Raw genomic sequence first — 53223 nt, 5'->3', positions numbered from 1 at the left:
ATGGCCCGTCGCGGCGGCCCGCGGAACCGGGCCGGAGTGCGGGCATGCCGAGCCTAAGCGAGGCACCGAGTGGTGGGGCAGAGACCTTTTGGTTACTTTTGGGGCGTTTGCCAAAAGTGACCCGCTGTAAGAGCGGAACCATAAGCCGCCGTTACCTAAATAACGGATATGTACTCAACCCAAAAACCGCACACCGGGTTTAGCACGCTCATCCACGGTCAATTCGAAAATATCCGGCCGGGCATAATGCCCAACCACATCATAGTCATACCGCGCCCGCACCAAATCATCCGTATCAATCCGCGCCACCAGCAACCCCGCCCCACCGAGCAATGGCCCGGCAAGAACGTCCCCCATGGGCCCGACAATCACACTGCCCCCCGCGATCAGAGGCCGATCCACCGGCCAATTCGCCACCTCCACACCCAACGCCTGGGGTGACGCCTGCACCTGACACGCACTCACCACAAAACACCGCCCCTCATGGGCAATATGCCGCATGCTCACCTGCCACATTTCCCGCTCATCCACCGTCGGCGCGCACCACACTTCCACACCCTTGGCGTACATCGCGGTGCGCAACAACGGCATCATATTCTCCCAGCACACGGCGCCACCGATGCGCCCTACCGCGGCATCAATCACTGGCAACGTCGAACCATCACCCTTGCCCCAGATCAGCCGCTCAGTGCCGGTAGGCATCAATTTGCGATGCCTGGCCACCAACCCGCCCACCGGCTCGAAATACAGCACCGTGCAATACAACGTGCTGCCACTGCGCTCGATCACGCCCAACACCAGGCTCGCCCCGGTGCGCGCCGACAAGCCGGCCAGCGCTTCGGTCTCCACACCCGGCACATCAATCGCATTGGCAAAATACCGCGCAAAGGCCTCACGCCCTTCAGGCAGGCGATAACCCAGCTGGGTGCCGAAGCCCTCACCCTTGGGATAACCCCCGAGCAACGCTTCCGGCATCACCACCAGTTGCGCACCGCTGCGCAGGATTTCGTCCTCGTAGGACAGGATCTGTTCCAGGGTCTCAGCCTTGCCTCCCGGCAAGGAACCGATTTGCAGCGCAGCCACGGTAGAAACAGGCATCACGATCACTCCGTATCAATGGGGGTTGCCCATTCTCCGGCCAGCGGCAATCATGAATAAAGCCCGCTTCGCTGCTAACTGATATGAGCCATATGAATATCATCATCCATCAGTCAGCGTCCTTCAGGAATCCGACAAGACTCTCGATAAACCGCTCCAGCGCCGCCGGCAAAGCACGCTTGGGCATGGTCAGGACTTGAATTGCCCGGTCTGAAAACTGCGGGTTCGACAGCGCAACCGAGGTCAGCTCGTCGCTCCCATTCGCCCGATGACTGATCGCCCCACCAAACGCGATGGTGTCCGTGTTGCGAACGAATTCATGGATGGCGCCCGAATAATTGCAGGTCATTACGTGATTGAACGTCAGCCCTTCCATCTGGCAAACCAGGTCGAACAATTGCCGCTGGGTAGAGCCTTTTGGCGTCAGCGCCAACGGGTAAGCGGACAGCGATCGAAGGGACAGTTGCCTGACCGCCGCCAGTGGATGCCCCACCCGCATCACCGCGCGGATCGGCGAGCGACTGGAATGCCGCACTTCAACCCCTTCGACAGGCTCGGTACTGAATACCAACCCCACATCGGCTTCGCCGCGTCTCACTTTATCCGCGCATTCGTGAGGCGACATCACTTCCAGCACATACTGGAAAACGGGATTTTGCTGATAATGCCGGATCAGCACCTGAGGCAGGAAATAACGGGACAGCCCCTCGGTGGACACCAGCCGAACCACTTTCGCGCCCGGATAATCGCCCGCCCGTAGCTCCGAGAGCAGGCTTTGCTCCTCCAGCAAGGCACGCCGTGCGTGATCGGCCAAGGCATTGCCGGCCGCTGTGGGCTGCATGCCCCTTGGCCGGCGCTCGAACAATGGAACCCCGATGGTTTCTTCCAACAGGGAGATCTGGCGACTGACCGCACTGGGCGCGATGTGCAAGCGTTCGCCGGCAGCAGCCAGTGATCCTGTATCGAATACGGCCAGGAAATAACGATAATCCACAGTTTGATTCCTTTACCCAGGGATCTATTTATTAGAAGGCAAACGTCAAAAAACAGCAATATACACACCGATGCATGACTTCTATATTGGATTGAACCTCAGCCCGCACCGGAACTGCCATGTCCAAGCAACAAGCGCTCGCGAATGTTCGCCAGTACCTGGCCGAAGGCCATTTTGAAGCCGATCTGCGTCGCAGGATTGCCATTCGCAGCGAAAGCCAGAACCCCGGCCAGGCGCACGAACTGACGCGGTACCTGCAACAGGAAATACAACCAGCGCTGATCGCAATGGGTTTTGAATGCCAGATGCTCGATAACCCGTCGGGCGCCGGCCCGTTGCTGTTCGCCTCACGCCACGAAGGGGCTGATTTGCCCACGGTATTAACGTATGGACATGGCGACGTAGTGCTCGGGTATGACGAGCAATGGCGCGAGGGCCTCAGCCCTTGGGCGTTGAGCGTGGAAGGTGATCGTTGGTATGGCCGAGGCACCGCGGACAACAAGGGCCAGCACAGCGTCAACCTGACTGCCCTCGAGCACGTCATCAAGCAACGTGAGGGGCGCTTGGGCTTTAACGTCAAAGTGCTGTTCGAAACCGGCGAAGAATGCGGTTCTCCCGGGCTGCGGGAGATTTGCACTCTGCACCGGGAGCTGTTGCAAGCCGATGTGTTCATCGCCTCCGACGGGCCGCGCTTGAACGACAGTCGCCCGACAATATTCCTCGGTTCCAGAGGTTCCGCGTTGTTTTCCCTGGAAGTCAACGCACGCGACAAGGGCCTTCACTCCGGTAACTGGGGCGGTGTGATGTCCAACCCCGCCGTAGTATTGGCCAATGCGCTAGCCAGCCTGGTGGACAAGGACGGTCGTATTCGCTGCCGAACGCTGGTGCCTGACGCCATACCCGACTCCGTACGCGAAGCCATCCGCGACTTGGACATCCATCCGCGCTCCCTGGGCCGGGAACTGGATGTTGATTGGGGCGAGCCTGGCCTGACCCTGGGTGAACGACTCTTCGGCTGGAACACGGTGGAGATCCTTGCGTTTATCGCAGGCAATCCGACCAAACCGGTCAACGCCATTCCACCCCGCGCCACCGCGCATTGCCAGTTGCGATTTGTGGTCGGCACTGACTGGCAGAATCTGCAAAAGCTGCTGCGCCAACACCTGGATGCCGAGGGGTTTCAACAGGTCGATATCGTGATTGACCGTTGCACACCGGCCAGTCGCCTGGACCCTGACAACCCTTGGGTACGCTTCGCCAAACAGTCGATCGCCGATGCCACCCACCGGCCCGTTGCCGTGTTACCGAACCTTGCAGGCACCCTGCCCAACGATATTTTCGCGGACATATTGGGTTTGCCCACCTTGTGGATACCGCACTCCTACCCCGGGTGTTCACAACATGCGCCGGATGAGCATCTGTTGGGCTCGGTAGTCCTCGAAGGGCTGCAAATCATGACCTCGCTGTTCTGGGACCTGGGTCACCTCGCCCCCTTCAAACCACAATAAAAAATCGGGGTCCGCCGACCCTTTTTATCTGCCGCTCACCCCCCTATAAAATCAGGAGCGTCAAGAATGACAGCGTTATCGTCCCCCACCGTTTCACCCACGATCGCAAAGGCCACGCCCCTCTGGAAACCCATTGGCGCGGCCTTGATCGGTAATACGCTTGAATGGTTCGACCTGTCGGTGTACGCCTATTTTGCGCTGACCATAAGCAAGGTATTTTTCCCGGCCGCCGACCCGGCCGTGTCGCTGTTCCTGGCCTTCGCGACCTTCGGCCTTTCATTTCTTATCCGGCCACTGGGCGCTGCCGTGCTCGGTTCCTATGCCGACCGGCAGGGACGCAAGAAGGCGTTGACGCTGTCCATCATGCTGATGCTGATAGGGACGGCGATGATTGCCGTGATGCCCAGCTATGCAACTATCGGGATTATTGCGCCGATCGGTATTCTGTTCGCCCGCCTGCTCCAGGGTTTCTCCGCCGGTGGTGAGTTCGGCAGCTCCACCGCGTTCATGATGGAGCATGCACCGCAGAAGACCCGTAACTTTGTCGCGAGCCTGCAGTTTGCAAGCCAAGGCTTTGGCGTGGTCATCGCCTCATTGTTCGGCTACTTCCTGACCATCAGCCTGAATGATCAACAGATGTTCGACTGGGGTTGGCGCGTGCCGTTTTTCTTCGGGCTGATCCTCGCCCCGGTGGGCCTGTACATCCGCCGCACGGTGGATGAGTCGCCCGATTTCAAGGAAAGCCAGCCGGGCTCACGGCCGTTGCGGGAAGTGCTGCTCTCGCAGAAGACCTTGTTGCTGGTGGCGATGGGCGTGCTGATCGTGTCGACGGCGTCCAACTTCATGATCAAGTACATGCCGTCTTATGCCTCGACCACCTTGGACATTCCCCAGTCCACAGGCTTCCTGGCCACGCTGACGGGCGGGATCATCCTGACCGTGGTGACGCCGGTTGTAGGGTTCATCACCGGTTATGTCAGCCGGATCAAAATCATGTTGTGGGCCTCGAGCATCTACATCCTCGTAATCTTTCCGGCATTCGCCTGGCTCAACAGAGTACCGAGCGCCACCTCGTTGTTGCTGGTGGTGTCGATGATGGCGTTGATCAAGGCCGTCTACTTCGCCCCACTGGCATCACTTATGGCCGATGTATTTCCCGTACGCACCCGGGTGACCGGCATGTCACTCAGCTACAACCTGGCCGTGACGATATTCGGTGGCTTTGCACCGGTGATTGCAACCGGGTTGATCGCGCTGACCGGCTCGCAGCTGGCGCCGAGCTTTTACCTGATAGCGGCGGCTGCCCTCAGCATTGGCGCGCTCGTGGTGGCAAAGAGAACATTGCGCCTGGTGTAGCACCTGGCGGGACGTTATATATTCAGGGCATATCCAGTCACATGATATGAGCCTGATGAATATCGCCAACGTCGATCTCAACCTGCTGAAAACCTTCGAGGCCCTGCACGACGAATCCAGTGCCAGCCGTGCCGCCCTGCGCCTTGGCGTCACGCAGTCGGCGATCAGTGCAGCCCTGCGCCGCTTGCGCGATGTGTACGGCGATCAGTTGTTCGTGCGTACCGGCCGGGGCCTGGCGCCCACCTTGCGGGCCAATCAGTTGAAGCCGGTGATCAGCGAAGCCCTGGATCGCTGCCGCCAGAGCCTGGCGATGGTGGATCCCCAGGGCAATCACTATCAGGGCCGTTCGGTGGTGGTGGGGTTATCGGATGATTTCGAAATCGCCTACGGCCGGCGGCTGATTGAAGAGATTGCCCGGCGTGCGCCAAAGCTGCGGTTGATGTTCCGCCAGACCCACAGCCAGATCGTTGCCGACGCCCTGCTCGACCGCAGCCTGGACCTGGCAATCACCGCCGGCGGGTTTGCAGAGCGCCGGTTGAGCCGGCAGGTATTGGGGGAAGGCCATTACGCGTGCCTGGTGGACCCCGACAGCCTGGCGCCGGGACAACAGGCCATCGACCTCGACGAGTTCGTCAGGCGCGAGCATGTGCTGGTGTCATCCGGCGGGTTTATCGGGATCACCGACGAGGGCCTGGCCGCGCAGGGGCTGAGCCGCCACGTAGGTGCCTCGACCACGCACTTCGCGGCGCTGCCGTTCCTGCTCAAGGGCAGCCAGGCGGTGGCGACCATCCCCGGCCATGCGGCGCAGGCCATCGCGCAGATGACCGGACTGAGGGAGCTGCCTTGCCCGCTGGCGCTGCCGCGTTACCCGGTGGAGCTGGGCTGGCGCACCCAGGCGCAACTGGATCCGTTGCTGCTCAAGGTGCGCGAGGCAATCGAGGCTTGTTTTACTTCGCCGCCATCAGGCGATTGACTTCACTGCGCACCATGTTCGAGAACTCCGGCGGTGACATGCCGTCCAGTTCTGCACGCACCCATTCGGCCCATTTGCCCTTGCGCTTGGCGCGTTCGCCAAACAGGCGGGCGGCCTCACCCTTGGCCTTGCCCAGGTTGCTTTGCCAGAGGTCGTAGAGACGGGACTTTTCATCTTCCAGCGCGGCGCGCTCGGCGAGGGGCTTGTTGGCCAGATTGAAGCTCATGTTGAATTACCTGCTGCACAAATAGGTGACATCTTACACTGTAGGTTGAAATTTCCTGGCCTGGATTTCTCCTAAGCTGACCACAGGAAAAAAACTGCAACTTTTGCCCGCTTCAAACACTCCATTCTTCATCAAGCGCATTCATTGCCACATTCACCCGCAAGGAGTTAACCCAATGGCTCGCAAATCTGCCGCCCAAGCCGTCGAAGACCAAATCAAGGACCAAGCCTTCAGTGAACTGACCGCACTGATCGAAGAATCGGACAAGCTGCTCAAAAGCAGCGCGTCACTGGTGGGAGAAGAAGGTGAAACCCTGCGTGAACAGGTCGCCATCAAGCTCAAGCAGGCGCTGGACTCGGTGTCCAACGTGCGCGAGCGCAGCAAGCCGGTGGTGGATGCCACCGAAAGCTATATCGGTGGCCACCCATGGCAGACCGTGGCGATTTCCGCCGGGTTTGGCCTGGTAGTCGGCCTGTTGCTGGGCCGCCGCAACTGATCTGATGCAACGGCTGCGCCCTCCCCGGGCGCAGCTCGCTTCACGCCTGTGCCAACACCCTCAACCGACTCAATTCCTGCGTTTCGATCTCGATCCCGCCTGACAGCGACTTCGCCCGTGTGCGATGGCGCCGATCCCCCGGCAAACGCCGCAACCCTGCCGCATGCATCTGTCGCACCAATTCCTGGCTGCGCTCGGCGAAGCTCTGCCCGGCGGTCTTGCTCGGGTCGATCACGATCAGCAGTTGGCCGGTCCATGGGGTGCGGGCGCCGGGGTGATCGGACCAGTTGAACTCAAACGAGAAGTTACCGCCCGTGAGGGCCGCGGCCAGCAGCTCGACCATCATCGACAGGGCCGACCCCTTGTGCCCGCCAAACGGCAACAGCGCGCCGCCTTCGAGGATCGCCTTGGGGTCCTGGGTCGGCTGGCCGAGGCTGTCCACGCCCATGCCGGGTGGCAAGCGCTCGCCCTTGCGCGCGGCAATCTGCACGTCGCCATGGGCGATGGCGCTGGTGGCCAGGTCAAACACGATCGGCAGGCCATCGGCGCGGGGCGCGGCGAAGGCAATGGGGTTGGTGCCGAACAGCGGGCGGTCGGCGCCGTGGGGCACCACGCAGGTCATGCTGTTGACCACGCTCAAGGCCACCAGGCCTTCTTCAGCAAAAGGCTCGACATCCGGCCAAAGCGCCGCGAAGTGGTGGGAGTTATGGATCGCCAGCAAGGCAATCCCGGCACTGCGGGCCTTTTCCACCAACAGCGCACGGGCGGCTTGCAGCGCGGGCTGGGCGAAGCCGTTAGCCGCATCCACCCGCACAAACCCGCTGGCCACATCCTCGACCACCGGCACCGCCTTGCCGTTGACCCAGCCACTGGCCAGGGTCGAGACGTAACCGGGGATACGGAATACACCGTGGCTGTGGGCACCGTCGCGCTCGGCGCTGGCGCAGTTCTCGGCCAGCACCTGGGCCACATCGGCCGACGTACCGTGGCGGACAAACACCTGGCGCAGCAGGTCGGTCAATTGCGCATAACTGAGTCGCTCTGATGAAGACTCGACATCCAAAGGCGATGCAGACATCTGAAGCTCCCGTTTAATTATTGGAATGGGCAACAGCGTACAAGAATCGGTCCGTCGATTAGACAGGGTTTGCCCCATGGCTGTCGACAGGGAGCGCCAGACATATCTAGCCCCTCGTGGCGCCAGGCCTGGATAGGTTGCAGGCACGCAACTCTTCAAGGATCAGGATGATGAGCCACACCCCTCTCCCGTATTTTTTCCCCGAAGCCATGCGCGTGGGCTGGAGGGCGCTGGACCGTGAGCGCCAGCTGAACATCGACAGCAGGGACATCGAGTTTCTCGGCAAGGTGTTTTTTGCCAGCGATGCAGGCCGTCGCCAACAGTCGCCGCCAATGATCGCGCAGCGCATCTGGTTGAATAAAAGCACTGCCAATGCCGTCGAACTGGCCGGCAGCTTCATGATGAGTTCAACCAGCGCCTACCCACATGCCTGGCTCTACACCCCGTACGGCGGCCTGGAAAAATTCGACAGCCCCGCCCACTTGCTGACAGCACTGACCGAGCGCTTGAAAACCCCGGACAGCGCCACGCAACTGCTGTACTTCCTGCCCTTGCAGCAACAACCATCGCCGCTACTCGACAACCGACTGGTGCTGACACCGGAGGCCATGCTCGGCGACGTATTGGGTGAACAGAAAAAAACCCTCAGGCGCTATCAGGAGAATAATCGCCAGGCGCTGCTGGCGGCGTTGAAACAGTTGCCCGCCCTCGGCGCCCTGCTTTCAAAACTGCTCGAAAGCGTCTGCCGCCCACTGTTCCCCGGGCTCAGCCCCGGCGAAGCCCACGTGAGTTTTTTCGCCATACAGCCCGTTGGGCACACGGTGCCTCGCTGGCTCGACTCGCTGCAACTCAATGACGCGGTGCTGTTGTACTACCGTGAACAAGCCTGGCCCGCCGGGCAAACCCGGGAGTTCTTCCACCCCAAGCGGCCTGCCGACGCCAAGGCCCGCGACACGCAGCGTTGGGAAACCGCGATCAAACAAGCCGCCGGCCAACTGATCCCGTTCCTGCACAGTGCACTGGAGACGTTCTGGAACAGCGAGATCGCACCGGGCGTGTCGCGTCGGGCCTGGTTTGCCCGGGCCATGGCCGCCAATGCGCAACTGGATCTGCTGTTCAAGCGCCAGCAATCCATCATCAGTCCGGAGCAAAGCCGCGCATTGGCAGCGCTGTACTCTTCCCGGGGTAACGAGGCCCCCCCGAACAGCCAGACGCTGCGCGTCGAGAACGTACAGATCTGGGAGCAGCCGAGCAACGCCGTCGAGCTGGCCAGCACCTTGATGATCGGCAATTCGCAGACCTTTCTCTACACCCCCGAGAAGGGCCTGCAGGTGCTCGGGACCTACGACGACCTGATGGACACCCTCAAGGCCATGGTCAAGGCGCCAGGCTATGAAGACGACCTCTACAACCTGATGTCCCTGGAGGAGCGGGCGCTGTTTGTAGGGTTCAAGACGCCGCAGTTTTCCGGTACTCCCATCGCCGGCAATCTGTTTGAGCAGGTGCTCGAAACCATCATCGGCAAGCAGCAACAGAACCTACGCTACGCACTCGACCTGTACCGACGCACCCGCGCCGGCATTGACCCCTCGGCCTTGCTCGACTACGCGCTGGATGTGCGGTACATGATCGACAGCCACCTCCCGGGCCTGGATACCGCGGGACGCTGGACGCCTCATTCGGTACTGGCCGACCCGACTCGCCCGGTGTCGCTGGCCGCCGAACGTGCCGCCCTGCTGCAAAAGCAGATGACCGATATCCAGGACACGCTGGCAACCCAGGTGCGAGCGCAACCCACATTGGCCAACACCGTCAATCAGGCGCTCACCGCCGAGTTCAACCGCCGCGGCTTGGCTGGCCACGATCCCGGCAAGATCTACGTCAATCGCTACGCCGCCAGCGCAACCGCGACACCCGCCACTGCGCCCCTGGAAAGCCAGAGCCTGCGCAGTTACTTTCTTGCGCGCCTGATACACAAGCGCGGGCCGATTCCGCAAACGCCGCACTATGGCCTTTACGCCAGCCAGGTCGATGGGGCTGTCACACCGCTGGGCGGCCTGGACATAGCGCAAGCCAACGCAGTGCTCGATGCCGCACTGGTCAAGTTTCATCACTCCAACATTGCCGATATTCCCCGCGAATACCTGGAACAGCTCACGGCGCCGATGGCCCATGCCATGGCGGTGGCGATCCAGGGCGAAGCCAGGCTCAGGCGCCTCAACAACAGCCTGGACGCGCGTGATGAGGCGATCGCGCAGACGGTGTTTGATCTTCAACACCCAGATCGCCGCCGGCGCCAGGGCCTGGGTGGATTCATCCCGGATGCCTATGCGTTGACCGTCGAACCCGAGGGCCTGACGCAACGGGTGCCCCTGGCGCATTGCTTGATGCTCACCGAACGCGGCGGCCTGGCCCCGTCCCACTCAGGCCGGGCCGTGCTGTGGACGCCGGCGCGCGGCCTGGAGAGTTTCGCCAACGTCAGCCAATTGCAGACAGAACTGCAACGACGACTGGCCGCGCCGGACCTTCGCAGGCAGCTACTGGCCAATCTCGACCCGCGCTATCTCAAACCGCACCAGGCCTGCGCACTCGGTCAGTTCATGCTGATCAACGGCGCGGTCGCACAGCACTGCCAGCAGTCCTGGATTGATCATTACCGGGCACAACGGGCTCACTGCCTCACCCTGACGCTCTCAGGGGACGCCTTGCTGAAGCGTCTCGGGGGGCTGGAAAAGGCCTTGCCGGCCAACGACCTGGGCCATGCCTCACAAATCGCCCAGACCTTCATGGCACAACAATCACTGCCCGCCTGGCTGGGGATGGCGTCTGTCAGCCAACAGCGTCGCCATGTCGAAATCCTTGAGCAATACCGCCACAGCCTCACGGACGACAAGGATTACCTTGACGATTTCCTGCCGCTGCCAGCGTATCTCGGCAGCAAGCTCATCGACTTGTTGCAGCCCTATGACGTGCGCCCGCAAGACGTCTACATCCTGCCCAAGCTGGTATTGGCCGGCCAGCGGCAGAACCTGGTGGACTACGCCCTCAATCACGTCAGCCAGCAAGCTGCTGCATTCGATGTCGAGTCCACAGCCGCCGGCCTGACACCTGCTGTGGTGCGCCAGATCCTCGCGCGCCTGCCCCTCAAGCAGGACCACCAGGCTTGCCTGGTCGAAAAACTCACCCCGGGCAAGCCGGGCGCAGACGTGCGGGAGCGCCGGTTTATTCGGCAACTGCCCTGGCAACTGTTGCAAAATGCCCACGCGCTGAGGCTGCAGGAACTGTTATCACCCGCGGGCCTGAGCCTGGTCGAACAGGTCCTCGACATGCCGGACGCGCTCGCCCGCGCAGCGGTCGAGGGCGCGACCTCGACAGTGCGTCCGCTGGAGTTGATCGCCACGGCGGGGGCCCGGTCCATCAAGGCCCTTGGGGTCTACTTGATCAGTGCCGTCGAAAGCACTCCGCTGGTGATGTATGCGCCCTATGGGCCGCAACAGGCGTTCCAGGAGTTCGACAACGAGGCGGATTTGATTCGCCGGCTCAACCTGCCCGGCCCCTTGCAGGACTGGGTGATCGGTCGCCTGCCAGAGGCTGAGCAAGCCACGTATAGACACCTCTGGGCCAGCACGGTCGGGGGAACCTCGGAAATCACCCTGGGGGCCAAGCCGATCAGGGGCCACGCCCTCAAGCAGTTGTACCGCGACAACATCGGATTGATCTCGAACCTGTTTGAACAGCAATCCCAGGCCAACGGCCGGTCAGCCTGGGACACCCTCAAAGCCTTGTTCAGCAGCGGACTGCAGCACGCGCAGGCGTTGCTGCCGGGCAAACTGATGGTGCCGCTGGTGATCTGGCAAAGCTACAAACTGTTCCAGGCCTCTGCCGAAGACTTGCAGCAACACCGCTGGCGCGAGGCGCTGCAAACCTTCATCGGCGGTGTCGCGCAAATGGCTTCGATCCGCGCATTGATGGATGAACCCTCGACACCAGGCACCGCCCCCGCGCAACCCGCGCCGACGCAAACGGCCAGTGCCTGGCACGACATCGACGTCACCGCCCGGGCCCGAACCCGGCTGCAAGCGTACGAAGCCTGCGACATCAGCCTGGAGGGCCTGACGGCAGGCAACACGGGCGTCTACACAGCGACGGACAACCGGCATTACCTGCCGTGCGCAGGCAAGGTCTACCGCGCCAGGCAGGTCGAAGGCCATTGGCGGCTTTTCAGTACACGGTCCAAAGGACCGTTTGTGCGCCTGGATGCCAACCGCAAATGGACCCTGGACCCAAGAGCATCGGTTCGCCGCCACGGCCCCGGGTGGAGTGCAATGATGGACCGCCGTGAGGTGCGGACAGCCGTGGACCAGGTGATGAACGTCGAGGCCCGCGGCCTGGCCGAGATTCGGCGTGTGTCGCCCTCCAGGGCCCAGGCGATCGTCGAGGCACTGGACCTGGCAACCTTCTACCTGCACAACTGCCAGCAGAACCTGAAGCTGCTCGACCACCAGTATCCGCCCGTGACCCGGGTGCATCGCTTTATCAACCGCTTCTTCGGCATCCCGATAGACGCCGACACCGGCCCGGCCAAGTTTCCGGAAGCCCTCGCGCAAAAACTCATGGACACGGTGACCGCCCTCCTCGATGAGGCGCTGGAGCCGGCACTCTACTCGCTCAACTCCCGGCGTTTCGTCTCCGGTGCGCATATTGCCGAACCGGAACGGCATTGGGCGTTTACTATCGACGGCGACCCGGATCGACGCATCTACCTCACTGAAAACTTCTTCAACCCGCCTACGGCCGATTTCGAAGGGCGCCTGATCAATCACTTCGACCAAAGAGCCCATGCCCGCGCGGCCACCTTGATTCATGAGTTGACTCATATCGTGAGCAATACCGCCGACGTCGCCTACCTCAATTCCACATCACCTTTTTCCGACCTGATTGAAGTACAGACCCAAGCCGGTCGCGATCTTCAAGACTGGCTGCGCAACGTGCAGGAGAATGCGTACTCGATCAACACGCCAGTGGGGCAGTTGTTCAAATCAGCGGACGCGTGGGGGGCTACCGGGTCTGATCTGGGAACCGACCAGGAAGATGACTACATCAGGCAGCAGATTCTTGCCACGACCGGAGGCGTGGACTTGAGCAATGCGCGGGGAATTTTCAAAACCAACCTGACGCGGCGGTTCAACACACAGATGGATAACGCCGACTCACTGACCTTATTGATCACAACCCTGGGGCGCCAGCTGGACCCCGTGCCTTCGATTGCCGAAGCCACACCGTAACAGGCAGGGTGCGGGCCGAACGCCCGCACCCGTCAGTTCATTCAGTCTTTCTGATCGCGCAACACATTGCCCGACTCACCATCGATGCGGAACTCATAGACCACGCCATCGGCCTTGCGCCCCTCACCTTCCCAATAGCCATCGTTATCGGCTTCGATCTTGTAGATCTGGACGTAACCAGCCTTGGTCTTGGCGGTCTCGATGGCTTTTTCGATGGTGATCCAGCCTGCGCCCGGTTTGTCCGCCAGGGCGGCTCCAGCACTGAGCAAGGCGGTGGTTGCGACAACGGCGGCTAAGGTTTTCTTAAGCATTTTCGTGCTCCATTAGGGAATGAGTGTTACCTGTCCTGAATTTTTTAGGGCCCTGCAGACGAGAATTAGTTCCAATTGATGTGCATTCGCCATGATGGCTGTTCTCGCCGTCCTGCTGTGGAGGTTAGAATGTCGGAAATCAGGATGAGTTAATGACAGATAAGTCCCTATCAGAAGCCGAATACGACGCCATCACCGATGCCGCTGCGCACTGGTGCATGCGTCTGCACGCTGGCGATTGCACGACGGCGGAGCGTCAGGCCTTCGAGCAGTGGCACGATGCGCATCCACTGCATGCCTTCGAATACGCCGCGATGCTGGAAATCTGGGACGTTGCCGATCACTTGCCCCGCAGCGAGCCGGCCCCCGTCGTGGCGCGACGACAACCTCGCAGCCGTTTGAGGAACTACGCGGTAGCGGCGGCGATATGCCTGGTGGCCTTGCCACTGGCGGCCCTTACCGGCTGGGAAGCAGGCTGGCTGCCCAGCTCGTACAACCATTACGAAGCTGAAAACAGCTTGCGCCAGGTCACCCTTGACGACGGCAGCCAGGTTGAACTTAACCTGGGCACCGAACTGGTCTACAGCAACTTCAAGGATCAGCGCCGGGTTACCCTGAAAAAAGGCGAGGCGTTTTTCAAGGTCAGCCATGACGCGCAACATCCGTTTATCGTCCACGCCGGGGACGGCCAGGTTCGAGTGACCGGCACTCAGTTCAATGTCTGGAAATACGAAGACCATGTGCGGGTCATGCTGCTGCAAGGCTCGGTGCTGGTGAGCAGCGACGACGCCCACAGCGGCCTGCGCCTGTCACCCGGGATGCAGGCCAGTTACAACCGTGGCGACGCCAGCCCCCTGGCCCGGCCGATTGCCCCGGGCGACACGGCCCTGGCCTGGCGTGAAGGCAAGCTGATCCTCGACAACCTGGCCCTGGCCGACGCGTTGCCGTTGATCAACCGCTACCTGAGCAAACCGGTGATGCTGGCCGACGCCGGCACCGGCGCGATCCGCATTGGTGGCATCTACAACATCAACGAGGTGTCCAACCTCGTCCCCTCCCTGCCCAAGGTCCTGCCGGTCTACCTGACCCAGAACCAGGACGGCAACCCCGTGCTCAATTCCATTCCGCGCAAAACCCCAAAGAGCTGAGCCAGGGTCATGGGCCTGCGCCCTCCTCCCGGATGCTGCCTGCGTCAAATCGTCCATTTTTGAAACACTTGCACCGGCTGAGCTGACAGCCGGCTGCGGAGTGCCGGGTTTACGGCGCGCAGTGTTTCATCCCTGAGACACCTGCCAGGCGGGCTGGACAAAGGCCCGCTGTCTCACAGTTGAAACACATCCACTGTGCATTCTATCCCCCGCGCTCATAACCCCATGAATGTCATCCCAAATTCAAAAGCGGCACAGCTCCTGCTCTCTTCCTGACAGCGCTGTTTAGGGTCAGCGCCAAGAATAAGGAATGCCGTCGTGAAGACACTTAATCCAGGCTCATTGAGCCTTCTGCTGATCAGCTGTGTACTGAGTACCAGCGTGAGCCTCCCGGTGCTCGCGGCAGGCGACGGTGTGATCGTGATTCAGCGCACCGTCCAGGGCCACATGGCTGGCCGCACCGCTGGCGTCGACCCCAACCCGGTCACCGTCAATGCCAATTCTTCTCCACAGATCCTGCGGGCCACCAGCGAGCTGAGCGACAACGACTACGCCAACATCAGCAGCGGCTCCAGCATCACTCGCGCCATCCTGCCCGGCGGCAACCTTCCCGGCTTGACCAACAACGGGGGTGGCGTAGGCCTCGGTGGCGGCGCAGCGGCCGGCCATGGTGGCGGCTCCAGCCTCTCGGGGCAGATCAATGGCTCAATCTCCCGCGGCATGGCGCCTTTGAACAATATCGGCAGCCTGATGGGAGGCCAGTGAGATGAACCATTCCTGGTTGTTCGTGGCGATCCTGGGCTGCTCGGCGGCCATGGCTGACAACAGCGCAGTGATCGACAACTCCGGCAAGCAATACAACGGCATCGTCTCGATCAACCAGGCGGCCGGCAATCAGCAACAACAGCTCAACAGCCGCGCGATTTCGGCGGGCAGCAACTCCCAGGCGGGCGGTGCCCTCAGCCAGACCATCGGCGGCGCACCGGCCGATCGCTCCCAAAACGCCAGGGTGGCGATCCAGGGCAGCTCTTTCAGCAATGGCAGCGGTGTACTGGGCGTCAACCAGTCGGCCGGGGCCAGCAACCAGATGATCAATGCGGTGCGGATCAGCGTGAATGCTGGCCCGCAAAGCATCGACGACAGCGTCATGTCGCAACAGAACGTGGCGCTGTCACCAAACTCAGGGTTCACCTCTACCACTGGCAGCCGCCAGGTCGTCACAAGCGACCAGGCCTTCACCGGCAGCCGTGGAGTGGTACAGGTGAATCAGAGTGCCGGGGTGGGGAACCGCATGGCTAACGCCCTGAACGTACAGATCCAATGATTCATTGGAGCTCGAAGCTGGACCGTACCAACACTTAACCAACTAATTAGAAGCAAGGGGAAATACCATGAAAACTACAATGGCTCTTAAACCACTGGCCTTCGCTCTCGCTGCAATCATGGCTGCCGCCGCACATGCCAACCCACCTACTCATCAGCCTACCGCTGCAGTAGCCGCCGTCTCCGATGCGCAATCGAGCAACCACAATGGCGTGCTCAACCTGGGCACCCAGAACAACGCGTCGGCCAACAACTCGTTGAACGGCAGCAGCGGCAACGCCCAGGCCAACATCGCAGCCGGTGATGGCAACCAACAAGACAACCAGACCGCCATTGCGGCCGGTGATGCAGATGCCGTGTTTGCCCAAGCTACCATTACCCAAGACAACCGCAACAACGTCTCGGTGCAAGTGGCTACCCACAACAACGCTTCGCTCAACAACTCGGCCAACGGCAGCTCCGGCAACCTGGGTGTGAGCGTTGCCGCGGGTAACTTCAACCAACAGAAAAACCAACTGGCAATTGCTTCTGCCAGTGGTGCCGCCGCCGCTGCCTCGAGCAACACCACTCAAACCAGCGTCGACAACACCTTCCTCAATACCGTGGCCACTCAGTCTGGCCCATGGGGCAGCCACACTTACCTGCCTGTCGTGAACAACGCCAGCGCCAACAACTCGCTTAATGGCTCTTCGGGCAACCTGGGCGCCAACATTGCTGCAGGCGTGGGCAATCAGCAGGGCAACACCACTGTGATTTCCTCCGGCGTACGTTTCTGATGCAACGGGGCCTTGGCGACAAGGCCCCTTTTTATTCCAGTGTCCACCAGGCCATTCGATCATGCGGATCATCGCCCTCACCCTCCTGTTATTGCTCACCGGCCCGACTTGGGCGGGGCAAATGGCGATTGCTGCCATGCCCGGCGGTGGCGTGATCTTCAAGAAGGTCGAGAGCATCCGTGAACGCAAGTTCGCCAACCTGGTGGAACAGAAAACCGATTTCAGCTGCGGTGCCGCCGCCCTGGCCACCATCCTGCGCCAGGCCTACTGGATGGATGTGGATGAAGACCACATCATCAAGGGCATGCTGGTCAACGCCGATCAGGACCTGGTGCGTACCCAGGGCTTTTCGATGTTGGACATGAAGCGCTACCTGGAAAGCATCGGCATGCGCGCCCGGGGTTACCGGATCAATGCAGACACCCTGCTCACGGTGAAGATCCCAGTGGTGGTGTTGCTGGAGATTCGCGGCTACAAGCACTTCGTAGTGATGCAGCGCGCCGACAAGGACTGGGTGTACATCGGCGACCCGGTACTGGGCCATAAACGCTATGCCCGCGACGACTTCGTCAAAGGCTGGAATGGCATCGTCTTCGCGGTATTGGGCGAAGGTTATGACAAGACCAACGTGCTGCTCGACCCGCCCACCCCACTGACGGCGAAAAACAGAATCAATGAGTTCAGTCCGGTGCGGGACAGTGAATTGATGGACTTCGGTTTTATCCAGAGCGACTTCTTCTAGAAGCGCAATAAGGGGCAGGACGCTCCAGGAGCAAACGATGAACACTTACCGTTGGCTGACGGTCATGTGCCTGGCAGCCTCAATGCCCGCTTATGCGTCATCGGTGTTCAAACCGATTGAAATAAAGGACTCGGAACTGGCTGACCTGCGCGGTCGCTACGTGATGCCGGGGCGGATCATCAGTTTTGGCATCGTGATGAGCAGTACCTGGACCAATGCCGCCGGCGACAGCGTGACCGGCTCGGCCAGCATGAACGTCAACGCGTCGACCGTCACCCCGCAGTTTTATGTGCAGGTAACCGACAGCCCCACCAAAGTCTCGCCCAACCAGCCGAATGGCACCGGCACGGTGGTCGGTGGTGCCGGCCTGGGCAGCGGCCAGGGCGTGACCCAAAGCGTGCGCGCCGCCGGCGATGGCAACACCGCCAGCAATAACGTGAATATCAATGTGAACCAGAATGGCTTGTCGCCGGCCAATGTCGTCCAGTCCGGACAAGCCCTGGTGGCTGGCCAGTCGGTCACCGGCAGCACGGGTGCCGGCCAGGTCACGGTGTCGGCCGCCAATGGCGGGCTGCAAATGGCGATCCTGGCCAACAACAATCAGGGCAATTCGTTGCAGCAGATCGGCGCCGGGAATGTCCTGCAAGGCACGGTTTTGCAGGGTAACAGCAACTTCGTCAGCAACATGACCCAACTCAATGTGGTGCTGGGCAACAACGGTTTGAACAATTTGGGGCAGAACCTGAACCTGAATCAACTCAGGGGCCTACGCCCTAACGGTTATTGAACTACGCTGTGCCTCGACACTTGCGCATTAGAAAGGGACGGCTTATTCCATGCATCGATCGCTATCGTTACGTGCCGTAATTTGTTTAAGCACGCTCCTGCCCGCATCCATGTTGTATGCCGCGCCGGACACCGACATAGACACATTGAAAAAGGAATTGCTGGAGCTCAAGCAACGCTACGAAGTGCAGCAAAAAGCACTGGCGGTGCTGGAGCAACGGGTACGCCAGGTGGAAGAACAACCGGTGGCGCCGCCGCCCAAACGCCTGGCCAAATCCCCGGCAGACTTCCAGAAAGGCGGCACCACAGTGGCCGGCAACACGCCGGGAGTCGGCGCGGCTGCGGCCTCGGGCGGTGCAGCCGGTGGCGCGTCCTACGGCCAGTCCCTCAAGGATGATTCGGCCCCGGCACAGAGCGTGAGCAACTTGTATAACGAGGCCAGCGGGTTCTTTGGCAACGGCAAGTTCAGCTTTGAAACCGGCGTCACCTATTCCCGCTACGATGCCCGCCAGTTGACCCTCAACGGCTTCCTGGCGCTGGACTCGATCTTCCTCGGCAACATCAACCTGGACCGGATCAAGTCGGATAACTGGACCGTCGACCTCACGGGCCGCTACAACCTCGACAACCGCTGGCAGTTCGATATAAACGTGCCGGTGGTGTACCGCGAGTCGACCTATCAGTCCGGTGGTGCCAACGGTGGCAGCGGCACCGCGACCTCGGAACAATCGGTCACGCGTGACCCGACTATCGGCGACGTCAACTTCGGGATTGCCTACAAATTCCTCGACGAGAGCGTCAACCTGCCGGATGCCGTGGTGTCGGTGCGGGTCAAGGCACCCACCGGCGAAGATCCGTTTGGGATCAAGCTGGTCCAGTCATCCAGCAACACCAACCTCTTCGTGCCGGAAAGCCTGCCCACCGGCAACGGTGTGTGGTCGATCACGCCGGGTATCTCGCTGGTCAAGACCTTCGACCCGGCGGTATTGTTCGGCTCGCTGTCGTACACCCACAACTTCGAAGACTCGTTCAGCGACATCAGCTCCCAGGTCGGCCAGAAGACCCCGGGGAAAGTGCAGTTGGGCGACAGCTTCCAGATCGGCGCTGGCGTGGCGTTTGCGCTGAACGAGAAGATGAGTATGTCGTTCTCGGTGTCCGACCTGGTGCAACGCAAGAGCAAGCTCAAGCCGGATGGCGGCGACTGGCAGTCAGTGGTTTCCAGCGATGCCAACGCGGGTTACTTCAACGTGGGCATGACGATTGCGGCAAGCGACAACCTGACCATCGTGCCGAACCTGGCCATCGGGATCACACCGGATGCGCCGTCGTTCAGCTTCAGCCTGAAGTTCCCGTATTACTTTTAAGGCATGACAACGGGAAAAGCCCCGCAACGATAAGGGTCGTTGCGGGGCTTTTCGGTTTACCCGCCCTAGCGGATCTGGTGTTTGTGCAGCAACCGGTAGAACGTCGGCCGGGAAACCCCCAGCACACGCGCCGCGACACTCAGGTTGTCGCTGTGCCGGTTGAGCACATCGCACAGCGCCTGGCGTTCGGCACGGTGCTTGTAATCTTCCAGTGTAGCCATCGGCAGCGCGATTGCCTGCTGGCTTTGCAGTCCCAGATCAACGGCTTCGATTTGCCGCCCTTCAGCCAGTACCAGGCCACGCCGCACGCGGTTGGCCAACTCGCGCACATTGCCCGGCCAGCCGTGCTCGCCCATGGCCACCAGCGCGTCTTCACTGAAGCTGCGGGGACGGCGGCCGGTTTCCTGGCTGTAGAAGTGTGAAAAATGGTTGGCCAGCATCGCCACGTCACCGTGGCGCTCGCGCAACGGCGCGGTGACCACTTGCAGGACGTTGAGCCGGTAATACAAGTCTTCGCGAAAAGTGCCCTTTGCCACCGCGGCTTCCAGGTCGACGTGGGTGGCCGCCAACACGCGTACATCCACCGCAATCGGCTGGCTGCCGCCGACTCGCTCGATCTGTTTTTCCTGGAGAAAACGCAGCAGGTTGGCTTGCAGCTCCATGGGCAAGTCGCCGATCTCATCGAGAAACAGGGTGCCGCCGTGCGCCGCCTCGATCCGCCCCACCTTGCGCTGATGGGCGCCGGTGAAGGCGCCCTTCTCATGGCCAAACAGTTCGGACTGGATCAGGTGTTCGGGAATCGCCCCGCAATTAATCGCCACAAACGGCTTGGCATGGCGCTGGGATTGGCGATGCAAGGTACGCGCGACCAATTCCTTGCCGGTGCCGCTGTCGCCACGGATCAACACCGGGGATTCAGTGGGCGCCAGCTTGGCGAGCAGCTTGCGCAATTCCCGGATGGGACGGCTGTCCCCCAGCAACTCGTGTTCCGGCTGGCCCGCAGGCGCGTTGTTGCCCTTGCCCCGCAGGCGCGCCATGCCGAAGGCGCGGCCCAGGGTGACCTGCACCCGCGACACGTCAAACGGCAAGGTATGGAAGTCGAAGAACCACTCACAGACAAAATCGCCGACATTCTGCAGGCGCAGCACTTCCTGGTTAAGCACCGCAATCCACTCGGTGCCGCTGCGGCTGATCAGTTCCTTGACCGCTTCGGGTCGCTCCAGGTGAAACGGCTGCAGGCGCAACAAACCCACGTCACAGGAGCGCTCACCCACCGACTCGAGGGCGCAGCTGTCCACGTCCCACCCCGCTGCGCGCAAACCGGGCAATAGCCGGTGGCAGTCATCACAGGGATCGACCACAAGCAGGCGGCGCGGGGCAGGTGTAACAATCATGACTATTCCTTGGCGTCAAAATCGTTAAAGTTATTTAAAAACAACTATTTGCAAAGTCTGCTGGTAACCCTAGCAAGATCTTGACGCACCCTTTGTACCGATTCGCTATAAGTCGCGAACGAACCGGGTCTTTTATGTCAGTCGGGTGCGGTCAATTGCCGCGGCATAACTTTCATGAGGCTTTCAAAATAGCCCCTTACATGACTTTAATCAGGGAAAGTTAAAAAATCTTCTTCTAACATGTGACCCGCACCCGGTGATCGTGCATCAGTACAAGTAACCAGTCGTTAGGCACGCCCAACCAACGGCTTCCACTTGAATGGGCATTTAGAGAGAAGACCCCATGAACGCCCCGCTCCGCATCAACGAAGCTCTTTTGATCGCAGACCGTGCCTTCCAGCCCTTTCAATGTGTGGCCTGGCACGATGGCAACGGCGCCCTGAGCCTGAGCGTCATCGACCGCACCAATACCCGTATCGGTAGCAAGCAGCTGTCTTCCAGCACTTATACCGACCCGGCACAGCTTGAGAACTTGCTGTTGCAGGCCCGTGCCGAACTCGACAAAGATGGCTACCAGTTGCAATCCTGGGCAATGCCCAAGTAACTGAAGCGTGCGTGAGACGGCACCCGAAAGTGTGCCGCCCGGCTGCGCAGTATATTGACCCGCACTAACTCAAGTGGACAGTCAGCCATGCAAGTTGCAACTTTGCATAGCTGACTACTTATTAGTGTGGTTACCGATCAATAGGCCGAGAGAATAAACCGCTCGATGGCTTCCGCCGCACCGTCATCGACATTGCTGCCGGTCACGACGCTGGCCTGGCGCTTGACCACCTCTTCTGCCTGGCCCATGGCAATCGACAACCCCGCCACATGAAACATCGCCGGGTCATTGCCGCCATCACCGATGGCTGCGGTCTGTTGCAGTGGCACACCGAGGTGCGCCGCAAGGGTTCTCAATGCTTCACCCTTGTTGGCCTTCATGGCGGTGACATCCAGGAACACCGGCTGCGAACGCGACACCTGGGCCAATCCCTCGACCCTGGGCTGCAACTGCGCCTCAAGCTCCATCAGCAGCTGGGTATTGGTACTGGCCGCAACAATCTTGTCGACCCGATCCAGATACGGCTCGAAGCTCTCCACCACAATCGCCCCATAGCCCAGGCCGTGCTCCTCGCGAACCGCCATCGGTCCGCCGGGATCGCGACGCAGCCAGTCGCCGTCGGCAAACAGCCAGACTTCAACGTCCGGCTGCGGCGTAAACAAGGCCAACGCCACCAGCGCCGCTTCTGCCGGCAAGTGATGCGCCACCAGAATACTGCCGTCGGGATTGACCAGCGTGCCGCCGTTGAAGCCGGCAATCGGCACATCGATGCCCAGTGCTTCGACCTGCTGACGCATGGCCTTGGGCGGTCGCCCGCTGGCCAGGCTGAAAAACACCCCGGCCGCGCGCAAGGCGCGAACCGTATCAATGGTGCGCTGGCTGAGGCTGTGATCCGGATGCAGCAACGTGCCATCCATATCACTCAACACAAAACGGATGGGTTGACTCGGCAAGTCACTCATCCGAGGCTGTGCCAGGTACGGCCATCGCGGGCCAGCAACGCATCAGCCGCCGCCGGGCCGTCCTCACCCGCCTTGTAGGCCTGGATGCCGTCGTCCTGCTTCCACGCATCGAGAAAAGGCTGCACCGCACGCCAGCCGTTCTCGATGTTGTCGGCGCGCTGGAACAAGGTCTGGTCGCCGGTCATGCAGTCGTAGATCAGGGTTTCGTAACCTGTCGACGGCTGCATCTCGAAGAAGTCCTTGTAGGCAAACCCCAGTTCCACGTTGGCCATGTCCAGGGTCGGCCCGGGCTTTTTCGCCAGCAGGTCGAACCACATGCCTTCATTCGGCTGGATCTGGATCTTCAAGTACGTCGGCTTGAGTTCATCGACCTCGGTATCACGGAACTGCGCGTAAGGCGCCGGCTTGAAGCAGATGATGATCTCGGTGTCGCGGATGCTCATGCGCTTGCCGGTGCGCAGGTAAAACGGCACACCCACCCAACGCCAGTTGTCGATCAACACCTTGAGGGCAACGAAGGTCTCGGTGCTGCTGTCGGGCGCAACATTGGCCTCTTCGCGGTAACCCGGCAACTGCTTGCCGCCGACTTCACCCGAGGTGTACTGGCCACGCACCGAGTTGGCCCGTGCGTCTTCCAGCGACCAGGGCCGGATGGCCCCGATCACCTTGGCCTTCTCGCCCCGCACTGCGTCGGCACCAAAGGCAGCCGGCGGTTCCATGGCGACCATCGCCAGCAACTGGAACAGGTGATTGGGCACCATGTCCCGCAGGGTGCCGGTGTGTTCGAAGAAACTGCCACGGGTTTCCACGCCGACGGTTTCGGCGGCGGTGATTTGTACGTGGTCAATGTAGTGGTTGTTCCAGAACGCCTCGAACAGCACATTGGAAAAACGGCTGATGAGGATGTTCTGGACGGTTTCCTTACCCAGGTAATGGTCGATGCGGTAGATCTGCTTTTCGCTCATCACCTTGAGCAGGCAGGCGTTCAGCGCTTCGGCGGTGGCGAGGTCGGAGCCGAACGGCTTTTCGATCACCACCCGGCGGAACGCCTCCGGGGTTTCTTCCAGCAAGCCGGCCGCGCCGAGGCGCTGCACCACTTCGGCGAAGAAACGCGGCGCAGTGGCGAGGTAAAACACCGCATTGCCAGTACCGCTGTCGGCAATCTTCTTGCCGATATCGGCGTAGGTGCCGTCGTCGAGGAAATCACCCTCGACGTAGCTGATGCCTTTGGCCAACTGTTCCCACAATGCAGGGTCCAGGGCGTTCTCGGCATTGCCCTTGACCTTACTGGCGGCCTCGGTGCGAATGAAGTCCTCGAGCTTCTTGGCGAAATCGGCGTCGCTGATGGCGTTGTGATCAACGCCGACAATGCGCAAGCCATCGCCCAGCAGCCCGTCGCGGCTGAGGTTGTACAGCGCCGGCATCAGCAGGCGCTTGACCAGGTCACCGTGGGCACCAAACAGAAACAGTGTGGTGGGCGGAGCGGGTTCGGCCTTGGGTTTCTTGCCGTTGGCGGTCATTTTTTGGGAGTCTCCACATGGCCGCCAAAGCCGAAGCGCATGGCAGAAAGCATTTTGTCACCGTAGGTACTTTGCTGGCGGGAGCGGAAGCGTGCGAACAGCGAGTTCGACAGCACCGGAACCGGTACCGATTGTTCCATGGCGGCCTCGATGGTCCAGCGGCCTTCGCCACTGTCGGCGACCGAGCCGGAATACCCGTCGAGCTTCGGATCGGTGGCCAGGGCGTCGGCGGTCAGGTCCAGCAGCCAGGACGACACCACGCTGCCGCGGCGCCAGACTTCGGCGATATCGGCAACATTCAGGTCGAAGCGCTGGTCTTGCGGCAGGTTCTCCGAATTCTTGGTCTTGAGGATGTCGAAACCTTCGGCGAAGGCCTGCATCATCCCGTACTCGATGCCATTGTGGATCATCTTGACGAAGTGCCCGGAACCGGCAGGCCCTGCGTGGATATAGCCGCGCTCGGCACGGCTGTCCGCTGCGGCGGAACGGTCCTTGGTACGCGGGATGGTGCCCAGGCCCGGTGCCAGGCTTTCGAAGATCGGGTCCAGCAGCTTAACGGTCTCGGCGTCGCCGCCGATCATCATGCAGTAGCCGCGCTCCAGGCCCCAGACGCCGCCGGAGGTGCCGACGTCGACATAGTGCAGGCCTTTTTCCGACAGGGCCTTGGCCCGACGGATGTCATCCTTATAGAAGGTGTTGCCGCCGTCGATGATCACATCACCGTCTTCAAGCAGTTGGCTCAGTTCTTCAATGGTGTTCTCGGTCGGGTCGCCTGCCGGCAGCATCACCCAGATCGCCCGGGGCTTTTGCAGCCCGGCCACCAGGCCTGCCAGGTCAGCAACGCCCGTGGCGCCCTCGCCTGCCAGACCTTTTACGAATGCTTCATTGCGGTCGTAAACCACGGTGGTATGCCCATTGAGCATCAGGCGCCGCGCAATGTTGCCACCCATGCGGCCTAGTCCAATAATCCCCAGTTGCATGTGCTGATGCTCCTTACTACGAATAAATGTGTGTCACAGTTTATAGCGCAATGAGGCTAATGAGGGTTAGTCCAGAGCGGATTGGCATAGTTTCATGACAAAAAGTGGCCATCCTTTCGCCTTCAGTGGGTTAAAAGTCACAACGACCATCAAAAATAAAAAAGTTCCCTTCATTAAAAAAAGAATTCAGAATTGCCCCGACTGTTGCCGAGAGCCTCGATTCAAGCGCTCTGGCACCGCGATAGACCGGCTATTTGCGAGGTAAGCAATGAGCACTGCACACATGACCCGTCCGCCACAGACCCTCTACGTCACGATTCGCCGCGATGAATTGCGCCAGTTGAAAAACGAGCGCGACCAACTGCAGCAGGAAGTCATGCGTCTGCGCTCGCACCTGCAGGGCCAGCTCAATCAGCCGTCCGGCACCCAGCCCGTACTTTGCTGAACGTGGGCTGAACGAACCGTTCAGGAATAACTCACGAAGTTTTCACATCCCCCTCCCGATACTCCCGCCGAATAGGGCCGCGCTACGCGCGCAGGCCCTCTGTTTGCGTGCGTCCCTGCGCGTTGACACTGAAAATTATCGGGTTGGAGCGCTGGATGGCGATGTTCAAACGCAGCACTACGTCTGCGAAAGGTTTTGATTGGGCCGGCCTCGGCTGGATGTTTCTGTTCTTCTGGTATTTCTCGGGCATTACCCAACTGCTGATCCAACTGACCGGCACCTCCGGCTTCAGTGGTTTCCGCCAGGCATTCTTCATGAGCGCCCTGTGGCTGGCGCCGATGCTGTTGTTCCCGCGTCGCGCGCGCCTGGTGGCGGGGTTGATTGGCGTGGTGCTGTGGGCCTGTTCCATGGCCAGCCTGGGTTATTTCTTCATCTACCAGCAGGAATTCTCTCAAAGCGTCATCTTCATCATGTTCGAGTCGAACATCTCTGAAGCCGGCGAATACGCCACCCAATACTTTGCCTGGTGGATCGTGCTGGCGTTCATTGCCCACACCGCCATGGCCGTTTTCCTGTGGACCCGCGTACGCCCGGTTTACCTGCCACGTGGCCAGGCCATGCTGGCGGCTGCCGCAATCGTGATTGCCATCGTCGGCTACCCGCTGGTCAAGCAGATCGCCAAGAGCGAGACCATGGAACTGGCCATCGACCGCTTCGAAACCCGTATCGAGCCGGCAGTGCCATGGCAGATGATCGTCGCCTACCGCCGCTACACCGAACAACTGGATAACATGCAAGGCATGCTGACCAGCGCCAGCAAGATCCCGCCCCTGACCAACCTCAAGGACAGCATGGCCGGCCAGCCGTCGACCCTGGTGCTGGTGATCGGCGAGTCCACCAACCGCCAGCGCATGAGCCTGTATGGCTACCCGCGCAACACCACGCCGGAACTGGACAAGCTGCGGGACCAACTGGCGGTGTTCGACAACGTCATTACCCCGCGCCCATACACCATCGAGGCGCTGCAACAGGTGCTGACCTTCGCCGACGAAGAAAACCCGGACCTGTACCTCAAGACCCCGTCCATCGTCAGCGTGATGAAGCAGGCCGGCTACAAGACCTTCTGGATCACCAACCAGCAGACCATGACCAAGCGCAACACCATGCTCACGACCTTCTCCGAACAGGCCGACGAGCAGGTGTACCTGAACAACAACCGCAACCAGAATGCGCGCCAGTATGACGGCGACGTGCTGGAGCCGTTTGCCAAGGCTATGTCCGACACCGCCGAACGCAAATTCATCGTGGTGCACCTGCTGGGTACCCACATGAGCTACCAGTACCGCTACCCGCCGACCTTCGACAAGTTCACCGACCGCCAGGGCGTGCCTGAGGGGGTCAGCGACGCACAGTTGCCGACCTACAACAGCTACGACAATGCGGTGCTGTACAACGATTTCGTGGTGTCGAGCCTGATCAAGGACTACGCCAAGACCGATCCGAACGGTTTCCTGCTGTACCTTTCCGACCACGGCGAAGACGTGTTCGATTCGGCCGGCCACAACACCCTGGGCCGCAACGAAGGCAAGCCGACGGCACCGATGTACACCATTCCGTTCATGGCCTACGCATCACCCAAGTGGCGTGAAAGCCATGACTGGAGTTTTGCCGGTGACTTGCAGCGCCCTTACACCAGCTCGCAGCTGATCCATACCTGGGCCGACATGGCCGGGTTGAGCTTCGACGAACTGGACCACAGCAAGAGCCTGGTCAGTGACAGCTTCAAGCCTCGGCCACGGATGATTGGCGACCCGTATGCACGCCAGCAAAAACCGCTGATTGATTTCAGCCTGATCAAGCCCAAGCCAGACGCCGTCAACGTGGTCGTCAAGTAGCTTGAATCGCCCGGGTTTCATCCGCGCAATGCGGTGAAACCCGATTTGGCTGCAACGCAAAGCTAATAATTATTCTCGTTTAGCGCTAAAGTTCCCCGCCTCCTTTCGTCTTTGAGCCAATGGCATTTTTCATAGACGACAAGGAGTTCGCCGCGATGTTCGCGCCTATTACCCGTTCCATGACCTTGACCCTGGGCCTCTTCAGCGTGGTGCTGAGCCCGGACCTGCTGGCCGAAAACGACCCCGACCAGGAATCCCAAGCGCCGGCCAAAGCCCTGGAACTGGGCAGCACCAGCATCACCGCCGAAGGCCTTGGCGCCAACACCGAACACACCGGTGCCTACACCACAGGCTCAATGGGCACCGCCACCCGGCTGAACCTGTCCATCAAGGAAACCCCACAGTCGGTCTCGGTGATCACCCGCCAGCAGATGGACGACTTCAACCTCAACACCCTGACCGAAGTGATGCGCCAGACCACCGGCGTGGTGGTGCAGCACCTGGACTCCGACCGGGTCGGCTATTCCTCGCGCGGCTACGGCATCACCAACTTCCAGATTGACGGCATGCTCAACACCTTCGGCCGCATGAAGTCCGATGCCGACACCATCATCTACGACCGGGTCGAAGTGGTCCGCGGCGCCACCGGCCTGACCACCGGCGCCGGCGACCCCTCGGCCACGGTCAACATGGTGCGCAAACGCCCGACCGCACAGTGGCAGGCCAAGACAGGCGTCAGTGGCGGCTCCCACGACAATTACTACAGCTACCTGGACGTTGGCGGCCCCCTGGCATTTGACGGGCGCCTGCGCGGCCGCACGGTTCTCGCCTACCGTGACACCCAGTCCTACCGCGACAACTACGCGCTGCAACGGGAAGTCGGCTACGGCATCCTCGAAGGCGACCTGACCGACGACACGGTGCTGGCGGTGGGCTTCGATTACCAGAACAAGCATGTGCAGGGCACCGCTTGGGGCACCTTGCCCTACTGGAACAGCGACGGCAGCAAAGCCAGGCTGCCCCGCTCCGCCAACATCGCGGCCCACTGGAGTTCCTGGCCGCTGAAAGATGAAACCACCTTCGCTACCCTCGACCACCGCCTGGCGGGTGACTGGCACCTGAAGGCCGCCTATACCCACCGTGAAAGCGACACCGACGGCAAGGTCTATTACGGCGGCTCAGGCTTCCCGAATGCCGACCGCAGCGGCATGACCGCCTGGACCAGCCACATGCTCGGCACCTCGAAAATGGACGTGGTCGACTTGAACCTGTCCGGGTCCTATGCCCTGCTGGGTCGTGAGCACGAATTGATGGTGGGTTACGGCGAGTCCGAGCAGCGTGACGCTTCGCCACACCTGCGCAGCGGTACGGTGCCGAAGGACTACACCAGCATCGACGATTGGAAACACATGGGCGGGATCGGCAAATTCCCCGACACCAACACCGGCCTCAAGGGCGAACAAGGCAGCACCCGCCAAAAGGCCGGCTACCTGGCCACCCGCCTGAGCCTGACCGATCGCCTGCATGCGGTATTGGGCAGCCGCTACGGCAGCTGGGAGATCGAGAGCACCACCTACAACTACAACAGGGACACTGACCAGTTCCTCGGTACGTCAAAATCCAGCCAGACCCACAACGACATGTGGACACCCTACGCCGGCCTGCTCTACGACCTGACCCCGGAGTACACCGTCTACGCCAGCTACACCGATATCTTCAACCCGCAGGAAGAACGCACCGCCGGCAAGCAATACCTGGAGCCGGTGGTAGGCAGCAACTATGAAGTGGGCATCAAGGGCAGCCTGCTGGAAGAGCGCCTGAACCTGGCGGCCGCGTACTTCTGGAGCAAACAGGACAACGTCGCGGAACTGGACAGTTTGACCCCACCGGATCCGGAGACCGGTGAGCAGTTCTTCACATCCGGCGGCAAAGGCAACAAGGTTCAGGGTTTCGAGGTAGAGGTGTCCGGAGAGGTGCGCCCCGACTGGAACCTGACCGCCGGATACACCTACACCCACTCCCTGAACGGGGACAAGCAGCGCAATAACACCCACCTGCCGCTGAACCTGCTGCGCGTGTCCACGGCCTACCGCCTGCCCGGCGAATGGCACGCGCTGACGGTCGGCGGCGCGGTGAATTGGCAAAGCGACTTCTACGACTTCGCCTATCGCCCGGTTGGCCGGGACACCAATGGAGCCCTGATCAGGGAGCGCACCCGGATCACCCAGCAGGCCTATACCGTGGTCAACCTGATGTCGCGCTATGAGTTCGATGACCACTTGTCGGCGTCACTTAATATCAACAACCTATTTGATAAAAAATATTACGAGCGCGTCGGCTTCTATAACGGCGTGTATTGGGGAGACCCGCGCTCTATCAGCGTTGCACTGGACTGGAAGCTCTGAATTCATCGCTGCTAAAGATTGGAAGTTAACGAAATCGTTAACTTTCGGTCAGCGCGAGGTTAACCCTTACTTAATATCATTGGCCCACAGTCTCCCCATCCCGCCGCTGATGACAACGCGCGGACCCAACACACTTACTGAGACACTGCCATGAAATTTTCGACTGTTATCCTTGCCGGCCTGATGACCATGACTTCCGTAGCCGCCTTTGCAGAAGGCGGCTCAGAGCGTTCGAAGGAGTTCTACAACAACTTCACCTTCGTTCAGGAACAGACTCACGGTGCTGCCCAGCAAACCGCAATGGCTGACGGCAAGACCGAAAAGCCGGCAACGGCCGACCAAACTACGAACACACCGAACAGCTGATTTACCCGCAATACCTGTGCTATTCCGCTCTGATAGCCAAGGTCAATTTGGCGCCACTTGCTGGCGCCTTTTTTTGCCTTTAATTAAATAAACATTAATTAAAGCGGCTTGCTCCAGAACAACATCCGGCCATGTTGCGGATCAAATACCGAATCATCAAACCCAAACTTTCGATACGCCGACTGCGCCACGGCGTTGCCTTCAAGCACCTCGAGGGTGATCTTGCAGCAACCGCGCTGGCGAGCAATTTCCTCGACCTTTTGCAGCATCTTCTGACTCAGCCCCAGGCCACGGAATTGATCCATCACCACCACGTCGTGCACGTTGACCAGCGGGCGGCAGGCAAAGGTGGAAAACCCTTCAAAGCAGTTCACCAGGCCGGCCGGCGTACCGCCGACAAAGGCCAGCACACTGAACGCGTGGGCACGCTTGGCCAGCTCTGCCGGCAGTTGCTGCAAGCGGTCGGCCGGCAGGCTGTGGCCACCGCCCATGGGGTCTTCGGCGTAATGATTGAGCACCAGGCCAATGGCCTCGGCGTGTACCGGATTGGTGTAGCTGGCTTGCAGCACCAGGATGTCTGCGCTGTCCATTTCCTTCCTCGTTGACGGTGCGACAGGGACTCGGTCCCCATAAAAGGGCTCGATTGTAAGCGTGGTGCAGGCATTAGATGAAGGAGATTAACTACATTTGCCCGCGTGAAAGCGCGCCAGGCTCGCCAAACCGTGCCAGTTGCATCTCCTGCAGGCGGCTCAGGGTGCGGCGAAATGGAAACTCCAGGTAACCCTCGGTGTAGAGGCTTTCCAGCGGCACCCGGGCCTCGATGTACAGCGGCACCTTGCGGTCGTAGCACTCGTCCACCAACGCGATGAAACGCCGGACGCTGTCGTCATGCACCGACAGTTCCGGCAGTTCCCGGTCCCCGGCGTCCACCCGTTCGGCAGCGTCTTCGGTGCCCCGGGCGATTCGTCCCGGGCGCTTTTGCGCGCTGAGGTTGGGCACCTCGCCGAGCAAAATGGCCTTGAACCGATCACACAGCAGCATGAAATCCATCGCCGCCAACGGCTGTTCACACAGATCGGCGTAGCGACACCACAGCACGGTTTCACCGGACTGCACTGCCACGATGGAACGGTAGCCGACCGCAACCGGGTCGCTGCTCACTGCCTGCCCGGCGCTCAACTGGCGAAACACCTCGGCCAACGCGTCGGGCTGGTCGACCCAGTAACGCTGCAGTGCGGTGCCCGGGTGCAGCCGATGATCCTCCCCGCCATCGACTGCCACCACCCGCATATGCTGTTTGATCGCCTCGATTCCCGGCAGGAAACGATCCCGGTTGAAACCGTCGGCGTACAGCTGGTCCGGTGGCTGGTTGGACGTGCAGACCATCACCACGCCTTCCTCGAACATCACCTGGAACAGCCGGCCGAGGATGATGGCGTCACCAATGTCGTTGACAAACAACTCATCGAAACACAGCACCCGCACTTCCCGGCTCAGTTCGCGGGCCAGGGCCTGCAAGGGATCGTGGGTGCCCGTTAGCTGGAATGAACGCTGGTGCACCCAGCCCATGAAGTGATGAAAATGCTGGCGCCGCGCTGGCACTCCCAGGCTTTGGTAGAACTGGTCCATCAGCCAGGTCTTGCCCCGGCCGACCGGGCCCCACAGGTACACCCCGGTGATGGGTCCATGGCCGTGGTGCAAGGCCTGATGGCAGTCCTGCAGGGCTTGCACCGCCTCGCGCTGGGCGTCGTCGGGGACAAAACCCTGTTCGGTGATGGCGTGCTGATAGGCGGCAAGTGGCGAGTCGAAAGTCATGCCCGGCAGTATGCCATGACGGCTACAGGGAAATATCCAATCGGGCAATCTTGCCGTGTTCATTGAGGCGGAAGGTATAGCGCAGCTCCAGCGGGCTGCCGGGAAAGCTGCCGGTGATCAGGTTGCTGACCAGCACCTTGCCCGTGCGGTGCTGCACATTCAGCACCTGGACCCTGGGCTGGTAACGACGCCCGGTGTCTTCCATCCAGCGGGCGATGGCGGCGGTACCGACCCGGTGCTCGCCTTCGTCGAACACGTTGGCATCTTCGGCGAAACAGGCGGCCACCAGCGAGGTGTCGCCGGCATTCGCCGCGGCAATGTAGGTTGCAATAGCCGGGGCCAGTTCAGGGGTGGGTTGGGACATGGTGACAGCTCCTTTTTAGTGATTTATGGAGCCATCCTAAAGCAGCGTTGTGTCAGTTCTTGTCAGGAGTGAACGGCCCGGATTCGTTCTGTTCCATCAGCTTGCGCCAGCCCCGCAACCAATCGCTGCGGCGCCCCGGATACCGTTCACCTTGCAGGCGCGCGGCGGCCACTCGGTCGGTGCGGAAGGTGCGATAGGCCCCACGCAATTCACACCACGCGACGATCACCCGCACTTCGTTGAGAAAGCCCAGGGCCAGGGGCCAGATCAGGCGCTGGCTGGCGGTCTGGCTGGCATCGGCGTAGTCGATGTGCAGTTTGGCCTGGCCGCGAATGGCCTCGCGGAACACATTCAACGGCACGCGATTTTCCGGGTAGCCGAAGCCTGGCGGGCCCGGCAGCACCGTCGGATTGCGCAAGGCTTCCTGGGCAGCCGGGTCAAGCACGTCGGCGATCTTTGCAAGCGCATTGGCCGCCGCCTGGCTCAGTACGTCATCACCGCGCTGGTCGACATACCGCAAGCCCAGCACGATGGCTTCGGTCTCGTCGGCATTGAGCATCAGCGGCGGCAGGAACAGGCCCGCACGCAGCACATAGCCCACGCCCGCCTCGCCGTAGATCGGTGCGCCCAACGCGGTCAGTTCGGCGATATCGCGGTACAGCGTGCGCTCGGAAATCTCCAGTTCTGCCGCCAGCACGGCGGCCGTCACCGGGCGCTTTTTGCCCCGCAGGACTTGCAACAAGGTCAACAGACGACTGGTACGCGACACGTTGATCATGCTCGAAAAAGAAAGGTGGCGCAGCTTAGCAGACGCCTCCGTCAGAAAGTGTCAGGAGCAGGCACCCTTCCCTTCAGCCGCCAAAAAAGCTCCTTGACGAAATATATGACTCGCATCATATTTAATAGATGTTGAGAAACATTTAAACCAACCACAGCGTCAGGAGTTTCGGTATGCGCAATAAAGTCTTTGGCCGTCGCAGCGGCCTGCGGGTTTCAGAGCTGGCCCTGGGTACCGCCAATTTCGGCACAGGCTGGGGCCACGGCGCCGAGCGCGAAGAGTCCAAGCGAATCTACGACGGCTATCTGGAGGCCGGCGGAAACTTCCTCGATACTGCCAACGGCTACCAGTTCGGCCAATCGGAAGTGCTGCTCGGCGAGTTCATTGCCTCGGAACGCGACCGCTTGGTGATCGCCAGCAAATACACCCTGCGCACCCAGCCTCAAGACGAAGGCACCCTCAAGCTCGGCAACAACCGCAAGAACATGGTGCGCGCCGTCGAAGAAAGCCTGAAACGCTTGAACACCGACCACATCGACCTGTTCTGGGCGCATATCAGCGACAACGTCACGCCGATGGAAGAGATCCTGCGGGGTTTTGATGACCTGGTGCGTGCCGGCAAGATCCACTACGCGGGGCTGTCCAACTTCCCCGCCTGGCGCATTGCCCGCGCCGACCTGCTCGCTGAAGTACGCGGCTTTGCACCCCTGGTAGCGATCCAGACCGAATACAGCCTGGCCGAACGCACTGCCGACCGTGAGCTGCTGCCCATGGCTGAAGCCCTGGGTCTGGCCGCCACGTTGTGGTCACCGCTGGGGGGTGGTTTTCTTACCGGGAAGTACCGCAACAGCCAGGACGATACCCGCGCCAGCAAGCTGGGGATTTTGGTCCACGCTGAAAAAAGCGCACGGGAAACGGCAGTGCTCGACACCCTGCTGGCGGTTGCCGGTGAACTGGACGCCACGCCGACTCACATCGCCATCGCCTGGCTGCGGGAAAAGGCCCGTCGTTCCACTACCGCGCTGATCCCGATCCTGGGGCCGCGTACCCGCGAACAGCTGGACGGCACCCTGGGTGCGTTGAGTGTGCAACTCTCGGCTGAGCAAGTGGACCGTCTGGATGCTGCCAGCGCGATACCGCTGGGCGTGCCCCACGAGATGATCGCGGAGCGCTTCCCACGTTATACGGACGATGATGCACAAGACCTGCGCTGGCCGCCGGTTATCTAAGACCCGTTGTGGCGAGGGAGCTTGCTCCCGCTGGGCTGCGTAGCGGCCCCAAAATCTTGGGAGCGCTGCGCACTCCAGCGGGAGCAAGCTCCCTCGCCACAGATGCAGTACTCAGCCTCAGTTATGCGAGGCTTTTGCTCACCACTTCAAACACATCGCTGGACAGCTCGCCCGAAGCGCGAATCCGCTCCAGCTCGCCTTTCATCAGCGCCTGCCGCGCGCTGTCGTACTTGCGCCAGCGGGTCAACGGTGCCAATTGCCGCGAAGCAATCTGGGGGTTGAAGCCATTCAACTGGATCACCAGGTCCGCCAGGAACCGATAACCCGAACCATCCGCCGCGTGGAAGTTGATCAGGTTCTGCCCGGCAAACGCGCCCACCAGTGCCCGCACCTTGTTCGGGTTCTTGATGTTGAACGCAGGGTGCTGCATCAACGTCTTGACCCGCTCCAGCGCGCCCGGCAAACCACTGCCCGCCTGCACGCTGAACCACTGGTCCATGACCAGCGGGTTGTCCTTGAAGTTCTCGGCAAACACCGCCAGCGCCTTGGCTTTCTCTTCTTCGAACGGCGAGTTGACCAGCACCGCCAGGGCCGTCAGGCGCTCGGTCATGTTGTCGCACGCGTCGAACTGTTCAAGGGTCGCCGCCAGCACTTCCGGCTTGCCGCTGAGCATCAGGTACGACAGCGCAATGTTCTGCAAGGCGCGACGGGCAAAGTGTTCCGCCTCGGCCACGTACGGGGTTTTCTTCGACAGGTCGCGATTGGCCTGGTAACGCAGCCACAGGCCTTCGAACAGGTTGTCGGCCAACTGCTTGCGAGCAAACTCGCGGGCCGCGTGGATGGCGTCGACATCCGCCACTTCGCTGATTTCGGTCAGGTAGGCTTCGCTCGGCAGCGAGAGCATCTCGGCGACCATCGCCTGATCCAGGCTTTCGTCGCTCAATACGCTGCGCAATGCGGTGATCAGGCGTTGATCCAGCACCAGCGCCTTGCCCTGCTGATGTTGGGCGATCAGCTCCTGCAACACCTGCACCGACAGCTGCTGGCCGGCGTCCCAGCGATTGAAGCCATCGCTGTCGTGCTGCATCAGGAACATCAGTTGGTCGCGGTTATACGGGAAGCTCAGCTTCACCGGCGCCGAGAAGCCGCGCAGCAGCGACGGCAGCGGGTGCTCGGCGATGTCGACAAAGGTGAAGGTCTGTTCGGCTTCGGTCACCGAGATCACGCGGGACGTGGCGCCGGCAGCGGTTTCACCGGCCAGGCGCAAGGCGATGCCCGCGCCTTTCCCGTCCAGCAGGCCCAGCTCAACCGGAATCACGAACGGCAGTTTTTCCACCTTGTCCGGGGTTTCCGGGCAGCTTTGACGGAAGGTCAGGCTGTAGGTTTTAGCCGCCGCGTCGTAGGACTCGCTCACCGCCAGGCGTGGCGTACCGGCCTGGCTGTACCAGCGCTTGAACTGGGTCAGGTCAGCGCCGTTGGCGTCTTCCATGGCCTTGATGAAGTCATCGCAGGTCACAGCCTGGCCGTCGTGGCGTTCGAAGTACAGGTCGCTGCCTTTGCGGAACCCTTCGGCGCCAAGCAAGGTTTGGATCATACGGACGACTTCCGAGCCCTTTTCGTACACGGTCAGGGTGTAGAAGTTGGAGATCTCGATAAAGCCGTCCGGACGCACGGCGTGGGCCATGGGGCCGGCATCTTCGGCGAACTGGTGAGTGCGCAGATAAGCCACGTCCTGGATGCGCTTGACGGTGGCCGAATTCATGTCGGCAGAGAACTGCGAATCACGGAACACCGTGAAGCCTTCCTTCAGCGACAGCTGGAACCAGTCGCGGCAGGTCACGCGGTTGCCCGACCAGTTGTGGAAGTATTCGTGGGCAACAATCGCCTCGACCCGTTGGTGCGCGGCGTCGGTGGCGGTTTCGGCACGGGCCAGCACGGCGCTGGAGTTGAAGATGTTGAGGCCCTTGTTTTCCATGGCGCCCATGTTGAAGTCGTTGACCGCGACGATCATGAAGATGTCGAGGTCGTACTCACGGCCATAGACTTCTTCGTCCCAGCGCATGGATTTCTTCAGGCTGTTCATGGCGTGCTGGCACTTGTCGATGTTTTCCGGCTCGACATAGATACGCAGCGCCACGGTGCGCTCGGTCATGGTGGTGAAGGTGTCTTCGACACACCACAAATCACCGGCCACCAGTGCAAACAGGTACGCCGGCTTCTTGAACGGATCTTCCCAGGTCGCCCAGTGCCGGCCGTCTTCGCCAGGGCCGGAAGCAATCGGGTTGCCGTTGGACAGCAACACCGGGTAGCTGTGTTGCTCGGCGATCACCGTGGTGGTGAACACGCTCATCACGTCCGGACGGTCGAGGTAATAGGTGATCTTGCGGAAACCCTCGGCCTCGCACTGGGTGCAGAACATGCCGCCGGATTTGTACAGGCCTTCCAGGGCGGTATTGGTTTCTGGGTGGATCTTCACCGTGGTGTCGAGGGTGAAGGTCGCGCTGGTAGGGTGCACGGTCAGGTGGCTGTCGCTCAACTGGTAGTCGGCGTCGGTCAGTTCCTGGTCGGCCAGGTTCACCGACAGCAGCTCCAGCTGCTGCCCGTCCAGCACCAGCGGCGGCAAGCCGGCGCCGCGCTCGGGGTTGCGGCGCATCACCAGCTGCGCGTGGACCAGGCTATGGTCCTCGAACAACTCGAAGGTCAGGTGCGTCTCGTCGATCAGGTAATCCGGCGCCTGATAGTCCTTCAGGTAAATCATCTTCGGCTGTTCGGTGCGCATGTCTGTCGTCCTTCTACTGATGCACGGCGAGCTGGTAGGCCGTGTATTTACGAATATTGATCACGCCGGTATCGAAGATCAGGTATTGGCCCTTGATCCCCATCAGCGTGCCTTCGGCAATCGGGTTCTTGTCCAGGTTGAAGCTGACGATCTTGGTCGGATACTGCTCGATCGGGTAGCGGATTTCGATCGGTTCGATGTCGGTCACCGGTTGGATGGCCTGCAGGCCAAAGCGTTCCTGCAAACCGAGCATGCCTTCGGCACAGCTGGCGAACAGTTCGTCGCGCACCTGCGCAAGGTCGACGGCCTGGGCATCGCCCTTGAGCAGCGCGCGCCAGTTGGTCTTGTCGGCCACCTGGCTGCGGAACAGGTCTTCGACGAAGCCCGACTGCTGGCGCGTGGCAACGCGCATGATCGGCAGCGCCTGGCTGGCGCCCTGGTCGAGCCAGCGGGTCGGCAGCTGGCTGGCGCGGGTGATGCCGACCTTGATCCCCGACGAGTTCGCCAGGTACACCACGTGGTCGGTCATGCAGAATTTTTCACCCCAGACCGGATCGCGGCAGGTGCCGGCGTCGTAATGGCAGCGCTCGGGGCTCATGATGCACAGGTCGCACTGGGCCAGTTTGGTCATGCACGGGTAGCAGTAACCCTGGCTGAAACTGGTCTTGGTCTTGCGACCGCAATGGGTGCAATGGATCGCACCGAGGTATTCCAGGCGCACGGTAGTGCCGATCAATGGATTGACCGGCACCTCGGTATCGCCCAGGCGAAACGCGTATTGAACGGTCGGCTCACCCAGCTGCGCCGACATCTTGCTGACTGCACCACGGCCAATCTCAATCAATGGATGGCATCCGACTTGAACAGGATGTTCGGCACCGGCGCCGACTTCGAGGCGCATTCCTGCGGGCCCATGTAGCCGGTGCGCTGGTCTTCCGGCAGGTTCTGCAGTTCCCAGGCGATCACCGCCTGCAACGACAGTTCACGCTGCTCGGCGGTGAGCTTGCGGCCATCGGACCATTTGCCGATTTCCACGGCGAGCTTGAGGCTCTCGTAGATGTCCGGGGTGATGTTTTCGATCATTTCGACAAAAGAGGACATAAGACTCTTCCTTAACTAAATAGGAGACATTTTGCGGCGGCTGTACAAGCCACCCAACAAACCGGTCAGGCAACCCATCACCAGGCCACCCACGTGGGCCGCGTTGGCGATTTCGCCGAAGCCGATCATCGAGACCAGGCCCGACAGGCACAGCACCAGCCACACCAGCATCATCACCAACACCCCGCGAGGCAGGCGATACATCGGATTCGGCGACACCCACTGATAGATCCAGCAATGCCCGAGCAAGCCATACAGCACGCCGGACAACCCGCCAAACAGGCCGGGACCACCAAAATAGTATTGAGCGTAGTTCGACACCAGGCTGAACAGCAGGGTCAGGCCCAGCAGGTTGATGCTGCCCTGGCGCAACTCGATGCGCCGCCCCAGTTCCCAGTACCACATGCCGTTCATGGCCAGGTGCAGGATGCCGAAGTGGATCAACATCGGCGTGACGAGGCGCCACCACTGTCCCGACGCCAGGCTGTCGGTCAATGGCGTGAAACGGATGTACTCGCCTGCCACGCTGAACGGCAGGAACGTCAGCCAGCTCATGGCTTGCAGGTTATCCCCCAGCAACGTAACGGCGCCGACGATGATGCTCAGCAGCAACACCAACGCGGTCACCGGGCTGTGGCGAAGCTGCTGGGCAAACCCGGGACGCCTGGTCGACGTCGCCTGCTCGGGAATGTCCAGTTGCTGGTCCGGGTCACCGGCCGGAAAGCGCTGGTACAGGACCTTCACGTCTTCACTGATGGAATCAGGCACCCACAGCACCTGCTCCCCGGCTTCTTCGCTGACGCGATGGGGCACTTGCATGCGTTGCAGAAGCTTGACGAAACCACTCAAATCCACCGCCAGCGGCAGGCGTAATACAGCAACGGTACTCATGAAATAACCTCAGGGCGCTCGACATCGACCCAAACAAATTTACGCGGGTCCAGGCGGGTTTCCTGATCCAGCCGGTACGCCACCAGCTTGCCGTACAGCACCGCGCTGTAGTCCAGGCAGGCCAGGTTCGGGCGGATCGGCGCCGGTTTGCCGCTGCGCCAGTAGTGGCCGACGAACAGCAATGGCTCGTCGACGCCGTAGCGCAGCAGGGAATTCTTTTCAGTGGACGACAGCGGCGTGGCGGCCACAGGTTCCGGCAGCGCATCGGGCTGGAACACGATATCGCCGTAGGTTTTCGGGTCGTCTTCCCAGAACTTGGTGCGGAAGAACGAACGCGTCAGGCCGTCGCCGCCGGTCAGGGTCAAGCCGTCCGGCAGGCGCATGTCGGTGCCGCGCAACAGGCGGTCGAAGGCATTGCTGGCGAAACTGCCAGGCACGGCGGCGGCTTGCAGGAAGTGTTCGTCGATGCAGCCGTCCGGGAAATGCGCGCGCAGGGGCTCGATAAAGCCGTTGTCCCAGCAAGCGTGCACTACGCGGAATCGCCCGGCGTCGACAAACAGCGGCATGTCATAGAACCAGCCGAGGAAATCGTGCCAGTCTGCCGGGTGCTGTTCGAACTGGGTCAGGGTCTCGTGGATCAACCGCGCGTGGCGTGGCGTGTGCTCGCGCACAAACTGCTTGCCGCTGCCCGGGGCGGCGGGCGTGCTCCAGCCCAGCGCGTTGAACTCATGGTTGCCCATGATGCACAGCGCCTGGCCGGCCTCGGTCATGTCGTGGACGATATGCAGCGCCTCGCGAATGCGCGGGCCACGGTCGATGATATCGCCGAGGAACACGGCCATTCGCGACGGATGGCGCCAGGTACCGCCCTGCTTGTGGTAACCCAACCGGTCGAGCAAGTGCTCAAGGGTATGAGCGCAACCGTGCACGTCACCAATCAGGTCGTAGCTACGCGCGGGATCGAGCATCAGTCGCCTCCACCCCCCAAGCGGCTGCCCCAGCCCAGCTTGGTCCGGCACACTTCGTAGTAGTTGTGGTCCAGCGGGTGGATCAACCGCAACTTCTGTGCCTTTTTGCTCACGGTGATGGTGTCACCGGGGGCGCAGGTGAAATGGTTCTGCCCGTCGCAGGAGACTTGCGGGTAGATCTGCATGTCTTTTGACACCACGATTTTCAGCTCACTGTTGCCATCGACCACGATAGGCCTGCTGGACAACATATGGGGATACATCGGCACGATCACAATGGCATCCAGCTTGGGATGCATGATCGGCCCACCGGCCGACAGCGCGTAGGCCGTGGACCCGGTCGGCGTGGCGACGATCAGGCCGTCGGCCTTCTGGCTGCACACGAACTGGCCGTCGATGTACAACTCGAACTCGATCATCCGCGTCGACTTGCCGGGGTGCAGCACCACATCGTTGAGGGCGTCGCCCTGGCCGATGGCTTCGCCGTGGCGGCGCACTTCGGCTTGCAGCAGGAAGCGGTTTTCCACCAGGTAATGGCCGTCCAGCACCTTGGCCACTTCGACTTCCAGCTCGTCGGGGCGAATATCGGTGAGGAACCCCAGGCTTCCGCGGTTGATCCCCAGCACCGGCACGTTATGCCGCGCCAGCGCCCGGGCGGCGCCCAGCAGGCTGCCGTCGCCGCCCACCACGATCACCATGTCGCAGACTTCACCGAGCATCTTGCGCGACGAGGTCTGCAGGCCATGGCCCGGGAGGATTTCAGCGATGGTGTCTTCGAGGATCACATGCAGGTGGCGCTCGAGCAGAAACTTTTTCAGTCGGCGGACGGTGTCCAGCACCTGGGTACTGCCCAGGCGACCGATAATGCCGATATTGCGAAATTGCTCCATGGGGCTCCTGCGGGGTTCGGGTTCTGCAAAAAAGAACGATTATGGGCGAAAGCCGGCGTTACACAAAATCCTTTGTCGCCGCAAACCCCAGACGACAACGGTTCTCAGCCCCCTTCCCGGCTGTAAAAGGCTATGCTCGGACCATGACTCTGTTCCCTGATTTGCAGCACCTGCCCCGCCAACTGCGTCACCCCGAGGTGCGCGATCTCGCGTGGGTGATGCTCGCCCCGCCGATGCTCGCGCAAACGCCGTGGCCACAACGCCACCCGCTGACCGGCAGCGACTGGGTGCAGGCGCCGCATTTGCTGGAGCAGTGGCTGCGCCAGCTGGACCAGGACAGCAGTGCCTTGCTGCATTGGCTGAGCCAGGCACGCACCCGCCGGCTGGGGTTGTATTACGAACGGCTGTGGCAATTCGCCGTGCAACATGCGCCGGGCGTGGAGCTGCTGGCGGCCAACCTGCCGATCCGCCAGGCCGGGCATACCCTGGGCGAGCTGGACATGCTGCTGCGCGACCGTGACGGTGTGCATCATCTGGAACTGGCGATCAAACTCTACCTCGGGCCCCAGGACGGTAATGGCCGGGACACCGCGCAATGGCTCGGCCCCGGCTGCCACGACCGGCTCGACCGCAAACTGGCCCACCTGGCCCAGCACCAACTGCCGATTTCCGCCCGGCCGGAGAGCCGCGAAGTCCTGGCCGCGCTCGATATCCAGGCTTTTGATGCCCATCTGTGGCTGGGCGGGTATCTGCTCTACCCATGGCCGGGCATGGCGCAGGCCCCGCAGGGCGCGCATCCCCAACACCTGAATGGCCGCTGGCTGCATCAGCGCGATTGGTCGAGGTTTATCGAGCAAAGCCCGGCAGGACGCTGGCAACCGCTGCCCCGCCACGCATGGCTGGCGCCGGCGCACTACCCGGCAGACGAAGCCTGGGACGTGGCCCGGATGCAACACTGGCTGACCGAGCTGGACCCCATGGCGCCCGCGCAGTTGCTGGTGCGCCTGGTGGAAAACAGCGAAGGCGAATGGGAAGAAGCCGAACGGTTGTTTCTGGTGGCGGATCTGTGGCCGAACGTGCCGGCGCTTACAGGTTATCGATATGCCGATAGTCAATCTGTAACCCCATAGCCAGCTGCTTTGAACGGCCCAACCGAATCGGGCCGCGCTCGATGTCCACCAGCAAGCCCGGGCAGTCCAGCGGCGGCAGCCCTGCCACATCTTTCAGCCGTCCATCGGTGATCACCAGCAACCGCTGCTGCTCCACCGGGTAACGCTTGCGACGAGCCGCCAACCAGTGCCCCGCTTCGTTCAGCGCTGCCAACAATGGCGTGCCACCGCCTGCACCGAGGCCATCAAGCCAATGACCAAGCCCTTTTGCCGCCTTTAATCCCTGCACCTGCCACTTTGGCGATTGCCCGCTCGCGGTGAGCAACGCCATGCGCGCCCGCTGTCGATAGGCATCGTCGAACAGTTGGGCCAGTAATCCCTTGGCATCACTCAGCGCCTGATGCCGCCGGGTTGAGGCCGAAGCATCGACAATCACCAGCCACAGCTCATGGGGCGTACGGCTACGCAGTTGATACAGCAAATCTTCGCGGCGTTGCGGCCGCCCGCCGAGCAAGGTACCCGGCCAGTTGATCGAACCTTCGGCCGCGCTGCGCGCCTGGCCTCGCCGGCCCTTGTTCAGTCGACCCGCCTTGGGCCGTGCATCCGCCCCCGCGTCAGGTTTGGGGCGGATGCCTAGGGCTTTTTTGGCCAGGTGGGCACATCACGGCGAGCGCCTATCGGCAAGGCGGGTGCGGGCATGTTGCCCCACTGGCCCTGGTCTTCAGGTGCATCATTGGGCTTGGGTGATTGACCGCCAGCGGGCGGCGTTGCAGGCGGGGATTGCTCCTGACGACGATGGCGCAGGGCAAATTCCGCGACCGCTTCGATATCTTCTTCGCTGATAGCCGTCGCGCCCCGCCAGGCCGCATGGGCACGTGCGCCACGCAGCCAGACCAGGTCGGCGCGCAAGCCATCGACCCCAGCGGCAAAGCAGCGCTCGGTAATCTGCGCCAGCGCCTGGTCATCCAACGGGATGCTATCCAGCAAGGCGCGGGCCCGGGTGCAGCGCTCACGCAACGCGGCCTGCCGGTCGGCCCATTGCCCGCAGAAACCCTGAGGGTCGCTGTCGAAATCCAGGCGGCGACGGATGATCTGCCCGCGTTCGGCCGGCTGGGTGTGCCCGCTCAGCGCTACGTTGAAACCAAACCGGTCGAGCAATTGCGGGCGCAGCTCGCCCTCTTCCGGGTTCATGGTGCCGATCAGCACAAAACGCGCCGAATGCCGGTGAGAAATCCCGTCGCGCTCGATCAGGTTGGTGCCGCTGGCGGCCACGTCCAGCAGCAGGTCCACCAGGTGGTCGGGCAGCAGGTTGACTTCATCGACATAGAGCACGCCGCCGTCGGCCTTGGCCAGCACGCCGGGGGAAAACTGTGCGCGGCCCTCACTGAGTGCCGCGTCCAGATCGAGTGTGCCCACCAGCCGCTCCTCGGTGGCGCCCAACGGCAGCGTGACGAACTGGCCGCTGGCGAGCAGGTCCGCCAGGCCACGGGCCAGGGTGGACTTGGCCATGCCGCGCGGGCCTTCGATCAGCACACCGCCGATTTTCGGGTCGATGGCGGTCAGGCACAGGGCCAGTTTCAAGTCGTCGGCGCCGACCACGGCGGACAGCGGGAAATGTGGAATGTCGGTCATCAACTGCCTTCTTCTATATCCAACAACAGGTTTTCCAACGCCTCGCGGTACGCCCCAGGCTCCTGCCACATGCCGCGTTGCTGGGCTTCAAGCATGCGTTCGGTCATGTCCCGCAGGGCATCCGGGTTGTGCTGCTGCACAAAGGCGCGGGTGTCCGGGTCCAGCAAGTAGGCATCCGCCAGCAACGCGTATTGATGATCGTCGATCAACGCCGTCGTGGCGTCGAACGCGAACAGATTATCCACGGTGGCCGCCATCTCGAACGCGCCTTTGTAGCCGTGGCGCTTCACCCCTTCGATCCACTTCGGGTTGGCCGCCCGGGCACGAATCACCCGGTTCAACTCTTCCTTCAACGTGCGGACTTTCGGCAAGTCCGGCTGGCTGTGGTCACCATGATAGCTGGCGGCCTTGTCGCCGCTCAGGGTTTCCACGGCGGCGAGCATGCCGCCCTGGAATTGGTAGTAATCATTGGAGTCGAGCAGGTCATGCTCGCGGTTGTCCTGGTTCTGCAACACCGCCTGCACCTGGCTCAAACGCTGGGCAAACTGTTCGCGGGCGGCGGTGCCTTCGTCGGAGCCGCCATAGGCGTAGCCGCCCCAGTTCAGGTAAACCTCCGCCAGGTCTTCGCGGCTCTGCCACAAGCGCCCATCAATCGCGCCCTGCACGCCGGCACCATAGGCACCGGGCTTGGCGCCGAAGATCCGCCAACCGGCCTGCTTCGCCGCCGCGTCCTCGTCCAGGCCCGACAGGCGCAAGGCCTCTCGCTCACTGCGCACCTTGGCCGCCAGCGGGTTCAGGTCATCCGGTTCGTCCAGCGCAGCCACGGCTTGCACCGCCGCGTCGAACAGGCGGATCAGGTTGGCGAATGCATCGCGGAAGAAGCCCGACACGCGCAAGGTCACATCCACCCGTGGCCGGTCCAGTAGGCTGATGGGCAGGATTTCAAAGTCATCCACCCGCTGGCTGCCCGTGGCCCATACCGGGCGCACGCCCATCAGCGCCATGGCCTGGGCGATATCGTCGCCACCGGTGCGCATGGTGGCGGTGCCCCACACCGACAGGCCGAGCTGGCGCAAGTGGTCGCCATGATCCTGCAGGTGACGCTCAAGAATCAGGTTCGCCGACTGGAAGCCGATGCGCCAGGCAGTGGTGGTGGGCAGGTTGCGCACATCCACCGAGAAAAAGTTACGACCGGTAGGCAACACGTCCAGGCGGCCCCGGCTCGGCGCGCCGCTGGGCCCGGCCGGGACGAAGCGCCCGTTCAAGGCATCCAGCAACCCGCGCATTTCCGCCGGGCCGCAGGCATCCAGGCGTGGCGCGACGACGATGCGCAAGCTCTCGATCACCGCCTTGACGTCTTCCCAGCCGGGCTCTTCAAGCTGCTCCACGGCACCTTCCAGCGCCTGCTCGATCAAGCGAGCGGCATACAGCTCCAGGCGTTCACGGGTGTCGCCGGCAGTGCGCCACAACTGCGTGTCGATCTTCTGCAACACCACTGGCCGGCGCCCCGTCCACGGCTCGGCCAGGGCGCAGTCCAGCGGATCGAAGCCCAGGTCGAAGGCCTTGGCCAATACCCGCAGCAGGCTCGATTGCGGCCCCCGCCCATCGCCACGCGGAATACGCAACAACGCCAGCAAGGTGTCGATGCGCAAGCGGCCCTCGGGTGACTCGCCGAAAATGTGCAGGCCATCGCGAATCTGCGACTCCTTCAAGTCACACAGGTAGGTGTCCAGGCGCGGCAGCCAGATCGCCGCATCGGCGTCGCTGTCGAGGTTTTCGTCCAGGGCCAGTTCCTGGTCGATGCGGGTTTCGCGCACCAGCTTGAGGATGTCCTTTTGCAGTTCGCGGGCACGTCGTGGGTCGAGCAGTTGTGCCTCGTAATACTCGTCGGCCAGCAACTCCAGGTCGCGCAGCGGCCCATAGGTTTCGGCGCGGGTCAGCGGCGGCATCAGGTGGTCGATGATCACGGCCTGGGTGCGGCGCTTGGCCTGGGCGCCCTCGCCCGGGTCATTGACGATAAACGGGTAGATATTCGGCAGCGGCCCCAGTAGTGCGTCGGGCCAGCAGTTCTCGGAAAGCCCGACGCCCTTGCCCGGCAGCCATTCCAGGTTGCCGTGCTTGCCAACGTGGATCACGCCGTGGGCGCCGTAGGTGTGGCGCAACCAGAAGTAGAACGCCAGGTAGCCATGGGGCGGCACCAGGTCCGGGTCGTGATAGACCGCACTCGCGTCCACCTGGTAACCCCGGGCCGGCTGGATGCCGACGAAGGTCAGGCCCAAACGCAGGCCCGCGATCATCATGCGGCCGTCGCGGAACATTGGATCGCTATGAGGTGTACCCCAGCGTGCCAACACGGCCTGGCGATTGGACTCGGGCAAGCGGTTGAACATCGCCTCGTAGTCATCCAGCGCCAGGCTCTGATGACACGGACGCAAGTCGAGGCTGTCCAGGTCGTTGCTGACGCCGCCCAAGAGCGCCTGGATCAGTGCCGTTCCGCTTTCCGGCAGCTCGTCCGGCAGCGGATAACCTTGGATTTTCAGTGCCCGCAGGATATTCAGCGCGGCGGCTGGGGTGTCGAGACCCACGCCGTTGCCGATACGTCCGTCCCGGGTCGGGTAGTTGGCGAGGATCAGCGCGATACGCTTTTCGCCATTCGGCACCCGCGCCAGTTCGACCCAGCGCCGCGCCAGTTCGGCGACAAAGTCCATGCGCTCCGGCTGTGCGCGATAGCACACCACATCCGACTGGCTGCGCTCACTGCGCCAGGCCAGGTCCTTGAAGCTGATGGGCCGGCTGATGATGCGCCCGTCCAGTTCCGGCAACGCGATGTGCATCGCCAGGTCACGTGGGCCGAGGCCTTGCTCGCTGGCCTGCCAGCCGGGCTCGTTGTCCTGGGCGCAAATCGCCTGGATCACCGGAATATTGCGGCGAAACGGCCGCAGGTGCGGCGCTTCGGGGCTGGACTGGGCAAAACCGGTGGTGTTCAGAATCACCGAGGCGTGCACCTCGTCCAGCAAATCCTCGACCGCGGTCAGGCAGCCGGGCTCTTTCAAACTGGCCACCGCCATCGGCAGCGGGTTGAGACCCGCGGCCTGCAAGCGCTGGCAAAAAACATCAATAAAGCCGGTGTTGGCCGCCTGCAAATGGGAGCGGTAGAACAGCACCGCCGCCACGGGAAAATCAGCTTGCCAGTCAGCCTGCCAATCGTTGAGACGGGCATTGGCTTTATGCGGATGATAAATCGCCGTGCGCGGCAGGGTTTGCGGCTCGCTCCAGGCGTAATCGCGGCCAAGGTAGCCGGCGGCCAGGCAACGATAGAAATCCAGCGCATTCCCCAAACCACCCTGGCGCAGGAAGTGCCAGAGCCGGTCACGTTCCTCGGCGCCCACGGTGCTGAGGCCACTGAGTTCCGGGTCCGGGCGATCATCCCCCGGCACCAGGATCAGTTGCACGCCGCGCTCGGCCAACTCCACCAGGCGCTCGATACCGTAGCGCCAATAACCGATGCCGCCGTGCAGCGAAATCAGGATGACCTTGGCGTGGCGCAGCACCTCATCCACATACAGGTCGACCGAAGCATGGTTCTGCACCTGCATCGGGTTGGCCAGGCGCAGGCTCGGGTAATCATCGGGCAACTGCTGGGCCGCTTCGGCCAGCAGCGCCAGGCTGGAATCACCGCTGCACAGGATCACCAGCTCGGCGGGGGTTTGCCCAAGGTCGGCGATGTTGTCATCCGAAACGAAACCGCCGGGCTGGGTCCTGAGCAGATGCATGGTTTAAACGCTGAGGGCAGCGCGCAGTTGCGCTTCGAGCAAGGCGGCGTCGAGTTCCTGGCCGATCAGCACCAGGTGCGTGGCGCGCGGCTCATCGGCGCGCCAGGCGCGGTCGAAGTGCTTGTCGAAACGCGTGCCCACGCCCTGGATCAGCAGGCGCATCGGTTTGTTCGGGATCGCCGCGAAGCCCTTGACCCGCAGGATGCCGTGCTTGACCACCAGTTGGGTCAGGGCGTCCAGCAGCAGGCTTTCGTCGGCCTGGGGCAGTTCGATGGAGATGGAGTCGAAGGCATCGTGGTCGTGGTCGTCTTCACCTTCGTGGTGATGATCGTGATGGCTGTGGCGGCCATCGATGTGTTCTTCCGAGCCCGCGCCCAGGCCGATCAATACATCCAGCGGCAGGCGACCGCTGCTGGCTTCGATGATTTTTACCGCCGGCGGCAGTTCTTCTGCCACTTCCAGGCGCACACGGGCCAGGTCTTCAGGGCTGATCAGGTCGGACTTGTTGAGGATCACCAGGTCGGCGCTGGCCAGTTGGTCGGCGAACAGCTCGTGCAGCGGCGATTCGTGGTCCAGGTTCGGGTCGAGTTTGCGCTGGGCATCAACCTGGTCCGGGAAGGCGGCGAAAGTACCGGCCGCCACGGCCGGGCTGTCGACTACGGTGATCACGGCGTCAACGGTGCAGGCGCTGCGGATTTCCGGCCACTGGAATGCCTGGACCAAGGGTTTTGGCAGGGCCAGGCCCGAGGTTTCGATGAGGATATGGTCGAGGTCGCCGCGACGGGCCACCAGTTCGCGCATCACCGGGAAGAACTCTTCCTGGACCGTGCAGCACAGGCAGCCATTGGCCAATTCGTAGACGCGGCCGTTCGCCTCTTCTTCGGTACAGCCGATGGAGCATTGCTTGAGGATTTCACCGTCAATGCCCAGCTCGCCGAACTCGTTGACGATCACCGCGATGCGGCGCCCCTGGGCGTTATCCAGCATGTGGCGCAGCAAGGTGGTCTTGCCCGAGCCGAGGAAGCCGGTAACGATGGTGACGGGGAGTTTGGCCAGTGTTTTCATCGGATGCCCTTTGGGGCGGGCATACGGGACGAGTGGCCCTGCGCAGGTGCGCAGAAGCAGAATTCGCCACCGGATCACCCCGCCCGGTTGAAGTAGAAAATCGGTTGCGAGGCAGGTCTCCTGGCTTGGGGCTTGCCGGCGGTGATGCCGGCGCTGGCTGCGCCTTCCCGCCTTGTTCAGGCAGTGGCGTGGCAGTCAGATAAACCCTTTACAGTTGCGGGGGCAGCCGCGGCATTGACCGCGTTCCCTTCTTAGCTTCGGCCTGGGCCGAAGAACCTCGAAGGTGCAAGGCTACGCAGTGCGCGGGGACGGGTCAATGTCCGAGCGTTTGGCACTAAGCAGCGCCAGGCGCTCCAGCATGCCTTCGCTCGCCGCCGGCCCGGCCTGGACGCTGCATTGCTCGACGGACACACGCGCACCGTCGGCGTCCACCACCGCCACTTCCACCGGGCGCCGGGTTTTCCGGTCGACCAATTGCAGGCTTTCACCTTCGTTGGCGAAATGGCGGTTGCCCCAGCCGATGAACGCCATGATCACCACCCGGAAATCCTCGCCAACCGGCGTCGGTACGTACTCGAAACGGGGCGGCCGCTCGCTGTATTGCCGGCGTTCCAGCAGCCCCGCTTCCACCAGGCTGTTGAGCCGGCGGGTGAGCATATTCGGAGCGATTTCCAGGCTCTGGGAAAACTCGTCAAAACGCCGCAACCCTTGCAGCGCGTCGCGCATGATCAGGATGCTCCACCACTCGCCTACCCGTTCCACTCCACGGGCTACCGGGCATTCGGCATTCACCAGCGACTTACGTTGCATTGCAGTTCCTCTGTGGGGCGGCTACGGAAATTTCAGCTATCGGATGTTACTTTCATAATGATAGTTTCGTCCATGCATTGCTACCAACCTGAAATTTGCGGAGCTAAGCGATCATGAGTAAGCGAATTGTTGTGACCGGCATGGGTGCAGTGACACCGCTGGCAACCGGCGTGGAACAGACCTGGAAGCGCCTGCTGGCCGGTGAATCCGGGATTCGCAGGCTACCCGAGGCATTGATCGGCGACCTGGCAATCAGCATCGGCGGCCAAGTGTTGGACCGCATCCAGGACCCTGAAGCCGGCTTTGACCCGGACACTGTCATCCCGGCCAAGGAACAACGCAAGATGGACCGGTTCATCGTGTTTGCCCTGGCCGCCGCGCAAGAGGCCCTGGCCCAGGCAGGCTGGAGTCCGCAGACGCCATCGCAGCAGGAACGTACGGCGACAATCATCGCCTCCGGCGTGGGTGGTTTTCCCGCGATTGCCGAGGCCGTTCGTACGGCTGACAGCAAAGGGCCTCGCCGCCTGTCGCCGTTCACGATCCCGTCATTCCTCGGCAACATGGCGGCCGGGCACGTGTCGATCCAGCATCAACTGAAAGGTCCGCTGGGCTCCCCCGTCACTGCCTGCGCCGCCGGCGTACAGGCGATTGGTGATGCTGCGCGAATGATCCGTGCCGGCGAAATCGACATCGCCGTGTGTGGCGGCGCCGAAGCCTGCATCCACCGGGTCAGCCTCGGCGGTTTCGCGGCGGCGCGTGCGCTGTCCAGCGATTACAACGACACGCCGGCATTGGCTTCCCGCCCGTTCGATCAAGGCCGCGACGGGTTTGTGATGGGCGAAGGTGCCGGGCTGTTGGTGATCGAGGAACTGGAGCATGCATTGGCTCGCGGGGCGACGCCTATCGCAGAGCTGGTGGGCTACGGCACCAGCGCCGACGCCTATCACATGACCTCGGGCCCGGAAGATGGCTCGGGTGCACGCAGGGCAATGGAACTGGCGATCGCGCAGGCAGGGATCAGCGCCGCACAGATCCAGCACTTGAACGCCCATGCCACGTCGACCCCCGTAGGCGACAACGGCGAACTGGCAGCGATCAATACGCTGTTCGGTGCAAATGCCAGCGTCGCGATCAGCGCCACCAAGTCGGCGACCGGCCATCTGTTGGGCGCCGCGGGCGGGATCGAGGCGATCTTCACCGTGCTCGCCCTGCGCGACCAGATTGCCCCGGCGACCCTCAACCTGGATAACCCGGACCCCGCCGCCGATGGGCTGGATATGGTCCGGGGCCAAGCTCGGTCGTTGCCGATTGAATACGCGATTTCCAATGGGTTTGGATTCGGCGGCGTGAATGCCAGCGTGCTGTTCAAACGCTGGCAATAACCCGGCGATTTGACGCCCATCGCCCGCCCATGCTCTCCTACACATCTTGTTTCGGGTGCCCTTCACAGGGTGAAACGGGAAACCGGTGAGTCATGTTCCTTTACTCAAGGGCGTGACGAGTCCGGTGCTGCCCCCGCAACGGTAAGCGAGTGAAGCATCAAAACCACTGTGCCTCTACGGCATGGGAAGGTGATGCTTTCAAGGCCCAGGCCCCTCGCAAGCCCGGAGACCGGCCCGAAAAAATCAGATAACAAACCCGCGGTGGGCGGGCGCTGTTCAGAACCCTGCGTGCCTGGCTCGCGGGGTTTTCATGCGCTCGTGTCACCCTGAAACCCTGAAGGGACGCGCCATGTCGATCATCAGCAGCACCGCCTCTACCGCCAGCACCACCGCCACCCTGAGCCAACGCCTGACTGCCGCCATCGGCGCGTCGATCCTCGGCGCGTGCCTGGTGTATTTCGCCGGTTTCTCGCACATCGAAGCGGTGCACAACGCCGCCCACGATACCCGCCACAGCGCTGCGTTCCCGTGCCACTGAGACCTGCCGACATGATCAAGCGTATTGCCCAAACCGCAGGTTTCACCGGCCTCCTGGCCGCCTTGCTGCTGACCTTGCTGCAAAGCTTCTGGGTTGCCCCGCTGATCCTGCAGGCGGAGACCTTCGAAAACGCCCCGGCCGCGACCGAAGTGCATGAACATGCCGATGCCACGGCCCACACCCACGACGCTGAAGCCTGGGAGCCGGAAGATGGCTGGCAGCGTGTGCTGTCGACTACGGGCGGTAACCTGGTGGTCGCCGTAGGTTTTGCCCTGATGCTTGCCGGCCTGTACACCCTGCGTGCACCGACCCGTACGGCCCAAGGCCTGCTATGGGGCCTGGCCGGTTACGCCACCTTTGTGTTGGCGCCGACCCTGGGCTTGCCGCCTGAATTGCCGGGGACTGCGGCGGCAGACCTGGCGCAACGGCAAATCTGGTGGATCGGCACTGCCGCCTCTACCGCTGCCGGTATCGCGCTGATCGTGTTCGGTCGTAACTGGCTGCTGAAAATCCTGGGCGTGGCGATCCTGGCTGTGCCCCATGTGATTGGCGCACCACAGCCGGAAGTCCACTCGATGTTGGCACCGGAGGCTCTGGAAGCTCAATTCAAGATCGCCTCGCAGTTGACCAACGTTGCCTTCTGGCTGGCGCTGGGCTTGATCAGTGCCTGGCTGTTTCGCCGTAACCGTGATGGTCAGTATTCGGCATGATCCTGGCGGTTGGCCTGGGGTGTCAGCGGGGTTGTTCTGTCGACATCCTGCTTGAACTGTTCAACGCCGCCCTCACCGAGGGTGGCATTGAACGTCAGCGCATCACTGCGTTGGCCAGTCTTGATCGCAAGCGGGATGAGCCGGGGTTGCTGGCACTGGCTCAGGTTCTGGATTTGCCGTTGGTATTTTTCAGTGCGGAGCAATTGGCGCCCTATGAAGATCGACTGAGCCATAAGTCCGAGACGGTTTTTGCTTATACCGGTTGCTACGGCATTGCTGAAAGTGCCGCCCTGGCCCTGGCAGAACAACTGTCTCAAAGCCCTGCCACCCTCCTGATCACCCGCAAAAAAACCGCCCAGGCCACCTTTGCATTGGCTTGCGCCGGCTGAATTCCCGATAATCGTCAGCTTTGATCATGAGCAATCTTCATCTGGAAGGCTGCTCGCGTGCTTTTTTTCACAGGAATGAATCCATGACTGTCTTTTTCATCGGCGCAGGCCCAGGCGATCCGGAATTGATCACGGTCAAGGGGCAGCGGCTGATTCGCAGTTGCCCGGTGATTATCTATGCCGGCTCGCTGGTACCGGCGGCGGTGCTTGAGGGGCATCAGGCTGAGCTGGTGGTCAACAGTGCCGAGTTGCATCTGGAGCAGATCATCGAGCTGATCAAGACGGCCCATGAGAAAGGCCAGGATGTGGCGCGGGTGCATTCCGGGGACCCGAGTTTGTACGGGGCGATTGGGGAGCAGATTCGGCTGTTGCGGGAGCTTGGGATTGGGTTTCAGATCATTCCCGGAGTGACGGCGGTGGCGGCTTGTGCGGCGTTGTTGGAGGCTGAGCTGACGTTGCCGGACATTGCGCAGAGTGTGATTTTGACGCGGTATGCGGATAAGACGGCGATGCCTGAAGGTGAGGTGTTCAGTAGCCTGGCGCAGCATGGGACGACCATGGCGATTCACCTGGGGGTGAATCATCTGGAGAAGATCGTGGCTGAGTTGGTGCCTCACTATGGGGAGGATTGTCCGATTGCGGTGGTGCATCGGGCGACCTGGCCGGATCAGGATTGGGCCATTGGTACGCTGGCGGATATTGCCGGGAAGGTGGCAGCCAAGGGGTTTCGGCGTACGGCGTTGATTCTGGTGGGTCGGGTTTTGGCCAGTGACAGTTTTGGTGAGTCGTCGTTGTATCGTGCGGGACATGCGCATTTGTATCGGCCCTGAGGGGGGATGGGGTACATATCCGTTATTTAGGTAACGGCGGCTTATGGTTCCGCTCTTACAGCGGCTCACTTTTGAACAGCGCAAAAGTAAGCAAAACGCTCTTGCCCCACCACTCGGCACCTCGCCTAGGCTCGG

At 61.7% G+C, this 53223-nt stretch carries 48 protein-coding genes and 2 riboswitches; of the genes, 24 read left to right on the top strand and 24 right to left on the bottom strand.

Features of this window, described 5'->3' with window-relative positions; all coding sequences use genetic code 11:
- Nucleotides 1-174: 174 nt before the first annotated feature.
- Together ACIOMR_RS25045 and ACIOMR_RS25040 are read right to left on the bottom strand one after the other, a co-directional pair.
- The gene (locus ACIOMR_RS25045) at nt 175-1098 is read right to left on the bottom strand and encodes a carbon-nitrogen hydrolase family protein (RefSeq protein ID WP_401196955.1); all 924 of its coding nucleotides are present in this window, start codon (nt 1096-1098) and stop codon (nt 175-177) included.
- A gap of 109 nt (nt 1099-1207) precedes the next feature.
- Nucleotides 1208-2092, bottom strand: a complete 885-nt coding sequence (locus ACIOMR_RS25040) for a LysR family transcriptional regulator (protein ID WP_177123054.1) — start codon at nt 2090-2092, stop codon at nt 1208-1210.
- 119 nt (nt 2093-2211) lie between these two features.
- On the opposite strand from ACIOMR_RS25040, the gene ACIOMR_RS25035 reads away from it, so the two are divergent.
- From ACIOMR_RS25035 to ACIOMR_RS25025, 3 genes are all read left to right on the top strand, one after another.
- Nucleotides 2212-3600, top strand: a complete 1389-nt coding sequence (locus ACIOMR_RS25035) for a M20 family metallopeptidase (protein ID WP_087694379.1) — start codon at nt 2212-2214, stop codon at nt 3598-3600.
- Between the two features lie 66 nt (nt 3601-3666).
- Nucleotides 3667-4956, top strand: a complete 1290-nt coding sequence (locus ACIOMR_RS25030; RefSeq protein ID WP_102369251.1) for an MFS transporter — start codon at nt 3667-3669, stop codon at nt 4954-4956.
- Nucleotides 4957-5011: 55 nt separating this feature from the next.
- Entirely contained in the window at nt 5012-5929 is a 918-nt protein-coding gene (locus ACIOMR_RS25025; RefSeq protein WP_008432042.1) for a LysR substrate-binding domain-containing protein, read from the top strand.
- On the opposite strand, the gene ACIOMR_RS25020 is transcribed toward ACIOMR_RS25025, so the two are convergent.
- Nucleotides 5904-6155: a hypothetical protein gene (locus ACIOMR_RS25020; RefSeq protein ID WP_003217960.1), complete on the bottom strand. Its 252-nt coding sequence runs from the start codon at nt 6153-6155 to the stop codon at nt 5904-5906. The two genes, ACIOMR_RS25025 and ACIOMR_RS25020, sit on opposite strands and share 26 nt — an antisense overlap.
- A gap of 175 nt (nt 6156-6330) precedes the next feature.
- Between ACIOMR_RS25020 and ACIOMR_RS25015 the strand changes: the two genes are divergently transcribed.
- Nucleotides 6331-6651 carry a YqjD family protein gene (locus ACIOMR_RS25015; RefSeq protein ID WP_401196950.1) on the top strand — a complete coding sequence of 107 codons (321 nt, stop codon included), beginning with the start codon at nt 6331-6333 and terminating at the stop codon, nt 6649-6651.
- Nucleotides 6652-6691: 40 nt separating this feature from the next.
- Here the strand turns inward: ACIOMR_RS25015 and ACIOMR_RS25010 are convergent, their stop codons facing one another.
- Nucleotides 6692-7729 (bottom strand): Ldh family oxidoreductase, encoded by a 1038-nt coding sequence (locus ACIOMR_RS25010; RefSeq protein ID WP_177080529.1) that lies wholly within the window; start codon nt 7727-7729, stop codon nt 6692-6694.
- A 170-nt stretch (nt 7730-7899) separates the two neighbouring features.
- Between ACIOMR_RS25010 and ACIOMR_RS25005 the strand changes: the two genes are divergently transcribed.
- Nucleotides 7900-13014, top strand: a complete 5115-nt coding sequence (locus tag ACIOMR_RS25005; protein ID WP_401196947.1) for a hypothetical protein — start codon at nt 7900-7902, stop codon at nt 13012-13014.
- 41 nt (nt 13015-13055) lie between these two features.
- Here the strand turns inward: ACIOMR_RS25005 and ACIOMR_RS25000 are convergent, their stop codons facing one another.
- Nucleotides 13056-13325 carry a PepSY domain-containing protein gene (locus tag ACIOMR_RS25000; protein ID WP_003217951.1) on the bottom strand — a complete coding sequence of 90 codons (270 nt, stop codon included), beginning with the start codon at nt 13323-13325 and terminating at the stop codon, nt 13056-13058.
- A 152-nt stretch (nt 13326-13477) separates the two neighbouring features.
- Between ACIOMR_RS25000 and ACIOMR_RS24995 the strand changes: the two genes are divergently transcribed.
- From ACIOMR_RS24995 to ACIOMR_RS24965, 7 genes are all read left to right on the top strand, one after another.
- The gene (locus ACIOMR_RS24995) at nt 13478-14473 is read left to right on the top strand and encodes a FecR family protein (RefSeq protein WP_401196944.1); all 996 of its coding nucleotides are present in this window, start codon (nt 13478-13480) and stop codon (nt 14471-14473) included.
- Between the two features lie 318 nt (nt 14474-14791).
- Complete coding sequence (locus ACIOMR_RS24990; protein WP_003217947.1) at nt 14792-15238, top strand: hypothetical protein; 447 nt, start codon at nt 14792-14794, stop codon at nt 15236-15238.
- A gap of 1 nt (nt 15239) precedes the next feature.
- Nucleotides 15240-15797 carry an adhesin gene (locus tag ACIOMR_RS24985; protein WP_401196941.1) on the top strand — a complete coding sequence of 186 codons (558 nt, stop codon included), beginning with the start codon at nt 15240-15242 and terminating at the stop codon, nt 15795-15797.
- 79 nt (nt 15798-15876) lie between these two features.
- Entirely contained in the window at nt 15877-16572 is a 696-nt protein-coding gene (locus ACIOMR_RS24980) for a hypothetical protein (RefSeq protein WP_008432027.1), read from the top strand.
- 61 nt (nt 16573-16633) lie between these two features.
- Complete coding sequence (locus ACIOMR_RS24975; RefSeq protein WP_003217941.1) at nt 16634-17314, top strand: C39 family peptidase; 681 nt, start codon at nt 16634-16636, stop codon at nt 17312-17314.
- A 37-nt stretch (nt 17315-17351) separates the two neighbouring features.
- Entirely contained in the window at nt 17352-18101 is a 750-nt protein-coding gene (locus tag ACIOMR_RS24970) for a hypothetical protein (protein ID WP_003217939.1), read from the top strand.
- A gap of 49 nt (nt 18102-18150) precedes the next feature.
- A complete protein-coding gene (locus ACIOMR_RS24965) occupies nt 18151-19464 on the top strand; it encodes an autotransporter domain-containing protein (RefSeq protein ID WP_043224814.1) in 1314 nt (437 codons plus the stop codon).
- A 65-nt stretch (nt 19465-19529) separates the two neighbouring features.
- Here ACIOMR_RS24965 and ACIOMR_RS24960 read toward each other — a convergent pair whose 3' ends face one another.
- Nucleotides 19530-20858, bottom strand: a complete 1329-nt coding sequence (locus ACIOMR_RS24960; RefSeq protein WP_003217935.1) for a sigma-54 dependent transcriptional regulator — start codon at nt 20856-20858, stop codon at nt 19530-19532.
- 343 nt (nt 20859-21201) lie between these two features.
- Here ACIOMR_RS24960 and ACIOMR_RS24955 point away from each other — a divergent pair, with 343 nt between their 5' ends.
- Nucleotides 21202-21462, top strand: a complete 261-nt coding sequence (locus ACIOMR_RS24955) for a hypothetical protein (RefSeq protein WP_003217933.1) — start codon at nt 21202-21204, stop codon at nt 21460-21462.
- 137 nt (nt 21463-21599) lie between these two features.
- Here ACIOMR_RS24955 and ACIOMR_RS24950 read toward each other — a convergent pair whose 3' ends face one another.
- The 3 genes from ACIOMR_RS24950 to gnd are packed head-to-tail and all read right to left on the bottom strand — an operon-like array spanning nt 21600 to nt 24948.
- On the bottom strand, nt 21600-22424 hold the full coding sequence (locus ACIOMR_RS24950; RefSeq protein WP_003217930.1) for an HAD family hydrolase: 825 nt from the start codon (nt 22422-22424) through the stop codon (nt 21600-21602).
- A complete protein-coding gene (gene zwf / locus ACIOMR_RS24945; RefSeq protein ID WP_003217928.1) occupies nt 22421-23944 on the bottom strand; it encodes a glucose-6-phosphate dehydrogenase in 1524 nt (507 codons plus the stop codon). Before zwf ends, ACIOMR_RS24950 begins: the two co-directional genes overlap by 4 nt.
- On the bottom strand, nt 23941-24948 hold the full coding sequence (gene gnd, locus ACIOMR_RS24940; protein ID WP_256579633.1) for a phosphogluconate dehydrogenase (NAD(+)-dependent, decarboxylating): 1008 nt from the start codon (nt 24946-24948) through the stop codon (nt 23941-23943). The genes zwf and gnd overlap by 4 nt, the downstream gene beginning before the upstream one ends.
- 244 nt (nt 24949-25192) lie before the next feature.
- Here gnd and ACIOMR_RS24935 point away from each other — a divergent pair, with 244 nt between their 5' ends.
- From ACIOMR_RS24935 to ACIOMR_RS24920, 4 genes are all read left to right on the top strand, one after another.
- The gene (locus ACIOMR_RS24935) at nt 25193-25369 is read left to right on the top strand and encodes a DUF6026 family protein (RefSeq protein WP_158660300.1); all 177 of its coding nucleotides are present in this window, start codon (nt 25193-25195) and stop codon (nt 25367-25369) included.
- 155 nt (nt 25370-25524) lie between these two features.
- On the top strand, nt 25525-27264 hold the full coding sequence (locus ACIOMR_RS24930; RefSeq protein ID WP_087694370.1) for a phosphoethanolamine transferase CptA: 1740 nt from the start codon (nt 25525-25527) through the stop codon (nt 27262-27264).
- A gap of 155 nt (nt 27265-27419) precedes the next feature.
- A complete protein-coding gene (locus tag ACIOMR_RS24925) occupies nt 27420-29669 on the top strand; it encodes a TonB-dependent siderophore receptor (RefSeq protein WP_214498687.1) in 2250 nt (749 codons plus the stop codon).
- 150 nt (nt 29670-29819) lie between these two features.
- Nucleotides 29820-30035 (top strand): hypothetical protein, encoded by a 216-nt coding sequence (locus ACIOMR_RS24920; protein WP_003217916.1) that lies wholly within the window; start codon nt 29820-29822, stop codon nt 30033-30035.
- Nucleotides 30036-30133: 98 nt separating this feature from the next.
- Here ACIOMR_RS24920 and ACIOMR_RS24915 read toward each other — a convergent pair whose 3' ends face one another.
- The 4 genes from ACIOMR_RS24915 to ACIOMR_RS24900 all read right to left on the bottom strand — a co-directional run bounded on the left by ACIOMR_RS24915 (nt 30134) and on the right by ACIOMR_RS24900 (nt 32983).
- A complete protein-coding gene (locus tag ACIOMR_RS24915; RefSeq protein WP_008432012.1) occupies nt 30134-30625 on the bottom strand; it encodes a GNAT family N-acetyltransferase in 492 nt (163 codons plus the stop codon).
- Between the two features lie 91 nt (nt 30626-30716).
- The gene (gene zapE, locus ACIOMR_RS24910) at nt 30717-31850 is read right to left on the bottom strand and encodes a cell division protein ZapE (RefSeq protein WP_401196932.1); all 1134 of its coding nucleotides are present in this window, start codon (nt 31848-31850) and stop codon (nt 30717-30719) included.
- Nucleotides 31851-31872: 22 nt separating this feature from the next.
- A complete protein-coding gene (locus tag ACIOMR_RS24905; protein ID WP_401196929.1) occupies nt 31873-32214 on the bottom strand; it encodes a nuclear transport factor 2 family protein in 342 nt (113 codons plus the stop codon).
- A gap of 52 nt (nt 32215-32266) precedes the next feature.
- On the bottom strand, nt 32267-32983 hold the full coding sequence (locus ACIOMR_RS24900; protein WP_032898885.1) for a YafY family protein: 717 nt from the start codon (nt 32981-32983) through the stop codon (nt 32267-32269).
- A gap of 182 nt (nt 32984-33165) precedes the next feature.
- Between ACIOMR_RS24900 and ACIOMR_RS24895 the strand changes: the two genes are divergently transcribed.
- The gene (locus ACIOMR_RS24895) at nt 33166-34221 is read left to right on the top strand and encodes an aldo/keto reductase (protein ID WP_177023400.1); all 1056 of its coding nucleotides are present in this window, start codon (nt 33166-33168) and stop codon (nt 34219-34221) included.
- Nucleotides 34222-34342: 121 nt separating this feature from the next.
- Here the strand turns inward: ACIOMR_RS24895 and pepN are convergent, their stop codons facing one another.
- Genes pepN through ACIOMR_RS24865 form a run of 6 tightly spaced genes read right to left on the bottom strand, consistent with a single transcriptional unit; the run spans nt 34343 to nt 40850 of the window.
- Nucleotides 34343-37000 carry an aminopeptidase N gene (gene pepN / locus ACIOMR_RS24890; protein WP_177037251.1) on the bottom strand — a complete coding sequence of 886 codons (2658 nt, stop codon included), beginning with the start codon at nt 36998-37000 and terminating at the stop codon, nt 34343-34345.
- 13 nt (nt 37001-37013) lie between these two features.
- Nucleotides 37014-37844 carry a DUF2797 domain-containing protein gene (locus ACIOMR_RS24885; RefSeq protein ID WP_401196959.1) on the bottom strand — a complete coding sequence of 277 codons (831 nt, stop codon included), beginning with the start codon at nt 37842-37844 and terminating at the stop codon, nt 37014-37016.
- Nucleotides 37841-38101: a YeaC family protein gene (locus ACIOMR_RS24880; RefSeq protein ID WP_003217900.1), complete on the bottom strand. Its 261-nt coding sequence runs from the start codon at nt 38099-38101 to the stop codon at nt 37841-37843. The genes ACIOMR_RS24885 and ACIOMR_RS24880 overlap by 4 nt, the downstream gene beginning before the upstream one ends.
- Before the next feature lie 15 nt (nt 38102-38116).
- Nucleotides 38117-38992 carry a rhomboid family intramembrane serine protease gene (locus ACIOMR_RS24875; RefSeq protein ID WP_003217899.1) on the bottom strand — a complete coding sequence of 292 codons (876 nt, stop codon included), beginning with the start codon at nt 38990-38992 and terminating at the stop codon, nt 38117-38119.
- Nucleotides 38989-39963, bottom strand: a complete 975-nt coding sequence (locus tag ACIOMR_RS24870; protein WP_161635726.1) for a metallophosphoesterase — start codon at nt 39961-39963, stop codon at nt 38989-38991. The genes ACIOMR_RS24875 and ACIOMR_RS24870 overlap by 4 nt, the downstream gene beginning before the upstream one ends.
- On the bottom strand, nt 39960-40850 hold the full coding sequence (locus ACIOMR_RS24865; protein ID WP_003217892.1) for an NAD(+) kinase: 891 nt from the start codon (nt 40848-40850) through the stop codon (nt 39960-39962). Before ACIOMR_RS24865 ends, ACIOMR_RS24870 begins: the two co-directional genes overlap by 4 nt.
- A 143-nt stretch (nt 40851-40993) precedes the next feature.
- Between ACIOMR_RS24865 and ACIOMR_RS24860 the strand changes: the two genes are divergently transcribed.
- Nucleotides 40994-41980, top strand: a complete 987-nt coding sequence (locus ACIOMR_RS24860; RefSeq protein ID WP_177067983.1) for a DUF1853 family protein — start codon at nt 40994-40996, stop codon at nt 41978-41980.
- Here the strand turns inward: ACIOMR_RS24860 and ACIOMR_RS24855 are convergent.
- From ACIOMR_RS24855 to ACIOMR_RS24835, 5 genes are all read right to left on the bottom strand, one after another.
- Nucleotides 41937-42539: a VWA domain-containing protein gene (locus ACIOMR_RS24855; RefSeq protein ID WP_032898884.1), complete on the bottom strand. Its 603-nt coding sequence runs from the start codon at nt 42537-42539 to the stop codon at nt 41937-41939. The genes ACIOMR_RS24860 and ACIOMR_RS24855 overlap by 44 nt on opposite strands.
- 53 nt (nt 42540-42592) lie before the next feature.
- Nucleotides 42593-43591, bottom strand: coding sequence for an ATP-binding protein (locus tag ACIOMR_RS24850; RefSeq protein ID WP_178903754.1), 999 nt, complete (start codon nt 43589-43591; stop codon nt 42593-42595).
- Nucleotides 43591-47364, bottom strand: coding sequence for a cobaltochelatase subunit CobN (gene cobN, locus ACIOMR_RS24845; protein ID WP_401196921.1), 3774 nt, complete (start codon nt 47362-47364; stop codon nt 43591-43593). Before cobN ends, ACIOMR_RS24850 begins: the two co-directional genes overlap by 1 nt.
- Before the next feature lie 3 nt (nt 47365-47367).
- Nucleotides 47368-48429, bottom strand: coding sequence for a cobalamin biosynthesis protein CobW (gene cobW, locus ACIOMR_RS24840; RefSeq protein WP_003217887.1), 1062 nt, complete (start codon nt 48427-48429; stop codon nt 47368-47370).
- Nucleotides 48430-48521: 92 nt separating this feature from the next.
- Nucleotides 48522-48724, bottom strand: a riboswitch (cobalamin riboswitch).
- Nucleotides 48721-49239: a helix-turn-helix domain-containing protein gene (locus ACIOMR_RS24835; RefSeq protein WP_003217886.1), complete on the bottom strand. Its 519-nt coding sequence runs from the start codon at nt 49237-49239 to the stop codon at nt 48721-48723. It overlaps the preceding riboswitch by 4 nt.
- A gap of 113 nt (nt 49240-49352) precedes the next feature.
- Here ACIOMR_RS24835 and fabF point away from each other — a divergent pair, with 113 nt between their 5' ends.
- From fabF to cobM, 5 genes are all read left to right on the top strand, one after another.
- Nucleotides 49353-50621: a beta-ketoacyl-ACP synthase II gene (gene fabF, locus ACIOMR_RS24830; protein WP_087694357.1), complete on the top strand. Its 1269-nt coding sequence runs from the start codon at nt 49353-49355 to the stop codon at nt 50619-50621.
- Nucleotides 50622-50657: 36 nt separating this feature from the next.
- A riboswitch (cobalamin riboswitch) is annotated at nt 50658-50874 on the top strand.
- Nucleotides 50875-50970: 96 nt separating this feature from the next.
- Nucleotides 50971-51159, top strand: a complete 189-nt coding sequence (locus ACIOMR_RS24825; protein WP_003217883.1) for a CbtB-domain containing protein — start codon at nt 50971-50973, stop codon at nt 51157-51159.
- A gap of 11 nt (nt 51160-51170) precedes the next feature.
- On the top strand, nt 51171-51869 hold the full coding sequence (locus tag ACIOMR_RS24820) for a CbtA family protein (protein WP_087694356.1): 699 nt from the start codon (nt 51171-51173) through the stop codon (nt 51867-51869).
- Nucleotides 51866-52258, top strand: a complete 393-nt coding sequence (locus ACIOMR_RS24815; protein ID WP_401196916.1) for a cobalamin biosynthesis protein — start codon at nt 51866-51868, stop codon at nt 52256-52258. The genes ACIOMR_RS24820 and ACIOMR_RS24815 overlap by 4 nt, the downstream gene beginning before the upstream one ends.
- An 83-nt stretch (nt 52259-52341) precedes the next feature.
- Nucleotides 52342-53088 carry a precorrin-4 C(11)-methyltransferase gene (gene cobM / locus ACIOMR_RS24810; RefSeq protein WP_102605651.1) on the top strand — a complete coding sequence of 249 codons (747 nt, stop codon included), beginning with the start codon at nt 52342-52344 and terminating at the stop codon, nt 53086-53088.
- The last annotated feature ends 135 nt before the right edge of the window (nt 53089-53223 follow it).

Source organism: Pseudomonas sp. NPDC087814 (genome assembly GCF_044742865.1).
Classification (GTDB): domain Bacteria; phylum Pseudomonadota; class Gammaproteobacteria; order Pseudomonadales; family Pseudomonadaceae; genus Aquipseudomonas.
This window is presented reverse-complemented; position numbering and strand designations above follow the sequence as displayed.

Bases quoted from the DNA above. Each gene is read 5' to 3' on its own strand.
- ACIOMR_RS25015 (WP_401196950.1), top strand. From the start codon at position 6,331: ATGGCTCGCAAATCTGCCGCCCAAGCCGTCGAAGACCAAATCAAGGAC.
- ACIOMR_RS25045 (WP_401196955.1), bottom strand. From the start codon at position 1,098: ATGCCTGTTTCTACCGTGGCTGCGCTGCAAATCGGTTCCTTGCCGGGA.
- ACIOMR_RS24955 (WP_003217933.1), top strand. From the start codon at position 21,202: ATGAACGCCCCGCTCCGCATCAACGAAGCTCTTTTGATCGCAGACCGT.
- ACIOMR_RS24965 (WP_043224814.1), top strand. From the start codon at position 18,151: ATGCATCGATCGCTATCGTTACGTGCCGTAATTTGTTTAAGCACGCTC.
- ACIOMR_RS24985 (WP_401196941.1), top strand. From the start codon at position 15,240: ATGAACCATTCCTGGTTGTTCGTGGCGATCCTGGGCTGCTCGGCGGCC.
- fabF (WP_087694357.1), top strand. From the start codon at position 49,353: ATGAGTAAGCGAATTGTTGTGACCGGCATGGGTGCAGTGACACCGCTG.
- ACIOMR_RS24835 (WP_003217886.1), bottom strand. From the start codon at position 49,239: ATGCAACGTAAGTCGCTGGTGAATGCCGAATGCCCGGTAGCCCGTGGA.
- cobN (WP_401196921.1), bottom strand. From the start codon at position 47,364: ATGCATCTGCTCAGGACCCAGCCCGGCGGTTTCGTTTCGGATGACAAC.
- ACIOMR_RS25025 (WP_008432042.1), top strand. From the start codon at position 5,012: ATGAATATCGCCAACGTCGATCTCAACCTGCTGAAAACCTTCGAGGCC.
- ACIOMR_RS24905 (WP_401196929.1), bottom strand. From the start codon at position 32,214: ATGTCCCAACCCACCCCTGAACTGGCCCCGGCTATTGCAACCTACATT.
- ACIOMR_RS24935 (WP_158660300.1), top strand. From the start codon at position 25,193: ATGAGCACTGCACACATGACCCGTCCGCCACAGACCCTCTACGTCACG.
- ACIOMR_RS25010 (WP_177080529.1), bottom strand. From the start codon at position 7,729: ATGTCTGCATCGCCTTTGGATGTCGAGTCTTCATCAGAGCGACTCAGT.
- ACIOMR_RS24970 (WP_003217939.1), top strand. From the start codon at position 17,352: ATGAACACTTACCGTTGGCTGACGGTCATGTGCCTGGCAGCCTCAATG.
- cobM (WP_102605651.1), top strand. From the start codon at position 52,342: ATGACTGTCTTTTTCATCGGCGCAGGCCCAGGCGATCCGGAATTGATC.
- ACIOMR_RS24920 (WP_003217916.1), top strand. From the start codon at position 29,820: ATGAAATTTTCGACTGTTATCCTTGCCGGCCTGATGACCATGACTTCC.
- ACIOMR_RS25035 (WP_087694379.1), top strand. From the start codon at position 2,212: ATGTCCAAGCAACAAGCGCTCGCGAATGTTCGCCAGTACCTGGCCGAA.
- ACIOMR_RS24960 (WP_003217935.1), bottom strand. From the start codon at position 20,858: ATGATTGTTACACCTGCCCCGCGCCGCCTGCTTGTGGTCGATCCCTGT.
- ACIOMR_RS24980 (WP_008432027.1), top strand. From the start codon at position 15,877: ATGGCTCTTAAACCACTGGCCTTCGCTCTCGCTGCAATCATGGCTGCC.
- ACIOMR_RS24815 (WP_401196916.1), top strand. From the start codon at position 51,866: ATGATCCTGGCGGTTGGCCTGGGGTGTCAGCGGGGTTGTTCTGTCGAC.
- ACIOMR_RS24880 (WP_003217900.1), bottom strand. From the start codon at position 38,101: ATGTCCTCTTTTGTCGAAATGATCGAAAACATCACCCCGGACATCTAC.
- ACIOMR_RS24930 (WP_087694370.1), top strand. From the start codon at position 25,525: ATGGCGATGTTCAAACGCAGCACTACGTCTGCGAAAGGTTTTGATTGG.
- ACIOMR_RS25020 (WP_003217960.1), bottom strand. From the start codon at position 6,155: ATGAGCTTCAATCTGGCCAACAAGCCCCTCGCCGAGCGCGCCGCGCTG.
- ACIOMR_RS24875 (WP_003217899.1), bottom strand. From the start codon at position 38,992: ATGAGTACCGTTGCTGTATTACGCCTGCCGCTGGCGGTGGATTTGAGT.
- ACIOMR_RS24950 (WP_003217930.1), bottom strand. From the start codon at position 22,424: ATGAGTGACTTGCCGAGTCAACCCATCCGTTTTGTGTTGAGTGATATG.
- ACIOMR_RS24825 (WP_003217883.1), top strand. From the start codon at position 50,971: ATGTCGATCATCAGCAGCACCGCCTCTACCGCCAGCACCACCGCCACC.
- ACIOMR_RS25005 (WP_401196947.1), top strand. From the start codon at position 7,900: ATGAGCCACACCCCTCTCCCGTATTTTTTCCCCGAAGCCATGCGCGTG.
- cobW (WP_003217887.1), bottom strand. From the start codon at position 48,429: ATGAAAACACTGGCCAAACTCCCCGTCACCATCGTTACCGGCTTCCTC.
- pepN (WP_177037251.1), bottom strand. From the start codon at position 37,000: ATGCGCACCGAACAGCCGAAGATGATTTACCTGAAGGACTATCAGGCG.
- ACIOMR_RS24860 (WP_177067983.1), top strand. From the start codon at position 40,994: ATGACTCTGTTCCCTGATTTGCAGCACCTGCCCCGCCAACTGCGTCAC.
- ACIOMR_RS24995 (WP_401196944.1), top strand. From the start codon at position 13,478: ATGACAGATAAGTCCCTATCAGAAGCCGAATACGACGCCATCACCGAT.
- ACIOMR_RS24895 (WP_177023400.1), top strand. From the start codon at position 33,166: ATGCGCAATAAAGTCTTTGGCCGTCGCAGCGGCCTGCGGGTTTCAGAG.
- ACIOMR_RS25000 (WP_003217951.1), bottom strand. From the start codon at position 13,325: ATGCTTAAGAAAACCTTAGCCGCCGTTGTCGCAACCACCGCCTTGCTC.
- zwf (WP_003217928.1), bottom strand. From the start codon at position 23,944: ATGACCGCCAACGGCAAGAAACCCAAGGCCGAACCCGCTCCGCCCACC.
- ACIOMR_RS24975 (WP_003217941.1), top strand. From the start codon at position 16,634: ATGCGGATCATCGCCCTCACCCTCCTGTTATTGCTCACCGGCCCGACT.
- ACIOMR_RS24915 (WP_008432012.1), bottom strand. From the start codon at position 30,625: ATGGACAGCGCAGACATCCTGGTGCTGCAAGCCAGCTACACCAATCCG.
- ACIOMR_RS24820 (WP_087694356.1), top strand. From the start codon at position 51,171: ATGATCAAGCGTATTGCCCAAACCGCAGGTTTCACCGGCCTCCTGGCC.
- ACIOMR_RS24850 (WP_178903754.1), bottom strand. From the start codon at position 43,591: ATGACCGACATTCCACATTTCCCGCTGTCCGCCGTGGTCGGCGCCGAC.
- ACIOMR_RS24925 (WP_214498687.1), top strand. From the start codon at position 27,420: ATGTTCGCGCCTATTACCCGTTCCATGACCTTGACCCTGGGCCTCTTC.
- zapE (WP_401196932.1), bottom strand. From the start codon at position 31,850: ATGACTTTCGACTCGCCACTTGCCGCCTATCAGCACGCCATCACCGAA.
- ACIOMR_RS24865 (WP_003217892.1), bottom strand. From the start codon at position 40,850: ATGGAGCAATTTCGCAATATCGGCATTATCGGTCGCCTGGGCAGTACC.
- ACIOMR_RS25030 (WP_102369251.1), top strand. From the start codon at position 3,667: ATGACAGCGTTATCGTCCCCCACCGTTTCACCCACGATCGCAAAGGCC.